Here is a 53,119-nt window from a genome sequence, read left to right as displayed (position 1 = left end):
TCTCTCTACGATGAAACCATAAAAAACCCCGCCGCGCTCCAAAGCCGGCGGGGTTTTTGCATTCAAAACAAAAACACACACAACGAAGAACGAAGAACAGCGGCGCGGACGGCAAAAGCAAAACGGCATATGTGAACTCGATTCCAAGCTGCTGTTATCGCCAGGCTCTCAGTCGATCCGGACCGGCCCCCTATCTTGGGCGGGATCCTGAACCACAAAGAGCTTCCTCATGCCCCTCGCGCTCCTTGCCCTGACCGTCGGTGCCTTTGGCATCGGCGTCACCGAATTCGTCATCATGGGCCTCTTGATGGAGGTGGGCGCCGATCTGGGCGTCGCCATCTCGATGGCCGGCCTGCTCATCTCCGGCTACGCGTTGGGTGTAGTCGCCGGCGCGCCGCTGCTGACGGCGCTCACCGTCCGCTGGTCGCGCAAGACGACGCTGCTGACGCTGATGGCGATCTTCACGATCGGCAACGCCGCCTGCGCGGTGGCGCCCGACTATGCGAGCCTGATGGCCGCCCGCGTGCTGGCCGCCTTCGCGCACGGCACCTTCTTCGGGGTCGGCTCGGTCGTGGCCACCACCCTGGTGGCGCCGGATCGCCGCGCTTCGGCGATCGCCATCATGTTCACCGGCCTGACGGTGGCCAATGTCCTCGGCGTGCCCTTCGGCACGTGGCTCGGCCAGGCCTATGGCTGGCGCGCGACCTTCTGGGCGGTGGCCGGCGTCGGCGTGGTCGCGTTCGTGGTCATCGCGCTGCTGGTGCCGCGCGACGTGCCGGATGCCGACGCGCCGGACCTGAAGCGCGACCTCAAGGCGCTGATGCGTCGGCCGGTCCTGCTCGGCCTGCTGACGACCGTGCTCGGCTATGCCGGCCTGTTTGCCGTCTTCACCTATATCGTGCCGCTTCTGACCGAGGTTACCGGCCTGCCGCAGGCGGCCGTGTCGCCCATCCTGTTCGTCTTCGGCGGCGGCCTGATCGTCGGCAATCTGCTGGGCGGCCGGCTGGCCGATCGCAGGCTGGTGCCGACGATGCTCGGCAGCCTGCTCGTTCTCGCGGCCGTGCTGCTGGCGACCGGACCCGCCCTGCATCACCCGGCAGCCGCCGTGGTGATCATCGGCCTGCTCGGCGCATCGGCCTTCGCCACCGTGGCGCCTTTGCAGATGTGGGTGATCGAGCAGTCGCGCGGCGCCGGCCAGAGCCTCGCCTCGAGCTTCAACATCGCCGCCTTCAACCTCGGAAATGCCATCGGCGCCTGGATCGGCGGCGTTGTCATCGATCATGGCCCGGGGCTGGAAGGGGTCACCTGGGCCGCGGCGCTGCTGCCGATCGCCGCCTTCCTCGTGGCGCTGTGGGCGCTGCGCACGACGCCGGCGGCGCCCCGAAAGGTGGAACTCGCGACCGGCGGCTGCACGGACTAGTCGGGTTTCGACGCTCGGCGGCGCCGGCCCCGCCGGCGCCGTTCCTATTCGGCCGCGTCGACGGTGAGCGGCAGCATACGCTCGCGCGAGGCGGCGAGCAGGCGGGTCATCGCGTCGGCGGCCTCGGACGGCCGGCGGGCGAGGATCGCCGTGCGCACGGCGTCATGCAGGGCGATGTCCTCGTTCGGCTGCGCCGCGTGCTGCTGCAACAGCTCGGACGAGACGCGCAGCGCCGACTTGACGGCACTGCCGATCGTGACGAACAGGCCGTTATGCGAGGCGTTGATCACGGCGAGATGGAATCCGAGCGCCGATTCCGATGTCGCCTTGATCGGCAGCTTCTGCTCGTAGGCGGCGACGAGCTCGTGAAAATAGTGCTCGATCTTGCCGAAATCCTCGGCCGTGCCGTCGCGGGCCGCGAGAAACGAGGCGCGCGGCTCGAAGCAGAGCCGCATCTCGAAGATGTCCTCGACGATCTTCTGGTCGAACTGCGCCTGCAGGCGCCAGGCCAGCACGTCGCGGTCGAGCAGGTTCCATTCGGCAAACGGCAGCACGCGGGTACCGACCTTCGGCGAGACCTCGATCAGCCGCTTGCCGGCCAGGCTCTTCACCGCTTCGCGTATCGTCGTCCGGCTCACGCCATAGGTCTGGCAGAGCTCGCTTTCGATCGGCAACGACGTTCCGGGCAGGAATTCGCCGGAGACGATCCGGACGCCAATATGGTTGGCGACCTGCGCGCTCATCGTTCCTACCGGTAGAAGCTCGCGCTCCAGCATCACACTCTCTCCCGCCAAGTGTCATCCTTTACGCGGTTTGCGATGCGGAGGCCAAGACCCCGCATCCTGCTTCGGCCGGATTCCGGGGCTCGCGCCGCCGGCGTCCCCGCCCGTCGACAGGGCTGGAAGACCGGATTGACAAACCCCGGGATCAAAATCATGATCGAGGCATATGATAATACCATTGACCACCTCTTGGGGAGGGGCTCGGTTGGGAAATCGTATGCGGGGCCGAAAACGGGGATGTCCCAGTCCGGATGTTCCAAGCTCTGCCCTGGGGTGGTCGCGCGTCTTCGACGATGAGGAAGTCGGGGTGCGCGGTGATGAGGCAGGGCGGGACGACATGCAGGACGTGTCGGCCGCCGCGGCAGTGGAGCTACTCCGCCATCGGCGGGGCGAAATGAAAGTCGCCGGAGGACGGATCTTGTTGGGAGATCCGATGGGCGGCAACAAAGCGGAGGAAACGCGATATGCGAAAGTTTATGACGAAGGCGCTCGCCACGGCGGCGCTGCTGGCGATGACGGCAGGCGCCCAGGCGAAGGAGACGGTCGTCTGGTGGGACTTCCTGTCCGGCGGTGACGGCGTGCGGATGAAGGCGCTGCTCGACGAATTCAACAAGACGCATCCGGACATCGAGATCCAGGCCACCACGCTCGAGTGGGGCGTTCCCTTCTACACCAAGGTGCAGACCTCGGCCGCCGTCGGCGAAGGCCCCGACGTCATGACCTATCACCTGTCGCGCCTGCCGCTCGGCGTCGATTCCGGCGTCCTGCGCGAGATCTCCCCGGACGAGCTGAAAGCCGCCGGCATCGAGGCCGGCAACTACCAGCCGGCCAACTGGAAGGCCGCGCAGGTCGACGGCAAGCAGTATGCCGTGCCGTTCGATATCCATTCGGTCGTGCTCTACTACAACAAGGACCTGCTGAAGAAGGCCGGCCTGCTCGGCGATGACGGCCTGCCGAAGGGTCTCGACGGTCTCGAGAACTTCGACGCCGCGCTGCAGAAGCTGAAGGATGGCGGCACCGACTACGGTGTCTCGATCCACAGCGCGACCGGCGATTCGCAGTGGCGCATCTTCTATTCGCTGCTCGGCCAGCAGGGCGGCGAGTTCCTGAAGGACGGCAAGATCCTCGACGGCGATAACCTCGACAAGGCCGTCAACGCCGCTGCTGCCGTCGCCAAGTGGACGACGTCGGGCTGGGCGCCGAAGCAGGTCGATTATCCGGCCTCGGTCGCGCTCTTCACCTCGGGCAAGGCCGCGATGCACATCAACGGCGTCTGGGAAGTGCCGACGATGGTCGACCTCGCCAAGCAGGGCAAGCTCGGCTTCGAGTGGGGCGCGATCCAGCTGCCGACGCTGTTCGCGCAGCCGGCGACCTGGGCCGACTCGCACGCCTTCGCGATCCCGAACCGCAAGGGCAAGGAAATCTCGCCCGAGAAGCTCAAGGCCGTCCTCGCCGTCATCAAGTGGATGAACGAGAACAGCCTGTCCTGGGCTACCGCCGGCCACATCCCGGCCTTCCTCCCGGTTGCCGATAGCGCCGAGTTCAAGAAGATGGAGCCGAACGCGACCTACTCGACGCTCGCCAAGACCGCCGTCTTCGATCCGTCCTCGAAGATCGCCGGCGTCGCCTCGCCCGTCTATGACGCGGCCGGCAACTACCTGGTTCCCGCCATCAATGGCGAGAAGGACCCGAAGGAAGCGATGACCGAAATGCAGGAAGAGCTGCAGGGTCTCCTCGACGACTAACGCCGTCTGCAAGACCGCCCCCGGCCGGCATGCCCCGTCGCATGCCGGCCGGATCCCTCTTCCTCGGCGGAGCTTCGAGATCGCATGAGAAACCGTTACCGTGAGTATGCCTGGGCTCTCGCCTTCGTCGCTCCGTTCCTGATCGTCTATCTGGTCATCTTCATCTATCCGACGATCAAGATGATCGAGCTGACCTTTACCGATGCGCCGCTGATCGGCGACGGCAACTGGGTCGGCCTGAAGAATTACGTCAAGCTGTTCAAGGACAAGCTGTTCACGACGTCCGTGCTCAATACGGGCTATTTCGTGCTGCTGACCGTCATTCCGAACACGCTGGTCGGGCTCGGCATCGCGCTGATGGTCAATCGCCTGAAGGGCTGGACGCAGAGCGTTATCCTGGCGATGTTCTTTTTGCCCTACATCCTGCCGGTCTCGGTGATCTTCCTGATCTGGCGCTGGATCTTCGACGTCCAGTTCGGCATCGGCCAGTATGTGATCGAGTTCTTCTATGGCGAGCGCGTGCCGGTGTTCCGCAATCCGGTCTGGCTGATGCCCGCCGTCGCCTTCATCACCATCTGGTGGACCAACGGCTTCAACCTGCTGCTGTTCATCGCCGGCCTGCGCAACATTCCCCAGGACATGTATGACGCGTCGGCTCTCGACGGCGCCCGCCGCTGGCAGCAGTTCCGCTACATCACCTGGCCGCTGATCTGGCCGATCACGGCTCTCGTGCTGACGATCCAGCTCATCCTGCAGCTGAAGATCTTCGATCAGGTCTACCTGTTCACCATCGGCGGCCAGGCCAATCCGACCATGGTCATGGTGCAGTATGTCTACAAGCTCGCCTTCCAGATGAACAAGGGCGGCTATGGCGCGACCGTCGCCCTGGCGCTGTTCGCGATCATCGTCGTGTTCTCTGTGTTCCAGTATCAGTTGCTGCGCGTCAGGGGAGGCCGGTCATGAGCGCTACCGCGGAAACCAAGGTGCTGGCCGAACCGCGCGTCGACATGATGCGGATGCGGCGCTTCAACGCCGTCGGCCTCGCCCTCACGCTCCTGACCGTCGTCATCGCGGTGATCTGGGCCTTCCCGCTCTACTGGGCGATGGTCACGACGCTGAAGCCGGAATTCGAGGTGGTGGAGCCGGGCATACGCCTTTGGCCGAAGACCTTCACCATCGGCGCCTATCTCTATGTGCTGACGCACACCTCGATCGGCACCTGGTACGTGAATTCGCTGGTCACCTCCGGCGCTGTCACGGTGCTGGTGCTCCTGATGGGATCGACCTGCGGCTATGCGCTGTCGCAATTGCGCTTCCCAGGCCGCAGCCTCATCTGGCTGATGATCCTGGCCAGCTTCATGGTGCCGATCCAGACGCTGATCGTGACGCATTTCATCCTGATGAGCGATTTCGGGCTGATCAACACCTGGCTCGGCGTGATCCTGCCGCAGCTGATCGTTCCCGTCGTCGTCATCGTCTACAAGCAGTTCTTCGACAGCGTGCCGAAGGACTTTCGCGAGGCGGCGCGCGTCGACGGCGCCAACGAGTTCAACATCTTCTTCCGCATCTACCTGCCGATGAACTGGGGTGTGACGACGGCGCTCGCCATCATCACCTTCATCGGCGCCTGGAACAACTTCCTCTGGCCGTTCCTCGTCTCCACCTCGGAATCGACGATGAACGTCACGGTCGGCATCACCCAGGTCAAGGATGCGTTCGGCGTGCAATACGCCCGCGAGATCGCCGGCGCCGTCATGGCCGGCCTCCCTGTCGCGATCGCCTACCTGCTTTTCCAGCGTCGCGTGACGCAGGCGATCATGCTTTCCGCCGGCATCAAGGGCTAGCGGCACTTCACCGTCGCCGCCCGGCTCCGGCCGGCGGCGATCCCCTCCCACGTTTACTGCAGATCAATTCGAGAGCTTTCCATCCATGTTGAACGCCAAACTCATCGTCGACCGCGACTTTGTCGTCTCCGAACTCGACCGGCGCATGTTCGGCACCTTCGTCGAGCATATGGGCCGCTGCGTCTATGGCGGCATCTACGAGCCCGGCCACGCCACCGCCGACGAGGATGGCTTCCGCGGCGACGTGCTGGAGCTGACCAAGGAACTCGGCACCACCATCGTCCGCTATCCCGGCGGCAATTTCCTCTCGGGCTACAATTGGGAGGACGGCGTCGGCCCGGCCGACAAGCGCCCCGTCCGCCGCGACCTCGCCTGGTTCTCGACCGAGACCAACCAGTTCGGCACCAACGAGTTCATGAAGTGGGCCAAGAAGGCCGACATCGAGCCGATGTTCGGCGTCAATCTTGGCACCAAGGGTCCCGACGAGGCGCGCCAGTTCCTCGAATACTGCAACCATGAGGGCGGTTCGGCGCTGTCGGACCTCCGCAAGGAGCATGGCTACGAGAAGCCGCACGACATCAAGTTCTGGTGCCTCGGCAACGAGATGGATGGTCCCTGGCAGATCTGCCACAAGACCGCCGAGGAATATGGCCGCGTCGCGCTCGAGACGGCCAAGGTGATGCGCTGGGTCGATCCGACCATCCAGCTCGCCGCCTGCGGCTCGTCCCACCGCAACATGCCGACCTATGGCTCCTGGGAATACCAGGTCCTTGATCATTGCTATGACGAGGTCGATTTCATCTCGCTGCACACCTACTTCAACAACCATGCGGATTCGGCCGCCGAATATTTCGGCGTCATCGAATTGCTGGATGCCTTCATCAAGGAAGTCGCGGCGATCTGCGACGCGGTCGGCGCCAAGCGCCGCTCGCACAAGAAGATCATGCTGTCGCTGGACGAATGGAACGTCTGGTACAAGACCCACAAGATCGAGCACATGCGCGTTCCCGGCTGGCCGGAAGCGCCGAAGCTGATCGAGGAAGTCTACAATGCCGAAGACGCGCTGATCGTCGGCGGCGCCCTGATCGCCATGCTGAACAACGCCGATCGCGTCAAGACGGCCTGCCTGGCGCAGCTCGTCAACGTCATCGGCCCGATCATGACGGAAACCGGCGGCGCCGCCTGGCGCCAGACGATCTTCCATCCCTTCGCGCTCGCCTCGAAGTACGGCCATGGCCGCGTGCTGAAGAGCGTGGCGGAGTCGCCGTCCTATAGCGCCAAGACCTTCCCCGAGATCCCCTATCTCTATGCGACGGTGATCGACAATCCGGCCGATGGCACCACGACGGTGATCGCGCTCAACCGGAGCCTGACGGATTCGATGGACGTCGAGGTCGAGCTGCGCGGCCTTGGCAAGGATCGCGAGCTCGTGCACGCGACCGAGCTGCACCATTCGAACCTGAAGGCCGTCAACACCAAGGACGCGCCCAACACGGTCGCGCCGAAGGAGAACAAGGACGTCACCATCGACGGCGAGCGCCTGACGCTGCGCCTGAAGCCGGCCTCGTTCAACGTCATCACGACGAAGGCGACCGCTGCCGCCTGAGCCTCCGGCTCCTGAATGCCGCCTGACGGCGGCCTGCGCCCGCATCCGATGGATGCGGGCGTTTCTTTTGGCCCGGAAGCGCGGATTGCCGGCGCGAAGCTGCGTCCGTTCGCCCGAAATCGCCGGCGGCTGCAATCGGTCGCGTTGCGAAGTCGGCCGGGTGACCCTATGACATCGGCATGGCCCTTCTCGATCTCGCCAATCCGACGCGCTTCATGTCGTTGACCGACCGCCTGCTGCCCTGGCTCTGGGGCGCGGCGCTGCTGGTGCTCGGCACCGGCCTCTATCTCGGCCTCTTCGTCGCGCCCGCCGACTACCAGCAGGGCGAGACGGTCAAGATCATGTTCATCCATGTTCCGGCCGCCTGGCTCGCCATGTTCGGCTACGGCATGATGGCGGTCTCGGCGCTCGGCACGCTGATCTGGCGCCATCCGCTCGCCGACGTCGCCGCCAAGGCGACCGCGCCGGTCGGCGCCGCCTTCACGCTGATGGCGCTCCTGACCGGCTCGCTCTGGGGCAAGCCGATGTGGGGCACCTGGTGGGAATGGGATGCCCGCATGACCTCGGTGCTGATCCTGTTTCTGATGTATCTCGGCCTGATCGCGCTCTGGAACGCCATCGAGGACCCGATCAAGGGCGGCCGCGTCGGCGCCGTGCTGATCCTGGTCGGCTCGATCAATCTGCCGATCATCAAGTTTTCCGTCGACTGGTGGAACACGTTGCACCAGCCGGCCAGCGTCTTCCGCATGGGCGGTTCGACGATCGACGCCAGCATGCTCTATCCGCTCCTCATCTCGGCCGTCGGCGCCACGCTGCTGTTCCTGGCGCTCAGCGTCATGGCGATGCGCAACGAGATCCTGCGCCGGCGGATCCGCGCGCTCCGCCTCGTCGCCGCCGCCACTCCGGCCGGAGCCCAGGCATGATCGAAACCTTCGGGCCGCATGCCGGCTTCATCCTGGCCGCCTATGGCGTCAGCGCCGCCATCGTCCTCGCCCTGTTCGGCTGGATCCTTCTCGACGGCATCTCGCTGCGCCGGACGATGCGCGATCTCGAGGCCCGTGGCATCCGGCGCCGCTCTGCCCGCAAGGGGGCGGCCAAAGCCGCCGACGCCGCATCATGACCGAGGCAGGATCTTCGCAGGAGGCGCGGCCGCCGCGGTCGCTCGGCCGGCGGCTCGCCATCTGGGCGCCGATCGCCGCCTTCGCGGCGCTCGCCGTGATTTTCATCATCCGGCTGGAGCAGGGTGGCGACCCATCCCTGATTCCCTCGGCGCTGATCGGCCGGCCGGCGCCGGCGACCGTGCTGCCGCCGCTCGAGGGCCTCGACCGGCCCGGCATCGACGCGGCGGATTTCGCCGGCAAGGTGACGCTGGTCAATGTCTGGGCGTCGTGGTGCGTGCCTTGCCGCGAGGAGCATCCGATCCTGGAGAAGCTCGCGACCGACAAGCGCATAAATCTGGTCGGCATCAACTATAAGGACAAGCCGGCCAACGCGCTCGGCTTCCTTGGCCAGATGGGCAATCCCTACGCGGCTGTCGGCGTCGACGAGAAGGGGCGGAGCTCGATCGACTGGGGCGTCTATGGCGTGCCGGAGACGTTCCTGGTCGGGCGCGACGGCAAGATCCGCTTCAAGTTCGTCGGCCCGCTCAGCGACGAGAGCCTCGGAAAGGTGCTGATGCCGGAAATCGAGAAGGCGCTCGCCGGGTCCTGATCGACCATTGGGATATGCGGCACAGGGGCGCTGGCAGCTCCACCTTTACCTCTCCCGTGGGGAGAGGTCGGCTCGAAGAGCCGGGTGAGGGGGGAAATCGTCCGGTGAGGCTTCAGCCCCTCACCCGCCGGCCTTCGGCCGTCGACCTCTCCCCATGGGAGAGGTGCAGACCTTCACTCCTCAGCGCGTCGGCTGCGTTTCGGTTTTTTCGTCCGGAATCGTCGTGCGGGTGATCAGCGGCAGCTGGAACAGGGTGAACAGGAAGGTCAGCGGCATGATGCCGAACACCTTGAAGTTCACCCAGAGATCGGTTGCCGCCTTCGGATCGGCGAGATAGGCGTCTGCGCCCTTCCAGACCACCACGTTCAGCACCGCTAAGGCCAGGAAGAACAGGCCCCAGCGGAAGGTCAGCTTGCGCCAGCCCTCGTCGGTCAGGCGGAAGACGCTGTCGAAGACATAGCCGAGCAGCGATCGGCCGAAGGCGAGGCCGCCGAGCAGGACCAGGCCGAACAGCGTGTTGACGATGGTCGGCTTCAGCTTGATGAAGGTGTCGTCGTGCAGCCAGAGCGTCAGGCCGCCGAAGACAACGACGACCACGCCGGTGACGAGCGGCATGATCGGCAGCTTGCGCGTCAGCGCGTAGGAGACGGCGAGCGCCGCCAGCGTCGCCGCCATGAACAGCCCGGTCGCCCAATAGATGTCGGCGCGCGCATTGGCGAAGAAGAACACGCCGAGCGGTCCGAGTTCCAGCGCGAGCTTCAGGAGCGGGTTCAGCTCCTTGCGGGCGGGATCGTTGGGCGCGCGTTCGATTTCGAGGGTCATGTCCAACTTTCGATGGTGATCGCGCTTTGAAATAGGGCGATCATCGCGGCTGATCTATGGCGCGCTTACGCTGCGATACCGGCGATGGCGCGGGCGAAGTCGTCGGCGGCGAAGGGCTCGAGGTCGTTGATGCCCTCGCCGACGCCGATGAAGTGAATCGGCAGGCCGTATTTCGCGGCGATGGCGACGAGGATGCCGCCGCGCGCGGTGCCGTCGAGCTTGGTCATCACCAGGCCGGTGACGCCGGCGACGCGGCCGAAGATCTCGACCTGCTGCAGCGCGTTCTGGCCGGTAGTGGCGTCGAGGGTGAGCAGCACGCTGTGCGGCGCGGTCGGATCCTGCTTCTTGATCACGCGGATGACCTTCTCCAGCTCCGCCATCAGCTCGGTGCGGTTCTGCAGCCGGCCGGCGGTATCGATCATCAGCACGTCGGTGCCGTTCGCCTGCGCCTCCTTCAGCGCGTCGAAGGCGAGGCCGGCCGCGTCCGCGCCGATCGAGCGGGCGATGACGGCGGCGCCGGTGCGCTGGCCCCAGATCTTCAGCTGCTCCACCGCGGCGGCACGGAAGGTGTCGCCGGCGGCGAGCATCACCGAGCGGCCATCGGCGCGCAGCTTCGAGGCGAGCTTGCCGATCGTCGTCGTCTTGCCGGTGCCGTTGACGCCGACGACGAGGACGACATGCGGCTTGCGCGCCGGATCGATCACCAGCGGCTTCGCCACGGGTGCCAGAACCTTCGAGACTTCCTCGGCCAGCACGGCGCGGACCTCGTCGCCCTCGATCTCCTTGCCGAAGCGGCCCTTCTTCAGCGCTTCGGTGATGGCGGCGGCGGTGGTCAGGCCGAGATCGGCCTGGATCAGCACGTCCTCGAAATCCCCGAGCGTGTCGGCGTCGAGCTTGCGCTTGGTGAAGACCGAGACGATGCCGTCGGAGATCGCGCTCGACGAACGCGACAGGCCAGCCTTCAGGCGCTGGAACCAGTTCTGCTTCGGCGCCGGCTCGGGGGCGGGCGCCGGAGCGGCCGGAGCGGCGAAGAAGCCGGTCGGGCGCGGCGCTTCGACGGGCGCCGTGGCCGGGATTGGCTCGGCCTCGACGGGGGCGGGGACCGGCTCAGCCTCGACGACCGGCGCGGCCGGCTCGATGGCGACGGGCGCTTCGGGTTCGGCCGGAGGCGGCGCGGCCGCTTCGACCGTTTCGACGGTAGCCTCCGCCTCAACCGGCGGGGGCCCGGGAACCGGGGCCGGCGGTTCGACCGCAGCCGGCTCGACCGCGATCGGCTCGGGTGCGGCGACGGGCGCCTCCGCTACGGGCTCCGGCGCCGGGGCGGGTTCGGGCTCGGCCGGCTTCGGCGCACCGCCGCCGAAAAAGCGACGGAACAGGCCCTTCTTTTCTTCAGCCATGGTTCAGGCGGCCTCTGCGAGTGGGGTGGCGAGGAGGCCCGATGCCGTCCGTCCAACGATATGGGCCGGGACGAGCGTCCCGGCGGCGATGCCCGGCATGGAAACCGGGGTGAAATGCTCGGTGCGGCCGACGCCGCCCTTCTCCATCAGCACGTGGCGCGTGGCGCCGACCTCGCCGTCGAGATGGGCGGCGAGCGTCGCCTGGCCCTTTTCGCGCAGGCGCGCGGCGCGGGCCTTGATGGTCTGCGAATCGAGCTGCGGCATCCGCGCCGCCGGCGTGCCGGGGCGGGGCGAGAACGGGAAGACATGCAGATGCGTCAGCCCGCAATCGTCGACGAGCGCCAGCGAGTTCTCGAACATCGCCTCGCTCTCGGTCGGGAAGCCGGCGATGATGTCGGCGCCGAGGACGACGTCGGGCCGCAGCCGCCGGACCTGTTCGGCGAAGCGGATGGCGTCGGCGCGGCCGTGGCGGCGCTTCATCCGCTTCAGGATCAGGTCGTCGCCGTGCTGCAGCGACAGGTGGAAATGCGGCATCAGCCGCTCGTCCTCGCCGATCGCCCGCAACAGGGCGTCGTCGACCTCGATCGTGTCGATCGAGGAGAGCCGCAGGCGCGGCAGCTCGGGAACGAGCTTCAGGATCGTCGCGACCAGCGTGCCGAGGGTCGGCCGTCCCGGCAGGTCGCTGCCATAGGCGGTCATGTCGACGCCCGTCAGCACGATCTCGGCATGGCCGGTCTCGACCAGCCGGCGGATCTGCTCGACCACGGCGCCCATCGGCACCGAGCGCGACGGACCCCGGCCATAGGGGATGATGCAGAAGGTGCAGCGGTGGTCGCAGCCGTTCTGCACCTGCACGAAGCCGCGCGTGTGGCCGTCCATGCCGGCGATGAGATGGCCGGCCGTCTCGCGCACGGCCATGATGTCGGCGACCTGGACGCGCTCATGATCGGCGATCTGGAGCCCGAGCGGCCGATAGGCGGCGCTGGTCAGCTTTTCCGCATTGCCGAGAACGAGATCGACCTCTTCCATGGCGGCGAAGGTGGCGGATTCCGTCTGCGCGGCGCAGCCGGAGACGACGATCTTGACGTCGGGCCGCTCGCGGCGGGTCCGGCGGATCGTCTGCCGCGCCTGCCGGACGGCTTCCGCCGTGACCGCGCAGGTATTGATGATCACCGCGTCGGCAAGGCCGGCTTCCGCCGCCCGGTTCCGCATCACCTCGGTTTCGAGCGTGTTGAGGCGGCAGCCGAAGGTGATGGTCTCGATCGTCATGCGCGGCGGGCGACCGTGTCCGGCGCGACGTCGATGCGGATTTCGTCGCCGAGATTTCCCTGGCCGAGCGCAATCACGCCCTCATGCTCGAACTCGGCCGCGCCGGTCATCAGGATGTGGTTGTCGGCGCGCCATTCGATGTTGAGGACGCCGCCCGGCAGGCGGACGTCGACGATGCGGCCGGTCTTGCCGAGGCGGGCGGCGGAGACGGCGGTGGCGCAGGCGGCCGAGCCGCAGGCCAGCGTCAGTCCGGCGCCGCGCTCCCAGACGCGCAGCGTGATCGAATGGTCCGACGTCACCTCGGCGATCGAGATGTTGGCGCGCTCGGGAAACATTGGGTCGCGCTCGAGGATCGGGCCGATGCGGCCGAGGTCGATCGCCTCGACGTCCTCGACCCAGTAGATGACATGCGGATTGCCGATATTGGCGGCCGACGGGCGCGACAGGATCGGCGCGTCGACGGGGCCGAAGCTCAGATCGATGGCGCGCGTGTCCTCGAACGGCACGGCAAGCGGGATTTCGGCCCAACCGAACCGCGGCTCGCCCATGTCGACGGTGATCGCGTCGGCGTTCCGGGCTCGCACGTCGAGCAGCCCGGCCGAGGTTTCGAGCTTGATCGCCTCGCGGCCGCTTTCGCGGTTCAGGACGAGCGCGACGCAGCGCGTGCCGTTGCCGCAGGCGCCGGAGAGCGAACCGTCGGTGTTGAAGATCGTCATGAAGGCGTCGGTGCCGGCGCTCTTCGGCGGCTCGATCACCATTAGCTGGTCGAATTCCGTGCGCGGGTCGGCGGCGATGGCGCGCGCCTGGCTTGCATCGAGGCGCGTTTCGGCGCCGCGCATGTCGAGCACGGTGATCCGGTTGCCGATGCCGTTCATCTTGGCGAAGGGGGCGTTCATGACGTTCCGATCATCACGCTTCCGGAGCGGTGCCGGAAGCCGAGGTTGTCGGGGCATATATGGCGGAAAGATCAGAGAAATTCCATACTGCCGCTGAGTTTCGCCGGTGCGAACCGGTCTTCCGGCCGGGCGTCGAAGCGATTTGCGGCGCCGTCACCGGTCGACATGACGAATTCTGAATGAAAATCGGCGGCAAAACAGGGGGGAAGTGACGTAATCTCATCTCCGCCGCAGGCTTCCTCTCTCGCCCGACTTGCGGGAGGACGCCGGGGCTGCTTCACTGGCGGGCCACGTCGCAAGGATCTCGCTCGCCTCTCGCACGCCCCGTCATCATCCGCCCGCACCGGGCCGAGACCGGGCGTCGCCTTCCGTTACGGACATATCCATGTCGCTCGACATCGCTACCCGCGTGTACAATCACGGCTTCCGCATCGACCCGATCGTGCGGACGCTGCTCGATACGGACTTTTACAAGTTCCTGATGTTGCAGCTGATCCGGGCGAAATCGCCGGATGTGCGGGCGACCTTCGGCTTGATCAACCGCACCAAGTCCGTGCGGCTGGGCGAGGTCATCGACGAGCAGGAACTGCGCGACCAGCTCGATCACGCGCGGACGCTGCGCTTCCAGAAGAACGAGCTGATCTGGCTCGCCGGAAACACGTTCTATGGCGTGAAGCAGATCTTCAAGCCGGATTTCCTCGACTGGCTCGAGGACTTCCAGTTGCCGGAATACGACCTGCGCCGCACTGAGGACGGTCAGTACGAGCTTCTCTTCGAAGGCCTCTGGGCCGAGACGACGTTGTGGGAAGTGCCGGCGCTCGCCATCGTCAGCGAGCTGCGTGCCCGCGCCGCCATGAAGGGCATGAGCCGGTTCGAACTCGATGTGCTCTATGCCAAGGCGAAGGCCAAGCTCTGGGGCAAGATCGAGCGCCTGCGCGTGCTCGCCCAGGAAGGCCCGCTGAAGATCTCCGATTTCGGCACCCGCCGCCGCCATGGCTATCTCTGGCAGAAATGGTGCGTCGAGGCGCTGCAGGAGGGTCTCGGCGACAATTTCGTCGGCACCTCCAACGTCAAGATGGCGATGGCCGCCGGCCTCGAGGCGGTCGGCACCAATGCGCATGAGCTACCGATGGTCTATGCGGCGCTCGCCGAAAACGACGAGGCGCTGCGCGACGCGCCCTACCAGGTGCTGCGCGACTGGCAGGAAATGTATGACGGCAATCTGCTGGTCATGCTGCCGGATACCTATGGCACCACCCAGTTCCTGCGAAACGCTCCCGACTGGGTGCTGAACTGGAAGGGCCTGCGCCCGGATTCGAAGCCGCCGATCGAGGGCGCCGAGGAGGCGATCGCCTGGTGGCAGCTGCATGGCTGCGACCCGCGCGAGAAGCTGCTGGTGCTGTCGGACGGCATGGACATCGACACGATCGAGGAGGCGGCGCGCCATTTTCGCGGCCGGGTCAATCTCTCGATCGGCTGGGGCACCAACGTCACCAACGACTTCCGCCATTGCGCCCCGGACGGCAAGGACGACCGCCTGCAGGCGATCTCGCTGGTCTGCAAGGTGGTGTCTGCGAACGGCCGTCCGGCGGTCAAGCTTTCCGACAACGCCAACAAGGCGACCGGGCCGGTCGAGGAGATCGCCCGCTACCGCCGCGTCTTTGGCCACCAGGACCTGATGGCGCAGCCGCTGCTGGTCTGAGGGTTTGGGGGCCGACTACTCTTCGCTTGAAGCACGGCTCCCGTCATTCCTGCGAAAGCAGGAATCCATGCTGCGGCCAGGCTCGTACGCGTCGGAGCGAGCAAACTCATCTGCCATTCCGCCTGCTGGCGGAGCGCGGCGCCACCGGCGGGTGGGTCCCTGCTTTCGCAGGGATGACGGCGTGGGTGGCTCGCGGACAGTGCGCAAATGCCGGTTTTCTGCTGAGTCGCCCGTTCTCTCAGGGAGCTACCCCACCGGCGTACCCGAAAAATGCGGGCTCTGGAAATCGAGCCGCTGCAGGCCGCGGCGGACTTCGGCGTCGCGCATGAAAAGGTTCCAGATCAGGCCGGTCCGGTAGTTCTCGATCATGATGATCTGCGGACCCTGGTCGATGGCGAGATGGGTCTTCGCCACCCAGCCGGCGCTCTCGCTGAAGGCGTCGAAGAAGCCGTATTCGCCCCAGAGCCGGTCGCCCATGTCGTCATGGAAGTGACGAAGCGCCGGCAGAACGAGTTCCGGCGCATAGGGCAGGCTGGAGATCGCCGCCGTCGGCGCAATGACGCCGCGGTCGTTGTCGGGCGAATGCGCCGAATAGCCGGTGGGGTTGTCGCAGGCCGTCAGTCCCCAGCAGTCCGGGCCGTAGCCCTTGAAGCCGCCGGGATTTGCGACGCAATAGGCCTGGTTCAGCCGCGTGTGGGCGATGTTCTGCGCCCAGTAATCGGCATAGCGGTCGCTGAGCCCGCGCGGGTCGAGGCCGAGAAACGAATAATGCGCGAAGAAGAGCGGCCCGCCGCCATCCGGGCCGAGCGGCAGTTCGACGCCATATTGCGGCCGGCGGTTGATGAAGGTGCGGCTCTGGGCGAAGCCGTTGTGATAGGCGAGGGGCGGGATCGAATATTGCTCGGCGCCTGCGGCGAGCACGAACAGGATCAGGCACTCGTTCCAGCCGAGAATTTCGTGGTTCATCGCCCAGCCATGGTTCGGGCTCCAGTGCCAGTAGAGCCCGTCGCGGCCATCGCGGGTGAACCAGCTCCATTCGACGGCGCGGCGCATGTCGCCGATGCGGGCGCGCAGCCAGGGCTCCTTGCCGTCGTCGCGGTCGAAATAGACCTGCGCGGCGACCAGACCCTGGATCCAGAACGCCGTCTCGACCAGGTCGGCGCCATCGTCCTTGCGGGCATAGCGCACCACCTTGCCGGTCGTGCCGTTCATGAAGTGCGGATAGGCGCCGTGGAAGCTCTCCGCCTGCTCCAGGAAGCCGATCATCCGGTGCAGCCGATCGACCGCTTCGCCGCGCGAGATCCAGCCGCGCTCGACGGCGACGACGATCGCCATGACGCCGAAGCCGGAACCGCCGAGCGTGATCACCTCGTCATTGCCATGGGTACGGTCGCGGGCCAAGCCGCTTACCGGATGGGCGAAATCCCAGAAATAGCGGAAGCTCTGGCGCTGGACCCGTTCGAGCAGCGCGTCGTCGTCGAGCCGGGCGGTCGTGGCGGCAGCCTCCTCCGGCGGCCTAGTCGACGGGGCGGGGGCTCGACGGCTCGGCTTGCTTGGCTTGTTCATCCGGGATCGCTCGGGTTGGGACGAGGGCAGTGACGGAGTGGGGAGTGGGCGCTGGTGGAGCGGTGTCCACCAGATTGATCGTCCGCGTGTAGAAATCGCTGGTCGTGGCGCGATCTGAAACGGTCACCACGGCGGAACCGGCGAGATCCTGGTTGATGATCGAGGTGAAGATCCCGCGCTGGTTCTCGTCGAGCCCGTCGATGGTCTGCTCGGTGAACACCCAGCGCGGCTTCAGCAGGAGGAGACGGGCAAAGGTCAGCCGCTCCTCGTCGTCATAGGAGATTTCCTTGCCCCATCGCGCCTTGCGGTCGAGCGATCCGGCAAGGCGGCCGAGTCCGACGCGCTGCATCGCCTCTGTCAGCACCTCGTCGCGGAATCCGGCGGGATCGGACGGATAGGTGAGGGCGGCGCGCAGCGAGCCGTCGGGAACATAGGGGCGCTCGGGCATGAACATGACACTGGCACGCGGCGGCCGGCTGATCTTGCCGGATCCCCAGGGCCACAGCCCGGCCAGGGCCGAGAACAGCGCGCCATGGGCGGCGCCGGTGCGGTCGATGATCAGCACGCGGTCGCCGGGCGCGATCTCGACCGAGGTTTCGTCGAGCACGGCGCGCTGTCCCGTCCAGTCGACCGCGACATGGTCGAGCTCGAGATTGCCGAGCGGCTCGAGGTCATATTCGATGCGCTCGCCGCTGGAGCGCGGCTGCTCGAGCGTCACCAGCGCCTGGCGGAAGGTCATCACGCGGGCGAGCGTCGCGCGCCAGTCGGCGATCGAGCTGAAATTGTCGACGAACCAGCGCAGGCTGTTCTGCACCTGGTTGAAGGCGCCGACCACCATCATCAGTTCGCCGAAGGAGAGCGTGCCGCCAAAATAGGCGGGCGCCGCGATGACGATCGGCGCGACCAGGCCGATCCAGCCATAGCCAGCCGTAACCCATGTCAGCCGGGCGAGCGAATTGACGAAACGGCGCATCACCTCGATGACGCGACCGAGCTCGTCGTCGAGGCGCCGCTTCTCGTCCGCCTCGCCGGCGTTGAGGACGATGCCGTTGGCGTTCTCGTTGACCTGCACCATGGCGAAACGGAGATCCGCCTCGCGGGCATAGCGCTCGACGCCGATGCCGATCAGCGGCCGGCCGACGCGCCAGCTCACCCAGGAACCGGTCAGGGCGAAGATCAGCGCGCACCAGACCATGTAGCCGGGAATGGAGAAGCTGTAGTCGCCGACATGCAGCACCACGCCACTCGACAGCACCCAGAGCACGCCGACGAAGCTGATCAGGAGAAGCGTCGACTGGAACAGGCCGATGCCGAGGCCGGCGGAGAGCTCGGCCAGGTGGCGGGCATCCTCGTGCACGCGCTGGTCCGGGTTGATGCCGATGTCACCGGCGTCGCCGAGCAGCACCAGACGGCGCGGCGCCATCCACTGGGCGATGAGGTCACGCGTCAGCCATTGGCGGGACTGCAGTGTGATCATCTGCGCCAGCCAGGTCTGCGCGACGTTTAGCACGAGCAGCACGCCGGCGATGCCGAAGAACACCATCAGATAGTAGAGGAAGGACGAGAAGTTGCGCGTCTCGATCGCGTTGTAGAACGGGCTGTTCCAGCGGTTCAGCACCACCTGCATGCCGGCGGTGGCGATGATGACGGTGACGATGCCGACGGAGAGAAGCACGAAGGTGGGCCGGCCGGAAGAGTTCCACAACGCCGCGACGAAGGCCCTGAATTGCTGAATCAGTTCCGCGATTTCATCCGTCACGCCGTCTCCGGCGTCCGGCATGGAGTCATCAGGTCTTTCGGTCATTGCCTCGACGATCCGGCTTCGGCGCAGCAGAGCATACGCCCTGGCGTGAGATTATCGCGCATCATTCCATCCGGTGTCGCGCGGCGAATGCGGTTTCCCGAGCAAACTGTTGCCGAACAACATCAAGTCAAGTCGATGCGGCCAACCGTCCCGGTTGCGGCGCCGGCCGCCCGTCTCGCGCTCGCGCTGGCGACAGGCTAGCATCCGCGGGAAGTGGATTCCGGAACGGCCCTGAGGGAGCGGCGCGGACCGCCCGCCCGCCGCGCGGCAAGCGCGGGGGCCCGCGGCGCGACGGCTCCGGCCGGCTCCGGACGCGAAGCAGGGGTTCGGGAGGACCGCATGAGCCAATTCATCCTGGCGATCGACCAGGGCACGACGTCGACCCGCGCCATCGTCTTCGACGAGACCTACCATGTGCGCGGTACAGGCCAGCAGGAGTTTCCACAGCATTTCCCGCGCTCCGGCTGGGTCGAGCACGATCCGGAGGACATCTGGCGCACGGTGCAGGAGACGATGCGATTCGCGCTCGCCAATGCCGGCCTCGCGCTGTCCGACATCGCCGCCATCGGCATCACCAACCAGCGCGAGACGACGATCCTCTGGGATCGCGCCAGCGGTCGGCCGATCCATAACGCCATTGTCTGGCAGGATCGTCGGACCGCGGAGCGCTGCGCCGCGATGAAGGCGGACGGGATCGAGCCGGCGCTCACCGCGAAGACCGGCCTGCTGCTCGATCCCTATTTCTCCGGCAGCAAGATCGGCTGGATCCTCGACCAGGTGCCCGGCGCCCGCGCCCGTGCCGAACGGGGCGAACTCGCCTTCGGCACGGTCGACACCTTCCTGCTCTGGCGGCTCACCGGCGGCCGCGTGCACGCGACCGACGCCACCAACGCGTCGCGGACGCTGCTGTTCGATATCCGCAGCGGCGAATGGGACGACGAGCTTTTGGCGCTGTTCGGCGTGCCGCGCGCGATCCTGCCGGAGGTGCGCGATTCGGCCGCCGATTTCGGCGTCACCGACCCGGCGGTGGTCGGAGCCGCCGTTCGCATTGCCGGCATCGCCGGCGACCAGCACGCCGCGACGCTCGGCCAGGCCTGCTTCCGGCCCGGCATGCTGAAATCGACCTATGGCACAGGCTGCTTCGCTTTGCTCAACACCGGCGCGGACCTGGTCCAGTCGAAGAACCGGCTGCTCACCACCATCGCCTACCGGCTCGACGGCAAGACGACCTATGCGCTGGAAGGCTCGATCTTCGTCGCCGGCGCGGCGGTGCAATGGCTGCGCGACGGACTGCGCATGCTGGAGCGCGCCGATCAGGCCGGCCCGATGGCGGCCGAGGCGGACCCGCACCAGAACGTCTATCTCGTGCCGGCCTTTACCGGCCTCGGCGCGCCGTGGTGGGACGCCGAAGCGCGCGGCGCGCTGTTCGGCCTGACGCGCAATACCGGACCGAACGAGTTCGTGCGCGCGGCGCTCGAATCCGTCTGCTACCAGACGCGAGACCTGCTCGACGCCATGCGGCGCGACTGGACCCGCGCCGGGGAGACCGTGCTGCGCGTCGACGGCGGCATGGTGGCGAGCGACTGGACCATGCAGCGTCTCGCCGACATCCTCGACGCGCCGGTCGATCGGCCGGTGGTTCTGGAGACGACGGCGCTGGGCGCCGCCTGGCTTGCCGGCCGGCAGGTCGGCGTCTGGCCGGCCGAAGACGGCTTCGCGGCGAGCTGGCGGCTCAACCAACAGTTCCTGCCGCACATGGCGGCCGACCTCCGCGAGGCGAAGCTCGCCGGCTGGCGCGACGCCGTCCGCCGCACGCTGACCGGAGGCTGAGCGGCCGGCTGTGACGGCGGTCATCCTCCCGTTACGGAATGTCTGCTAGTATGGCGGTTTCTGTCAGGAGGGTGCCATGCCCCGCAGAATCGCAATGGCCTTCGCCTTCGTGGCGTTCTCGAGCCTCGTCGTCACCGGGGCTCTTGCCGAAAAGGACCGGCCGGCGGGTTCGCCCGCCGGGGCGGCATGCGGCAAGATTGATCGCTGCACGCCGCCGCTCGGCGAACCAGACGGCAAGCCGACGCAGAACCGGACGGACAAGAGCCGGCACGACACGGTTAAGAACTCGATCAACAATGTCCGTTGACCGGTCCCGCATGACCGCGTGCCGGCTTTCGCGCCGCGGCTACAGCTTGCCGAGATAGTCGGCCTTGCCGATGGCGATGCCTTTGTGGCGCAGGATGTCGTAGGCTGTCGTCACGTGGAAGAAGAAGTTCGGCAGCGCATGGCCGAGCAGATACGCCTTGCCGTCGAGCTGCACCGCGCCGTTTCTCATCGAGATCGTCCGCGCCTCGCCGCCGTCGAAGGCCTCGGGCGGTATCGACTTCAGGAAATCGACGGTGCGGCCGATGCGGGCCCTGAGCTCGGCGATCGTCGTCTCCGTGTCGGCGAAGCTCGGATTGTCGACGCCGGAAAGGCGGGCGCCGGCGCCCTTGGCGGTGTCGCTGGCGCGCTGGATCTGTCCGGCGAGCGGCAGCATGTCGGGCGCGAGTCTCGCCTCGACCAGCTTTTGCGGATCGGCGCCGTCCGCCGCGCTCTGCGCCGCAGCCTTGTCGAGGATGGCTTCCAGATTGCCGAAGGCCCGGAGGAAGACCGGGATCGAAACCTCATAGATCGATAGCGCCATGGTGATCTCGGATGGTTGGCGCGCGGGAGGGTTCCGTCGCGCGCGGGTGCGGGACTGGAACATGGGCGTGCGGCCGGATCCGTTTCAAGGGGCGGCGGAAGAGATCGTGGGGGAGGGGCGCGGCGGCGGCGATGGCCGGAAAAGCGCGCATAAAAAAGCGCCCGTCGGGGAGGAGGTCGACGGGCGCTCTAGTTGACGGTGCCACACAAGGGAGGAGGTTTGTGGGCACCTAATCGCAGGGAACAAGGGAGGAGGTTTGTTCCCAGACGAACCGTGAAATTCTCAGTAACCGGCGGCCTGCTTGGCGATCGCCTTGATGTCGTGGCGGCTGATGCCCAGATCAGCGAGCTCGCGGCTGTCGAGGCGCGACAGTTCGCTGCGGGTCTCGCGATACTTGAGCCAGGTCTTGTAGGAGTTCATGAGGTTCATTGCCATCATCTGTTCCTTTCCTGCCAGCCGCTTCATCTTCGTCATCTTGGCGCCGGATTGCTCTGTCGCCGTCTTGATGATTGGAATTTAGTCGGACCGGCCGGGAATGAGCAGTGCGAAAAAACTCATGCCAGCATTGCACTGAATGCAGAGCAACATGGACGGCAAATGCAATGTTGCAGTGCACAAATAGCTTTGACGCTATCGGAAACTGCGACCTTACGTTGCCGTAAGGCGCGCGCCGGGCCAGGCGGGCGCTGCGTCAGCCGCATCCGAGGGCGCTTTGACGTGGAAATGGGGCCGAATCATGCCGCGTTGCCGATGGAGTCCGGACCCTAGCGCGCGACGACGGCCAGCGTCGCCACCACCACGCACGCTGCCCAGAGGCCGGTCAGGCCGATCTGGCCATAGGTGAAGGCGCCGAGCACCGCGCCGAAGCACAGCGAGCCCCAGAGCCAGAGGCTCGACACCCAGCCCCATCGGTCGCCGCCCTGCAGCGCCATAGCCAGCCGCTGGCCTACCTTGACCAATGCGCCGGTGACATAGGTCAGGCCGATGCCGGGGCTGCCATTGCGCTGGAACACGGCGTTCTCGACCCCCATGGCGAGCGCCATGGCGATGCTGCCGATGATGGCGAAGGGGAAATTGTCGGAGACGGCGGCGACCGCCAGCAGCGCAGCCTCCGTCCAGAGTATCGCGGCGCGCCGCTCGCGCTTGCCGTCGAGGCCGACCAGCGAGCCGAGCGCGGCGCCGATGACGAACAGCACGATGATGCAGGCGATCTGCGCCGCCTTCATCCAGTCGCCCGAGCCGATGTCGACGCCGAGCCGGGTCGTGTTGCCGCTCATGAACGACACGAACACGCCGCCGAGATGGCGGAAACCCATGGCGTCGACATAGCCGGCGACGCCGGCAAGCAGATAGGCGAGCGCCCTTTGTCTTCTCGTATAGTCCATCATGGCGGCGAACCGGCGGTACGGAGGGAAGGATGCGCAAGGATTGCCGCGTCCCGGTTAAGAATTTTTAACCCTACTTGCGCAAATTGCTGTCGATGACCGTGCAATTTGCCGCGTTCCCGGCATGGAGAGCCCGCCTTGTTCGTCACCTGTGTCCGAGTGGCGCTTGTTCCCTCCTTTCTGATGTTCGGCGCCGTCGCGCTTCGCGCGGAAGAATGGCGTGAGCCCTACCCGGAGGCGCCGCAGCCGGAGCGGTACTATTCCGAACCGGCCTATGCCGAACCCGCCTATGCCGAACCCGCCTATGCCGAGCCGCGCTACGCGCCGGCCGAGCCGCAGCGCTATGTCGAGCCCGCGGCGCCGGCCGCCGCGCCGGTTGCCGTCCGCCGCAAGCCGACCGCGCCGCTTTCGGCCGAGTTCATCGCGCTCGCCAACGAGGCGCCGCTTTCCGGCAATCTGGCGAAGAGCGACAAGCCCGATCCGCAGGTGGTCAAGCTGCAGGTCCTGCTCGACCGCGTGCATGTCTCGCCGGGCGCGATCGACGGCCGCTCGGGCGGCAATCTGAACAAGGCGATTTCGGCGCTGCAGAGCATGCACAGCCTGCCGGCCAGCGGCCGCCTCGGCCCCGATATCTGGGACATCCTGCAGGCGGCGTCGGAGCGGCCGGTGCTGATGGACTACACGATCAGCGACAAGGACGTCGCCGGGCCGTTCGTGCCGGTGATGCCGAAGGACTATGCCGAGATGGCCGCGCTGCCGAAGCTTGCCTATCGCGACCCGGCCGAGCTGCTGGCCGAGAAGTTCCACATGGACGAGAATTTCCTGCGCAACCTCAATCCGGATGCCGATTTCAGCCAGGCCGGCACGATCATCACCGTCACCGATGTCGGTTCCAACGCCAGGGCCAGGGTGGCGCATCTGGTCGCCGATGCCAGCACGCGGCAATTGCTCGGCTACAACGAGAACTGGGATGTCGTCGTCGCCTACCCAGCGACGATCGGCAGCGCCGACCTGCCGTCGCCGTCGGGCATCCACGCCGTCAAGGCGGTGGCCGAGAACCCGGAATACTGGTACCGGCCGAAGGTCAATTTCCAGCAAGGCAACAACGACAAGCCGCTGAAGCTCGCCTCCGGTCCCAACAATCCAGTCGGCACCGTCTGGATCGGCCTCGACAAGCCGACCTATGGCATCCACGGCTCGCCCGAGCCGAGCAAGATCGACAAGACCAACAGCCATGGCTGCCTGCGCCTCACCAACTGGGACGCGCAGGAACTGGTGAAGCTGGTCAAGGTCGGCGTCGACGTCGAGTTCGTCGACCAGACCCCGACGGCCTCCGTCGCCCCGGCCAAGCCCACGCCGGCGCAGGCGCCCTACGAGGCCGCGTCGAATTATGGCGGCTACCAGGAAATGCCGCCGCCGCCGCGCTGAGGCGACGGCCGCGCGATCCGCCTGCCACGCGATCCGCCTGCCACACCTGGCATAAATCGCCGTCGCGCCGCCGCGCGGGCTTGCCGCCCGCGCTTTCGGCTTGGTAGCTATGCCCCATCATTTCGACGAGGACACAGCATGAACCGCTTCGCACTTCCGCTGGCTCTGGCCGCCGTTTCGGTCGTCGCGGCCTTCTCCGCCGGCGAGAGCTTCGCCAAGTCGAAGGCCGCCGCCCCGGCCGAGGCTTCCGCCAAGGTTCGAGACGCTTCCTGCAAGCAGTCGCGCTGGGAGCTCAAGGGCGCCGGCGCCAAGACGATCGCCGAGGGCAGCCAGGATCGCGTCTGGCGCGTCTCGGTGGCGGGCGTCCCGGCCAAGGCTTCCGTCGTGCTGGAATATACCCGCTCGAACGGCACCAAGGGCGAGGTCGGCATGCCGTCGGGCTATGCGACGCTGGTCGAGGGTTCGTCGGTGCGCATGGTGCTTTCGAGCCCGGGCCTCGGCAGCGCCGTGGCCGTCGCCGGCACGATCAACGCACAGTGCAAGTAGTCCGGCCTCTCAGCCTGCCATGACCGTTCCAAACCGGCGCCTCTCGGCGCCGGTTTTTCTTTGTCCGGATGGTAGAGCGTTTTCCTGTCGCGGTTTCCTCACGCGACCCGGTATTCGCTTCGCTCGAAAGCGCTCTAGCCCTCGAGGAAATGTCCGACGGTGTTGAGCGGCCGCACGCCGTCGCAGATGATCTTGGCGATGGCGAGCATCGGCACGGCGAGGACCGCGCCCGGCACGCCCCACATCCAGAACCAGAAGATCAGCGAGATGATCACCAGCACCGGGTTCAGCGTGAAGCGGCGCGCCAGCAGCATCGGCGTTATCGCCTCGCCCTCGACGATGTGGATCGCGAGATAGAGCCCGGCCGGCAGCAGCGCCTGCCAAAGCGGATCGATGGTCAGCAGTCCGGCGAGCAGGAACAGGCCGACGCCGACCAGTGGCCCCATGATCGGCACGTAGTTGAGGAAAAAGGCCACCGCGCCCCAGAGCACGGGATCACCGAGGCCGCAGGCCCACATGGCGAGCCCGGTGGCGACGCCGACCGCCCCGTTCATCAGCGTGATCGTCACCAGATAGGCGGAGACGTTTTCCTCGATCTGCTGCGACAGGTCGACGACGCGGCGCTTGTCGCCGAAGCTCGGCACGATCTCCACCATCCGCCGCAGGAAGGTGTCGCCGGAGACGAGCAGGAAGAACAGGATCAGGATCGTCTCGAAGAAGCCGCTGGCGAAATGCTGCGTGCCCTTCATCAGCATTTCGGCCAGGGTCGGGCCGCCGCCGCCGGTGGCGGGACCGTCGAACTGGTGCAGGAATTTCTGCAGCGCGCCGATTGGCTGGCTCAGGAATTTGAGCCGCTCCTCCAGCCGCTGCACGCCGTCCGGCAATTTCTCGCCCCAGGCGGTCGCCGGACCGGAAAGCGCCGCGCCGACGCCGACGATGACGCCGAACACGGTCAGGATCAGCATCAGCGCCGCCAGGCTCCTCGGCACACGCAACTGCTCCAGCAGCCGCATCGCGGGCTGGAACAGCAGCTTCAGCACGATGGCCAGCACGATGGGCAGGATGATGTCGGAGGCGAAGTAGCAGACCGTCAGCACCGCCAGCACCAGCAGGCAGGTCTGGATCGCCAGCCTCGGGTCGGAGCGGAACGGGCCCTTCTCGCCCAGATCCGGCGTCTCCAGCGGCACGGTTTCGGTGGTCGGGATCTCGACTCGGAAGGGATCGGCCATCGGCGCAACTCGCTTTGAGGCGGCCGGGAAGGCGCGGCGCGCCAGAGGCTCCCGGACTGGCCTGCCAATGCGCGGACGTCGTCCTTGGTTGCACGGTGCCGGCAAAAACCGCCGGACGGAGGAGTTCGCCTCCGCCGCGGCGCGGGCGGCGCGCCCTAGTTCTGCGCCTTGCCGATCGAATCGGCCATTGCCGCGCCGCGCTTGCCGAGCGGCTTCGCCCGCCCGACCGTCGAATCGCGCGCCGTCTGGTGCTCGATCTCGGCATTGAGTTCGGCCCCGAGAAGGAGGACCGTCGAGGACAGCCAGATCCAGGTCATGAAGCCGATGATGGCGCCGAGCGCGCCGTAATTGCGGTCATAGCTGCCGAAGCTGGAGACGTACCAGGAGAAGCTGATCGAGGTCAGGATCCAGAGCGCGGCGGCGACCGTGCTGCCCCAGGTGACCCAGCGCCATTTCGGCTGCTCGCGACAGGGACCGAAGCGGTAGAGGATGGCGAGCGCCGCCCAGACGAAGAAGCCGAGGACCGGCCAGCGCAGGATATTGATCCAGACCTCGGAGGAGCGGCCGATTTCGAGGAAGCGCAGCGCGATCGGAACCGCGATGATGAAGGCGATGGCGCCGATGCCGGCGACGATCGCCAGCAGGGTGAAGATCAGCGATTCGACGTTGAGGGCGATGACGCTGCGCCGCTCGCGCTCGCCATAGGCGACGTTGAGGCCGTCGATCGTCGCCTTGATGCCGGCATTGGCGCTCCAGATCGAGAACAGGAAGGAGAGCGCGAAGCTGAAGCTGAGCGCGCCGCTCGACGCGCGGACCGCCAGGTTGATCTGGTCCGAGATCAGTTCGAAGGCGCCGGCGGGCAGCACGAAGGCGAGGCTCGACAGGTGGCTGCTGATGGTCGAGTTGTCGGCGACCAGGCCATAGAGCGTCACGAGCGCGCTCAGGCCGGGAAAGATGGCGAGCAGGCAGAAGAACGCCATGCCGCCGGCGACCGTCAGCACGCGGTCCTCGAGCGAGCTTTCCCAGACCCGCCACAGGATGTCCTTCCAGCCGCGCGCCGGGATTTCGGCCGGCGCATTCGCCAGCCGGCCGCGGCCCGGCTCGGCATGGTCGATGGCCTGTTCGATCGTCAGAGCGTAAGGCGCGCCGGTCGGGGACTGGGGAGGGATTTTCGCGGACGCCATATGCCGTGCCTGTTTATCGCTGTGGGGGCCGGAGATCGCTGGCCGGCGCCGAAACGCCGATTCACCGGCGGACGCGGCCAGTCTAGCCCAGTCGGCAGGCTCTCGTCTTCGCTTCCGCGGCGATCAGTGCCGTCCGCCGAAGGCGGTGCCGAACTTCACATAACCGGCGATCTTGATGCAGGTTCCCGTCCCCGGCGAATAGGTGAAGCCCTCGCCGAAGGCGTCGCAGATGCGGGCGTAATGCGGGTCGTCCGCTTCCGGCTCGGCGGCGGTCGGCGCGGCTGGCCGCAGCCCGTCGCTTGCCGGCTTCTTCGGATTCGTCGGCGATGGCGTCGACGGCAGCTGCCAGATATCGGCCCGCGCCGCGCCGGCGGGGAGGCCGAAGGCGAGGGCAAGGCCCAGCGCGACGCCCGCCCGCCACCATCCAATTCCGTCGTTGCTGAAGATCCGGTGTGTCATGAATCGTGAAATCCGAGCCAGGGTTCCAGGGCTTCGAAGGTCATGTCCATCGGCCAGGTGGGGCTGAGCGGCAACGCCACATGGCCGTAGCGGAACGAAATCTGGTCTTCGGCCGCTTCCTCGCCGAGCTTGGCGACGGCGGCGACATAGAGCGCCGAAGCGAGGCCGGTGCGGTCGCTGCCGTCGGTGCAATGCACAAGGATCGGTTTCTCGGCCGTCTTGAAGAGCCGGATGAGCGCTTCGGCCTCGGCCTGCGTCAGCTCGGTGCGCGAGGACATGCGGAAGTCCTCATGCGCGACGCCGAGCTTGCGCGATTCGTCGATCTCGGCGCGATACCAGGGGGCGGATTCGTTTGCCCCGCGCAGGTTGATGACGGTCTTGATGCCGAAGTTCTGCACATAGCTCGCGAGCGCCGTCGGCGTCGGCTGGGCCGAGCGGTAGAGCTCGCCGGCGATCACCGAGTGAAAATTGCCGGTGATGAGCAGGAAGGAGAGGTAGATGCCGAAAAAGAGCGGCACGGCCAGCACGGCGCCGCCGATCATCAGAATCCGCTTTCTGGTCATGTGCCGGCCATATCCCGCTTTGTCATGCAGCCTCGGCCGCATGGTGAAAGAGTACTCGAAACGGCCTTGTCGGGCCAGATGGCTGGCAGGTGGCTTTCCGTCGCGGCAAAGGCGGGTCAGACGACCGTGCCGAAGGCGGCGCCGATCGCTGCCGTGACCGCCATGGCGATCGCGCCCCAGAAGCTGACGCGCAGCATCGCCTTGCCGACATTGGCGCCACCTGCCTTGGCGCCGATCGCGCCGAGCAGGGCCAGGAAGGCAAGCGAGGCGAGCGATACCGCCGGAACCAGCCAGGATGACGGCGCGACCAGCACCATCAGGAGCGGCATCAGCGCGCCGATGGCGAAGGTCGCGGCCGACGCGAGCGCCGCCTGCACTGGCCGCGCCGTGGTGATTTCGGAAATGCCGAACTCGTCGCGGGCATGGGCGGCGAGCGCATCCTTGGCCATCAGCTGCTCGGCGACCTGGCGGGCCAGTCCCGGCTCGACCCCGCGCTGGACATAGATGTCGGCGAGCTCCTGGCGCTCGGCTTCGATGTCATCGGCCAGTTCCGCGCGCTCGCGGTCGAGGTCGGCGCTCTCCGTGTCGGCCTGCGAGCTGACCGAGACATATTCGCCCGCCGCCATCGACATGGCGCCGGCGACGAGCCCGGCCGTGCCGGCAAGCAGGATCTCGTTCGGTCCGGTCGCCGCGGCGGCGACGCCGACGATCAGGCTCGAGGTCGAGAGAATGCCGTCATTGGCGCCGAGCACGGCCGCGCGCAGCCAGCCGATCCGGTGCACCAGGTGGTTTTCGCGGTGGGTGAGGGCGCGGGGCATGGGCCAGGTTCCTTCGATCAGGCGGGAGGCGGGGCCGCGGAGGGCGGGCCGGATGGTTGCCGGGGCGCGGCGGAAAAGATCAGCGTCGCTACCGTGCGGCGGCCCGGGTCGACGGCAAGGTCGAGGCGGCCGCCATGCATGGCGGCGATGCGCTTGACGATTTCCAGGCCCATGCCGAGCCGATCGCCGCTGCGCCCGTCCGGCGTTCTGTCTCGATAGGCGCCGGCGCCGTCGATGACCGCGATGCGCGGACCCGGGCCGGCCCGCAGCAGGATCCTGGTGCCGGGCGGCGTGTGGGTGACGGCGTTGGTGACGAGATTGACCAACGCGTCCTCGAGCAGGCCGGGATCGCCGCGGATGACGGCGGCGCCCTCGTCGGCGAAGGCGATGCTGTGCGCGTTGTCATAGACCCAGGGTCCGGTCGAGGCGACGACGCCGCGTCCGAGCGCGGCGAGATCGATCGGCGCGAAGCTCTTCCGCTCCAGCGCTTCCAGCCGTCCGAGCGCCGTGATCTGGCCGACGAGGCGCGCCAGGGCCTCGACGTCCTGCTCCATCCGCCGCGCGCGCGGATGGTCGATCTGCCCGAGCTCCAGTTGCAGCATGGCGAGCGGCGTGCGGATCTCGTGCGCGACCGCCGTGTTGAACAGGCGCTGGTCGCGCATCAGCCCGCCGATGCGGGTGAGCGAGCGGTTGACCGCCGCGCCGAGCTCGGCGACCTCCTGCGGCATGCGGCTGACGTCGATCTTGTGGTCGGGATCGAGCGGGTCGATGGCTCCGGCCTGGCGGGCCGCCGCCCTGACCGGCTGCAGGGCGAGCCATGCCGAGGCCAGCGAGCCGCCGAGGATCAGCACGAGCTGCAGCGACATCGGCACGGCGAGATGGTCGGCGAATTCGTGGCCGAGCGCCCGCCACATGGCGATCTCGTTTTCGTCGAGCACGGCGACCTCGATCACGACGCGCTGGCCGTCGATCTCGACCGCCCTTCCGCCGGCCACCCGCAGCGGTTTGCTGGCGCCGAGCAGTCTCGTCCAGCGGTCGGGCGGGTCGACCTCCTCGGGCAGGAGATGCAGCACGCAGCGATCGCCGCAATTGGAGAAGATCGCCGACCCCCGCTCCGAGCGGATGCGGGCGAGCCGGGTCTCGCTGCCGGGCGCATACGCCTCGGCGCCATCCGGCAGCCTGAATTCCCAATGGCCGTCGCGGCGGTGGATGCCCTCGGCGAGGATGGCCGTCTCGCGGTCGACGATGAGCGAGCCGAGCTCGACATCGTCGAAATAATAGGTGGCGAAGACAATGACGAGCTGCAGCGCCATCGCGATGCAGGCGAAGAGGACAATGCGTCCTGCGATGGTTGCCACGAGGCCGGGCCGTTCGATCGCGGGCTCCGCCATGCGCGCGTCAGCCATTCTTGAGATCGCGCAGCAGGTAGCCGGCGCCGCGCACCGTCTCGATGGCGACGCCGGAGGCGACGCCCTCGAGGCGCTTGCGCAGGCGCGACACGGCGAGCTCGATGGCGTTCGCGGACAGTTCTTCGCCGAATTCGGATAGCTTCGCCTCGATCCGCTCCTTGGGAACCACCGAGCCGGCATTGCGCAGCAGCACCGCCATCACCGAGCGCTCGCGCGGCGACATGGCGATCGTCTCGCCGGCGCAGGAAAGCGCCGAGCTGGCCGGGTCGAAACGGATATGGCCGAGCTCGATCAGATCGGCCATGTGGGCGGGCGCGCGCCTTAGCAGCGCCCGGCAGCGCGCCAGCAGCTCATAGTGGTTGAACGGCTTGACCAGGTAGTCGTCCGCGCCGGCATCGAGGCCGGCGATGCGTTCGTCGACCGCGCCGCGCGCCGTGATGATCAGGACCGGCACGGCGAAGCCGGCGACGCGGATCGAACGGATCAGCTCGAGCCCGTCGCCATCCGGCAGGCCGAGATCCACCAGAACGAGGTCATAGGGCGCGACGTCCATGGCGGCGCGCGCGTCGGCGACCGTCGCGACGGCGTCGACGCGCCATTCCGCCTGATGGATGGTCTCGATCAGCAGGTCGCGAAGCCGGGCACTATCCTCGACAAGCAGAAGTCTCATGCTCTCTTGCGGCCCGTCACCATGGCAAGCACCAGATTTTCGCGATGACGCAGACTCTCGAGGATCGCCGCGGCGGCATGGACGAAAGCCAGCACCATGATGGCGTCGGCCAGCGTGCCGTGCAGTTCCTGCAGCCAGTCCTCGCCCCAGAAGGCGTCGAGCCCCATCATCCACCCGGTCAAGCATACGCCCGCCAGCAGCAGCATGAGAAGGATCATCATGACCGCGCCGGCCGGATTGTGCCCGATATGGCGCGGCTCGCGCCGCCGCATCAGGGCGCCGAGATAGGGCACCAGCCGCCTGGGCGTCGGGAAGAAGTCGGCGAAGCGGGCATGGCGCGTGCCGACGAAGCCCCAGACGAGGCGGATGGCGAGCGCGGCGGCGACGGTGTAGCCGAGCGCCCGGTGCAGCGCGTGGCCCGGTTCCAGGACGAAAAGGTTGAGGATGCAGGCGGTGGCGACCGTCCAGTGAAAGAGCCGGACGATCGGGTCCCAGACCGCGACCGTGGCCGCCCCTTCAGGGGCAGCCACGCGATCTCGTGCCGGGACTCTGGCTTTCCCCGGCTCAGCCACCGATCTCGGCCTTCACGATCGAGCCGTCGACCGGGTTGAAGTAGACCTCGGCCTTCTTGTTGTCCTTGTCGTAGCCGTAGATCTCGTAGCAGGAGCCGGTGATCTTGAAGGTCTTGATCTTCTGGTAGCCCATATCCTTGATCATCGCCTTCATCTTGTCCTGGCTCATCCAGGCCGTCCGGGGCTCTTTGGTGCATGCGGGGCTTGCCAGCGCCGCGCCGGCAAGGAAGGGCAGCGACAGGGCAGCGAGGGTAGCGGCGGATAGAATACGCATGGTTGCTCCAGGTTCGGGTTGGGCGCGGCCACCGGCCGGCCCGTGCAAGGTGCCGGAGCAAGCTGTCAGTCGGCTGTCAGCCGCGGCGATGCACGGGAGGGTCCGGCCTGTCCGGGCGAAATCTCCGTCGCGGCCGGTCGGCGCACGCGCCGCTTTTAAGGTTGTGGCGGCGGATTTCTTCAACTATCAATTCGCCCCATCCCACCTTCGGTCCAGCCTTTCGGGGGGCTGGCCGGCCTGCGGCGGCATTGATCTTGCGAGCGCTCGATGGACGACAGGAAACGTTCGGTCGATGTTCTGGGGCCGTGCCCGGCAGGGGCGGTCGATCTGCGCCCATCCGGCGGATCCGTCACAATTCATTGAACCCGGGAGGCTATGCCGCTTGAGGCGCAGCTTGCCACGCGGCCAGGCCCGGCCGGAACTTGCCATCCAACCAAGGAGAAGAGATCTGAATGTGCACGTCGCTTGGATACACGGACGCGGCTGGTAAGGCCTATTTCGGCCGTACGATGGAACTCACGATGGACCTGCCCTATCAGGTCGCCCATTTCCCGGTCGGTTTCGAGAGGACGAGCGTCGTACCCGGCCATCCGGCGCTGAAGTTCACCGCGCGCTACGCCGTGCTCGCTATCACCATGCCGGACCGGATGCCGACTGCGGCCGCGCCGGCGACGATCGCCGACCTCCGGGTGCTCGAGGGGCTGAACGACCAGGGCCTGACCTTCAGCCTGCTGTCCTATCCGGCGGCGGCCGGCAAGCAGAAGTCCATCGACGTCACGCAGGCGGTGCTCTCCGCATCCGATCTCGGCGCCTGGGCGCTCGGCCAGTTCGCCACCGTGGCCGAGGTCAAGGCCGCGCTCGCCGACCAGCCCGTCATGCTGCAGCCGCTCGGCCTGCTCGGCGGCGTCGAATCGCCGTTCCACTACGTCGTCCACGACGCCTCGGGCGCGGCCGCCGTGATCGAATTCGACCATGGCACGATGACGGTCTACGACAATCCGGTCGGCGTGATGACCAACGGGCCGAAGTTCGACTGGCACCTGACCAATCTCGACAACTACACCTTCCTGACCAATGTCGATAAGCCGAGCGCGACCTTCGGCAGCTACACGGCCAATCAGCCGGACGCCGGCATCGCAACGGCGGGGCTGCCCAGCTCCAACACCTCGGTTGGCCGTTTCGTGCGCGCTGCCTATTACGCGCAGTTCGCGGAAAAGGCGGACTCGCCGGACCTCGCGATCCAGACCCTCGCCCATGTCATGAACAATTTTGACCGGCCGCGCGGCGTCGCGATCGCCTATCCGGCGGATGGCGGCGCGCATATGGAGGTGCCGGGCCTGTCATCGACGGGTTCCAAGCCCTACGAGACCGAGTACACCTGCTGGACCGTCCTGTCGGACCACGATCGCAAGCGCTTCTTCGTCCGTGACTATCGCGGCCTGAACTTCACCGGCTTCGATCTCATCGCGATGGCCGGCGCCACGGTGCCGACGGTTATTCCCCTCGACAAGCTCTCCAGCGGCGCAATCGACGCGACCGGGCTGATGAAAGCGAAGCCGGCAAACTGAGCCCGGGCAGCTTCGGGATGATCGCCATCGGCGATCATCCTTTTCCTGCTTCAGCGGCAAGGCCGATCGCGATGGTTTGCGTCGGCCTCAGAACTTGTAGTTCAGGCCAAGCTTGGCGGACTGCATCTTCAGATCGACCGGGAATGGTCCGGCATCGCCCAGGTGAAAATCCTTCGAGCCGAGATCGGCGTAGAGATATTCGACCTTGGCGGTCACATGGCTGGTGACCGCGTATTCGAAGCCGGCGCCCACCGTCCAGCCGGTGAAGGTCTGGCTGTCGGAGCCATGGCTCGAAAGGGCCGGGAAGTCGGGCATCGAGAACTGGGTGTCATAGGTGGCGTTGGCCCAGGCAAAGCCGCCGGTGACATAGGGCAGGAAGCGATCCATGCCATAGCCGAGGCGTCCACGCACGGTGCCGAACGCATCGATCTTGGTCCGGAAATCCATCGAATAGGGGAAGCCAGAGGTATCGGTGAAGCCGCTGGAATCGGACAGGTCGGCGAAGGCGGCGTCCGCCTCGATGCCGAGCACGATCTGGCTCGGGAACTGGAAATTGTAGCCGATCTGGCCGCCGCCGAAGAAGCCGTCCGGCTGCGGGTTGTCCGCCGGCGCGATCACAGGGCCGTCGGTCTTGGCCCAGCCATAGCCGCCATGCACGCCGGCATAGAAGCCGCTCCAGTTGAACGCCGCCGGCTCGGCGGCGGGCGGCGTGGAAAGGTCCGCCGAAAGGGCCGGCAGGCTGCCGAGGGCGAGGGCGAGAACGGCCAGGCGGATGCGCATGATTGGCTCTTAGCTAGGGAATCCCGAGCCGAACGTTAACACAACCGGAATCCACGTCTGTGACTTTCATGCCACAGGCAGGCTGCCGCTGCGATAGCTGGCCTTTCGCGCCCGCCGCGCCGTCGGGGGCCGGCAATCCGGTCCGTAGTCCGCCGGCTTTGCGATTGTCCTTGCTCGACGCATCGGTGTACTCACGGCATGCCTTCGAGGCGTTCGCGGGCACGAACGCCCGGACACGAGACATCTCCAGAATGACCAGCCTTTTCAGCACGATCGCCGTGGTTCTGGCGTTGACCTGCGTCCTGTATCGCCTGCGCCGCCGCTATCTGCGGGCGCATCACAGCCGGGTTCGCCTGCGGGCGGAAAAGGTCGGCTGGCCGCTGGTGGTGGCGAGCCTGTTCGCCATGGTGCTCGGGCTCGCGGCCCAATTTCCCTCCCTGCTGGCGCAGGGCCTGCTGGTCGCGCTCGGTGCCGTCCTGCTCGCCGTCGCTGCCGCGATCGATCTCTGCAGCCGGCAGTATCTGGGCGCGCCGCCGCTGACGATCTGGCGCCATGTCCGCCTCTCTACCGCCCGGGTTTCGACCTCCGTCCTTGCCTCCACCTATCTCGGCGCCTTTCTTCCGAAGCGCTTCATGCTGGCGATGGCCAGCCTGTTCGGGGCGGGCTGGGTACTTGCCCTCGCGCTGGCCGGATCTGACTTTGCCTCCCTCGGGACGGCGTCCGTTCTCCTCGTCGCCGGCTTCGTCGGCTGGGCCGGGCTCGAAAGGATGCGGTTCCGTCCGGCGCTGTCGCAGGAGGCCTGGGCCTTCCTGCTCCGCGAACCCAAGCGCGTCGGCGACGAGGGCATTGCCCGCGAGCTTCATGCCGCCGATCGTTCGAACGCCTGCCGGCCGGGCCCCTCGGCCGAGCTGCTGCCGAAGACCATCCTGCTGGTCATCAACGAATCGGCCGGGCACTGGCTACCGTCGAGCGATGGCCAAACGTCGCTTGCCGATCGGATCCTGGCGCTGAGCGGCGCGCCGGGCGAATGGTTCGTGCCGAGCAACGCCGTCACGAATTCCTGCTGCACCGAGATCAGCTTTCCCTCGATCCTGACCGGCGCCGGCGCGCATGAGGGCATCGACACGCTGCATCGGCTGCCCTTCGTGTTCGATCTCGCGCGGTCGAGGGGCTATCGCACCGCCCTGCTGATGTCGTCTTCGCTCGGATGGCTGAACCTCGACCGCTTCGTTTCGGCAGCCCGGCTCGACGAACTCTATTGCGCCGAAACGAGCGGCGAACCGCTGGTCAACGACCTCGGCATCGACGATGCCTTCACGGTGCGCCGCTTCGAGCGGCTGATCGGCGAGAGCGAAGGCCCGGTCTTCGCCGTTGTCTTCCTGAACGCGCTGCATGTGCCGTTCCAGGCCGAGAGCCTCTATCCGCTCGCCGCCGGGCTGAAGGACCGGCGCTCGCGGGCGCTTTCGATTATCGAGCAGGCGCATCGGCATCTGTTCGACGTGTTGCAGCGGGCGGGACGGTACGAGGATGCGCTGATCGTGTCGGTCGGCGATCACGGCGAGCTTCCGGGGGATCGGGACGATCCGCGCGCGACCATTCCCCGCCAGGAGAATTTCAGCGACTGGGTGCTGCGGACGCTGTTTCTCATCAAGCCGCCGCGCGACCTGCCTCCCGCCTTGGTCACGGCGCTGCACGGCAATGTCGATCGCCTCGTCGCCAATGTCGACCTGGCGCCGACGCTCGCGCATCTCCTCGGGACGACGCTGTCCGACGGTCTCGCCTATTCGGGCAAGAGCCTGTTCGAGCCGATTCCGGCCGGGCGCATCGCCATCGCCACCAGCGCGAACGAGTGGCGGCCCTGGCACGGCGCCGCCGTGGCCCTCGCCCGCGGCCGGGAGCGGCTGACCTGCGACCGCTTCGATTTCCTGCAATATGAGAGCGGCGGCCCGGTCGACCGCGACACGGGATCGCGCGGGCGCAGGGAACTCCTGGACGCGGCGATGGAGATCCCGACCCTGCGCCAGAACATCGCCCACATCTACCGCGAACATCACTAGAGCGTCTTCGAGCGAAGTGGGTCAGGTTCGCGTGGAGACACGCGGCAAAACAAGCAGGCAGATCGTTTCGGCCTTTCCATGAAACGCTGGAATGACCTGTGCGCGGCCGCCGGGAATGCCCCCCGTCGGCCGCGACGGTGTCGGTGGTCAGAAGTCCATCCCGGCGGAGAGGCGAATATCCCAGGTCGTCTCGTCTGCGTCCCGGCGCAGGTTCGCGGCCAGCTTCGCAGCGGCTCCGTTGCCATTGGAGAGGATCGCGCCGATATCGAGACGACCGAACACGCCGTCCGAAACATCCGCGTAGTTCGCGATGTCCGAGATCGACACATCACCGCCCGACAGCACGCGGTCGCCGACGCGCCATCCGGCGAACGGCTTCAGTTCGCCGAGCGCCGTCGACCATGTCCTCGCGACATCGAATCCGGCTTCGGCCGTGAAGGCGGCGCTGTTCTCGAAGCCGACGCCGAGGTCCTGCATGGTGAAGCCGTCGAAGCGCGTCAGGCTCGCGGAAATCGCCGCCACTGGCGTCAGTTCGTAGCTGCCCTGCGTCATGCGGCGGCCGACGGTGATCCTGCCGCCAACGCTGCTGCCGTCCTGGCTGGTGCTGAGGCCGGAAAGGTCGATGTCGGTATCGAGCTGCTGCCAGGCCAGGGTCGTGTCGACGAAGGCGCCATTGGCGAAGGAGAGGCCGGCATAGGCGCCGACGCCCGGACCGGCCAGCGTCTCGCGGTCGCCGTCCGTGAAGCTGAGGCGCGTCGCGCCGTAGCTGGCAAAGAGGCCAAGCACCAGATCCCGCCCGCCATCGAGCGAGAAACGGCCATCCAGGCCGCCCTCGATCGCGCCCGAACGGCGCAGATAGCCGTCGCCGTCGCCATAGGCGCCGACGGTGCGAGCCCAGGCGGCGTAGACCGGCTGGTTGCTGGCGGCGATGGCCTGCGCGGCGGGATCGGCCGGTCGGTCGGGTTCGGCATAGGCCGTTGCCGGCACCGCGGCCGCTGCCTTCGGCCGGTCGGCCCGCAGCCAGGCCAGGCGGTCTTCGGCCGCGTCGAACTGGCTTTCGAGCAGGTACCGGCCGGCCTGGTTGAGACGCGACAGCGTCTGCCCCGCGGCGTCGGTATCATAGGCGAGATGCCAGCTCTGGTCGCCGGCGGCATAGTCGAGCCCCAGCGTCAGCAGGCCGTAGTTCTGCCGCATGGTGAAGCTCGAGGCGCCGGCGTTGTTGCTGCCTTCCGCCTGCACGACGGTGCCCCGCGGCAGCTGGTCCCAGTCGAGGCCGCTGAGCGCGGAGGGGTCGGCCAGGCTGACTTTCGTGACCCCGGTGACGTCTCCCTCGATCGTCAGCACGGCATCGCCGGCCGTGGCGGAGAGCGACGCCGTGTCGAACACGAAGGTCGACGCGGTCCCGCCCGCATAGTCGCCAGTAATGGTGAGTCGGCCGGCCGTGTCGCCAAGGCTGGTCACGTAGAGCGCGCCGTCATTGTCGAGCGCTGAATCGAGGACGCTGTCGCCGAGGCTCCAGATCGTTCCGGTGTTGGCAAGCGAGCTGGTCTCGACCGCCGCGCCGAAGCCCGATTCGCCGGAAAAGGCCCACAGCCCGGCGTTCTCGATCGTCGCCGCGCCGATCTCGGGGATGTCGCCGCCGAGGGCAATCCGGATGTTGCCAAGCAGGGTGCCGGCATTTTCGACCGTCGCCGACCCTGCGCTGGCGCTGATGTTCACCGCAGTGCCCGACACCGCCGAGGCGAAGATCTCCTGCTCGGGCGCGGAGAGATCGGCGAGATGGCCCGGCGCGGCATAGGTTTCCAGCTGCGAAGCCGCCGCGACGAGGCCGCTTGCCGCATTCGACACTTCCACCGTCGTCAGGCCGGCTCCGTCGACGTCGATCGCGCCACCCTCGCCATCGGCGGCGACCAGGCCGCTGTTGGAGATCGTGACGGCGCCTCCGGCCGTCTGGGCGTGCAGGCCTGCCCCCGCGGCCCAGACCGAGCCGTCATTGACGATCGCGACCGAGCCGCTCTCGTTGCGGCCGAAAATGCCGTCATCGGCCGTCGCGCTGATCGTCGCGCCGGCGTGGTTGGTGATGACGGTCGCGCCTTCGACCTGCGTGTAGCCGTCAATGCCGTAGAAATGCGTCTGGGTCGTCACGCGACCGATGGTCTGGCCGGAGACGATGCTGCCGTAATTGTCGATGGTGGCGCTGTCGGAACCCCACACGACGATCGCCGAGCCGTTTTCCGACGTGACCGATCCATGGTTGACGGCGACGGCATCGCCATCCGCGGACCAGGCGACGACGCCCTGCCGGTTGTGGCTCAGGATGACGCCGTCGACACCGTTGATGACCGTTGCCGTGCCGAGATAGTCGATGGCGCGCGCGCCGGCGAGCCAGGCGTCGATCGAGCCCTGGTTGTCGATCGTGACCGCGACCGGGTCCTCAGCGCCGGAGCCGCCATCGGCGTAGATGCCTCGTCCGAACGTGCTGGTCACCTGCCCGTTGTTGGTGATCGAGACCGAGCTGCCGATGCCGTTGGCGGTCGCATCGATGCCTTCCGATCCCGCATCGCTGCCATGGCTGGTGTAGTCGTCGGTCAGTCCCGCATGGACGGTGCCGTCATTGACGATGGTGATGCTGCCGCCATTGACGTTCCATCCGGTGACGCCGGCGCCGTTCGAATTGACGGTGACGGTCGAGCCGATGGTGATGTCGATATCGCCATCCGCCTCCGTCCGCGCCATGACGCCCTGCGCGCCGGTGGAGTTGACGATCGTCTGGCCGTCCACGGTCAGCGAGAGGTCGATGCCGGTCAACGGGTTGGCGACGCGCAGGGAAATCAGGCCGTAGTCGGCGTTGCCGCCTTCGACGGTGATGTCGCTGACATGGAGCGATGCCGGGCCGGATTCGGCCCAGCCATAGACGCCGTCCGCGCCGCATGCGCCCGGCGGATTGCTGATGTTGACGTTGCCCGTCGTGGTGCAGCCAGCCCAGGCCGGCGCCGCCGATCCAACAACCATCATCCCCATCGCAAGGATGGAGTTGCTCAACAAGACACGTTTCATCGAAGACCCCGGCCGCTGCTTTGCCGGAAGGCCCCCCAACCAGCTCACGTCGGTGACGTTGCGACGCGCAGGCTGGAGCGGTCAAGAATCCGCGCTGGTAATTGAAAGTTCGCAATACTTTCTTAATGAGTTGTTGCGGATTTGCAGCGTCGACGTTGCGGGCGAACCGGCGCTGTTTCTCGCGCCGACACGCGATCGCCAACGTACCGGAATTGTTCCGCGTCCTGGGGAGGATGTCCTCTTTGGCCGGCGCGGCCGGCAGTCGATCAGCTTGCCGCCAGCCGCACTCGTGGATCAGGCCGCATTGGCCGCCCGAGCGGGGTTCAGTATGCCTTGAAAATCCTCTTTGGCGAGCGCGGCGGCATAAGGGCGCTTGAGTCCTAGATTTCAGATATGCGCATCACCGCGCGGCTCGTTTGCCTGGCCCGGCGAGCACAGCGGGCCATGGCTGGTGGTGGTCGCGGATTTTCGTTCCTGCTTGCCTCGGTCGGACAGGCGCTCCTTCGAGACATTTCGATCGTTGCTTGACCGAATTATTCCATGTGATATTTCATAAATAATGTTAGTGATGTTTCGATTGGTGTGGGCGCGAGCTGCGTTCGCAGCGCCCCAAGAGGTCATATCGTGATAGCTGGCGTCACCCTCGACGATACCGCCTGTTTTTCTTCGGACTACCAATCTGCCCGTGAAAAGCTGCGCAGCCTGGCTCTGCCGCTCGTGACCCGGCACGAGACTTACGCAAACCCGAATCTCGGCCCGAGCGGCGAGGCGCTTGCAACCGACGCCTACTGGTTCGGTCCGGCCGATGTCCGGAACGTGCTCGTGTTGGTCTCGGCAACGCACGGTGTCGAGGGGTTCTGTGGCTCGGGCGCGCAGGTCGACTGGCTGGTCACGGACGGTCTGGGCTTGCTGCCGCCCGCCACGGCCGCTCTCGTCGTTCATGCCCTGAACCCGCATGGTTTCGCCTGGCTGAGGCGAACGACGGAGGAGGGCGTCGACCTTAACCGCAATTGCCTCGACTTCGCTGCCGGCCTGCCCGCCAATCCCGGATATGACGAGCTCGCCTCTGCCTTCGTGCCGGCCTCGATCGATGCCGCGACCCTTGCCGAGGCCGATGCCCGCATCGAGGCATACCGCGCCAAGCATGGTCAGGTCGCCTTTGAGACGGCGCGCAGCAGCGGCCAGTACAGCCATCCGGAAGGCATCTTCTATGGTGGGACGGAGACGACCTGGTCAATCCGCACGCTCGGCCGGATCGTCGCCGATTTCGATCTCGCTTCGCGCGACCATGTCGCCGTAATCGACTATCACACAGGGCTCGGTCCCCATGGCTATGGCGAGCCGATCTGCGGCCACCGGCCCGGCGAGAGCGGCCAGGCGCGCTGCCGTGCCTGGTATGGCGAGAGCCTCGGCGAGCCGATGCTCGGCAAGTCGGCATCGCTGCCGATCGCGGGTCTCACCCAATATGCCTGGGGTCGCGAGGTGGGAGCGGACCGTCTGACCTTCGTCGCGCTGGAGTTCGGCACGTTTCCCCCCGACGAGGGCGCGGCGGCCTTGCGTGCCGATCACTGGCTGCACGCGCATGGCAGCGTCGACTGGCCGGGCGAGGAAACCCGGCGCATCAAGGCGGCGCTTCGCCGCTTCTATCATCCCGATACGCCCGACTGGCGTCAGATGGTGCTGCTGCGCAGCCGCCAGGTGATCGCGCAGGCCTTGGCCGGCATGGCGGCGACGCCCCCGGACCGCTCCCTCCCGCAACCGACGATCGGCCATACTCCATGACTCGCATTCTCGTCCTCAATCCCAACAGTTCGGTCGATGTCACCCAGTCGATGAATGCCGCGCTCGATCTCGTCCGCGCGCCGGGTGGTCCCGAGGTGGTCTGCGCGACGCTGCAGGAGGGTCCGCCCGGCATCGAGACGCAGGAGCATGTCGAGAGCGTCGTTCTGCCGATCGCCCGCTATTTCGAGGCGAACCCGGCCGATGCCTATGTCATCGGCTGCTTCTCCGATCCGGGCCTGGCCCTGGCGCGCGAGAATTTAAAGCGGCCGGTGCTGGGCATCGCCGAATCCGCCTTTCACATGGCGACCGGGCTCGGCCGCCGCTTCGGCATTGTCGCCATCAAGCAGGGCTCGATCGCCCGCCACATGCGCGCCGTTCGCAGTCTTGGCTATATGGACCGTCTTGCCGGCGACCGGCCGCTCGATATCGGTGTCACCCAGATGCAGGGCAGCGGCGTCGTCGAGCGCATCGTCGAGGTCGGAACGGAGCTGCGGGACCGCGACGGGGCCGACGTCCTGATCCTCGGTTGCGCCAGCATGGGCGGCTATCGCAGCGAGATCGAGGATCGGCTGGGCCTTCCCGTCATCGACCCCACCCAGGCTGCCGTGATGCGCGCCATGAGCACGATTTCCCTCGGCTACAGGCAGGTGGCATGACGATGGAATTCGACCGTATCGTCCGCGGCACGCTGGTGCTTCCGGATCGCCTGCTGCCGCACGGCTGGGTCGCCATTTCAGGCGAGCGGATTGTCGCCATTGGCAATGGCCCGTCGCCATCGGCGCAGTCGGTCGAGGATTTCGGCGCCGCGCTGGTCTTTCCGGGCTTCATCGACGGCCAGACCCATGCGACCAGCTACAAGGGGTTGCCTGGCTTCGAGGCCACCAGCCAGTCGGCGCTGGCCGGCGGCATCACGACAATGGTCGACATGCCCTTCGACAATCCAGACCCGCTCAATACCGTCGAGCGGCTCGCCCTGAAGGTCGAAGCGCTGGAAAGCCTCAGTTACTGCGACGTCGCGCTCTATGCGACCATCGCGCCCGGGCAGGGGACCGCCGAAATGGCGAAGCTGGCCGCAGCGGGCGTCTGCGCCTTCAAGATTTCCAGCATCGAAAGCCACCCTGTCCGCTTTCCCCGCCTGCCGGCCGATGACACGCTGGCGATCTTGAAGGCTTCGGTGGAGACCGGCCTTCCCGTCGGGCTGCACAATGAGGACCAGGAGATCGTCCGCGCCGCGATCGCCGCCCTGAAGGCCGCGGGCCGGACCTCGCCGGAATGGCACGAGCCGAGCCGCCCGCTCGCGGCGGAGATGGCGGCGACCGCCAATTTCCTCGAACTGGGCAAGGCGACCGGCGCGCATGTCCATATCGTCCATATCTCGCATCCGCGTGGCTATGATCTGGTCGCCCGATACCGCGAAGAGGGCGTCCGCGCCACCGGCGAGATGTGCGTGCACTATCTCCATTTCGACGCCGCCCGGGATGTCGGCCGTCTCGGCGCCCGCATGAAGGTCAGTCCGCCGATCCGGTCTGGCGTGCTCGACGCACTGTGGCAGACCCTGGCGGATGGCAAGATCGCGCTCGTCTCGTCGGATCATTCGAGCTGGCCGGTCGACAACAAGCTGGTGCCGTCGATCTTCGATGCCGGCGCCGGGATTCCCGGGCTGGAGACATTGGTACCTTCCTTCTTCACCGATCTCTCCGCCCGTGTCGCCGAGTCGGCGCGTGTCCTCTACGAGCAGGTATGCGAGAAGCCGGCTAAGCTGTTTGGGCTCTGGGGGCAGAAGGGAGCGCTCGCGCCGGGTTTCGACGCGGATATCGCGGTCCTCGAAGCCGGCTCCTTCCCCTTCGATGCGTCCACCACTCGTGACGGGCTCAACTGGAGCCCGTACGATGGCGAGACATTCGGCGCTCGCATCGCGGCCACCTTCCTGCGTGGGCGCAAGGTATGGGACGGGCACGATGTTCTCGGCTCGGCCGGCTTCGGCCGCTACGTGAAGCGGGCGGCCTGAGACCGATATGGCGACGGAGACCTTCCATCAATCGCTCTGGTCGGCGCTGACGCCGGCCGCTGAACCCATGCCGCCGCTGGTCGGCGACGTCTCGTCGGACATCGTGGTTGTTGGCGCGGGCTTTCTCGGCCTGTCGACAGCGCTGCACATGGCCGAGGGTGGCGCCAAGGTCGTCCTTCTCGAAGCCGACGAGCCTGGCTTCGGCGCATCGGGGCGCAATACGGGCTTCGTTGTGCCCAGCCTCAAGACGGCCTTCGGGCCTGCCGATGTGCGCGGCCTTCTGGGCGAGGCAGGCGACCGGCTGACTGCGCTGGTCGGTCAGTCCGGCAATGCTGTCTTCGACCTGATCCGCCGTTATGCGATCGATTGCAGCGCCGAGCAGACGGGATGGCTGCAGCCGGCCCATACCGCGGCGCTCCAGAGAATTCTCGAGCAGCGCCAGCGTGACTGGGCGACGCTTGGCCGGCGGGTCGAGATCCTGTCTCGCGAAGAGACAGCCGAAAAGATCGGAGCGTCCGGCTATCACGGCGCGCTTCTTGACCCGACTGGTGGTCAGATCAATCCGCTTGCCTATGCGCGCGGTCTTGCCAGGGCCACGATGGCGCAGGGCGTGGGCATCTACGCAGGAAGCCGCGTTCAACAGGTCACGCGGGCCGATGGCAAGTGGATGGCCGTGACCGACAAGGGGCGCGTCCGCGCGGATCGGATGCTGCTGACCACCAACGCGCTGGTCGACAAGCTCTACCCCGCAGTCGCCGACGCGATCATTCCGGTCCGCGTGCACCAGATCGCCAGCCAGCATTTCGGCGAGGCCGATCAGGCCAGCATTCTTCATGGCCGGTCGCCTGTCGCCGATACCCGACGGCACACTTTCGCCGTGCGCTGGTCGCCGGACGGGCGGCTGGTGACCGGCGGACTGGTCATGCCGGGCCCGATGCCGCTCGAACGCGCGACCCGCTATTTCTCGAAGCGCCTCGAGAACATCTTTCCGGCGCTGGGTCGCATCCGCGCCGAGCATGTCTGGAGTGGGGTGATCGCCGCGACGCTCGATTCCATGCCGCGCTTCATGAGCCTCGAACCGGGACTGGACGCGGCGATCGGCTGCAATGGTCGCGGCATCGCGCTCACGACCTCGCTCGGCCGGGCGATCGCCGGTCTCTATTCCGGCACGCTGGCGGTGGGCGAGTTTCCGCTGCCGCACAAGCCGCCGCAGCCAGTGCCGGGGAAGCTCGTCGCGCAATATGGGCCGGCCTTCTGGCTACCCTGGAGCAATCTGCGCGACCGCCTCGAGAGCGGCGCCGGCCTGGCCGCATCCTGACCCGATCTAGCTCATTGTCTTCATCGCGGTCTTTCCGCGCGAGCCTTTACACACTCCGCTCGAAAACGCTCTGGGAGTCACTATGGATCTTGGAATTTCCGGCAAGGGCGCGCTGGTGCTTGCGTCGTCGCGCGGGCTGGGTCTCGGCGTCGCGGCCGCGCTGGTCGCCGAAGGCGTGCGTGTGGTCATCACCGGCCGTAACGAGGCTCGCCTGCAGGCGGCGACGGCGTCGCTGAACGCCAGCGGCCCTGGCAGCGCGGATTATGTCGTCTGCGACTTTGCCGGAGAGGACGCCGTCGAGGCGCTGGTGGCCGGTGCCTCGGCGAGGCTGAATGCGATCGACATTCTCGTCAACAATACCGGCGGTCCGCCGCCGGGCAGCGTTCTGGCGGTGACGGGCGAGACCTGGGACGCGCAGTTCAGCGCCATGGTCCGCAACGTGTTCCTGCTGACGGCGCGCATCGTGCCGGAGATGCAGGCACGCGGCTGGGGGCGCGTGCTGACGCTCGGGTCTTCAGGCGTGATCCAACCGATCCCCAATCTCGGCGTTTCCAATGCGCTGCGCTCGGCGCTAGTCGGCTGGTCGAAGACGCTGGCCGATGAGGTCGCCGCGAGTGGCGTGACCGTCAACATGCTGGTGCCCGGCCGCATTCACACCGAGCGCGTCGACGAACTCGATGCCGCGGCGGCCAAGCGGACCGGCAAGGCGGTGGAGGATGTCGCGGCGGCGTCGCGGGCCTCGATCCCGATCCAGCGCTATGGCCGTATCGAGGAATTCGCGGCGGTCGCGGCCTTCCTCGTGAGCGCGCCGGCAAGCTATGTGACGGGCGGAATGCTCCGCTGCGATGGCGGCGCCATCAAGTCGGTTTGATCATCCGGGCATGTTCCAATCGAAAGCGGCGCCAGTAGGCGCCGTTTTCAATTTCTGAGGTAACCGCCTATGCCGGGCGGGCCATGCGGCGTTCGAGCCTGTTCATGAGCCCGGTCAGTTCGGCCAGGTCGAGAGCATCCAGTTTGGGGCCAGGGCTGCGGACATGCGCCGACGCGATGGCGCCGCGGCGGCGCAGGATTTCCTTGCGGACCGCGAGGCCGAGGCCGGGCTGGGTCTCGTGCCGGATCAGCGGCAGGTGAACGTCGAACGCATCCTCGGCGCCCTCGACATCGCCGGCACGGAAGCGTTGGACGACGTCGGCCAGCATCTCGGGATAGGCGTAGCCGGTCATTGCACCATCGGCGCCGCGCGCGAGTTCCTGCGGCAGGAACAGGCCACCATTGCCGACGAGGATGCTGATCCGGCGGTCGCCGCGCTCGCTCTCGCCGCGCCGGATGCGCGAGAGCTTGGAGAGCCCGGGCCAGTCCTCGTGCTTCAGCATGACGATCTGCGGCAGTCGGGCGAAGATCGTCTCGAGCGTCGGCACCGAGAAGCTGACGCCGAGTACCAGCGGGAAGTCCTGCAGCACGACGGGAACGTCGGGCCCGAGTGCCTGGCAGACCATGACGTAGTAGTTGATGATCTGCTCTTCGGTCTTGAGGCTCGGCAGGGGAGCGACCATGACGCCGGCAGCGCCTGCGGCCATCGCTTCATGCGCCAGCGCCGCCATGGCAGACAGGCCTGGATTGCTGACGCCGACGACGACCGGGATGCGGCCGGCGACGCACGTAAGCACGACCTTCAGGAAGGCGGTGCTTTCCTCCGGCGACAGCTTCGGCGCTTCGCCCATCATGCCGAGGATCGTGAGGCCGGTCGCTCCACGCTCGAGATAGAAATCCGTCAGCGTCTCGGCGCTGGCGAGGTCCAGTTCTCCGGAATCCAGAAACGGCGTCGCAGAAATCGGGAATACGCCGCTGGCACTGGTATCGAGTCGCATCGGAGGCCTCAAACCGTTCGTGGAAGACAGGGATTGCGCGATATCGCGATCTGCTGCTTGATCTGATATATCTAGTAGAATGTCAACCAATGAGCCTGCCTTGCCGTATTCGGCGAGCGGAGCCGTACATTCCGATCTCGGAACCGCCGAGATTTCTCGCGCTTTTCCTTGTCACGAAATTATCTGTAAGATATTACATAGCACATCAGATTGGATGCGTGGCTTTCCACCCACCGATGCCGGAATGGCGAGGGTCGAGGGAGGCAGATCGCGGCCCGGACCGCGAAAGCGAAACAGGAGAATCAGCGTGGCGAAATCGTCTGGCGAACCCATCGGGGTCATACTTTTCGGGCTCGGCTGTCTTGGCTCGCTCGTCGTCGAATGCCTGAGCCAAGGCTATCCGGGTATCCGTGTCGTCGGCGCCGTTGACCACGATCCCGCCAAGGCCGGGCAGCGGCTAGACGCGCTCTATCCGGGTTTCGTCGGCGCGGGCGACGTCATCGTGCGCCCGACACTGGCAGAATGCCTCGCCGATGGCGGCGATGCGGCGGACCTGCTCTATCATCTCACGGAGTCGGCGCCGGCGAAGATCGAGGCGCAACTTCTCGACGCGCTGGCCGCCGGTCTCGACGTGCTCTCCGCTTCCGAGGCGATGTTTCATCCGGCGCTGCGCCATGGCGCGTTCGCCGCTCGGCTGGACCAGGCCGCCAAGGCCAAGGGTGTCACGATTACCGGCACCGGCATCAATCCCGGCTACAGCTTCGACGCGCTTCCTCTCGTGCTTGCTCGAGCCACGTCGGGCGTGCGCCGCGTGACCATCACCCGCGCCATCGACGTGACGGGCACTGGACCGGGCGATATCGATCATGTCGGCTATGCGCTCTGGCCCGCCGAGTTCGACGAGAAGATCGCCTCCGGACGGATCGCCGGTCACATGGGAATGCCGGAATCGATCGCGCTGGTCTGCGAGCGTCTCGGGCTGACCATCGATCGGGTGGAGGAGAGCTGGGAAACCGAAGTCGCTGACTTTCCCGTCGATTCCGGCACGCCGAGCCTTGGCCTGATCGAGCCGGGACGGGTCATTGGCATCACGCAGACTGGCCGGGGCCTTCGCGGGGCCGATGCGATCGTCACCATGCGGCTCGTCATGTACTACGATCCCGAGCGCTTCGGCATTCCTGCCGCCGACACGATTGATATCGAGGGCGCGCACCACATCCGCGCCAGTCTGACACCGGCCGCTTTGTCGCTGTTCGGTGCCGCCAACACGATCGTCAACGCAACCGAGGATGTCGTCACCGCCCCGCCGGGGCTGTTCAACTTTCTGGATGCTTCGATGGCGGGCGCACGGCGCGGTGGTTTCCGCTATGAGCGCGAAGCAGGCGGCGCGGAGCGCACCGACGTCGTCCGCCTGCGTCAGGTTCCCGCCTGAGCGGCGAGATCGGCAGCCGGAATGAAAAAGCCCCGGCGCCTGGCGCCGGGGCTTTTTGCTACATGTCGCCGTCTTCCTTGCTCGGATTGGCGCAGACCGCGATGACCAGGCCGGCATCGCCGATGATGTGTCGGTAGCGGTAGTTGACCGGCAGGTACATCGCGTCGCCTGGACGGAACATGCGTTCCTCGCCGGTCGCCTCGATGATCTGCTTGGACCATCCCTGCAGGCAATAGAGGATGACCTCATGCTTGCCGTCGCCTTCGACCATGACGTCGAAATGCGGCATGTAGGTCGTGATGTGGAAGGACATCGAAGAACCCTGCTTCTTCTGGGTGATCAGCCGATGGCTGAACTCCTGTCCCTCATGCACCCACGTCTTGGTCGTGCCTTCCTGGCGCGCCCACATGATCTTGTCACCCATCGGACTGTCCCGCATGTTGAAGATATCACGTGATATTCCAATCGATATGTCATGTCGAGGGGATATCGCAGGCAGCGATGCATGGCGTCGGCCGGCGCAGACGCACGAAGGCCGCGCCGGAGACCGGCGAACCCTCGTGATCCGATATGCTGGGTTGGGAAGCAGCTAGAGACTGATCTGGGCGAAGTTGCGCGAACTGGCCAGCGCCTTGAACAGGCCTTCGCGCGTGATGTCGTTGTGCTTGATCATGATCTCTCGTGCCGCGACCGGATCGCGCGAACGCAGCACTTCGACGATCGCCTGGTGGTCGTTGATCGTCTCGCTGTTGACGTCGCGAAGGCGGGCGCCGAGGTAGAAGAAGCGCTCCAATTCGTCGATCTGCCGGGTGATCAGCAATTGCAGTCGGTCATTGCCGGATGCCCTGGCGATTGCGGCATGGAAATCGCGATTGGCCTTGATGAAGCGCTGCAGGCTCGGCTGCTCGCTGCGGTCGTAGACGACGTCGGCCAGCTTCTGCAACTGGTCGAGTTCGGCATCCGTGATGCGGGCGCAAGCCAGTTCGGCAGCGCCTGCTTCCAGGATCGTGCGCAAATCGAAAAGTTCGCTCATGTCGCCGAAAGTTATCGGCACAACCTGGTATCCGCGGCGCGGAAAGGTACGGACGAAGCCCTCGGAGCGCAGCTTCGCCAAGGCCTCGCGGACCGGCGTCTTGCTGACCTCGAAGCGCTGCGCCAATTCGGCCTCCGACAACTCGCGGCCGGGCTCCAGCGCACAGGTCAGGATTTCCCCGCGCAGGAGATTGTAGACCTTGTCGGTCAGCGACGCCTTGCCCGTCTTTTTGGGCGCGCGCACCTTCTTCACGGCCGCCGGGCTGGCTTTTGCTGCGATCTTTTCGGCGACCAAATCCATCATCCACTTCTAGCTCTTGTCGGGTCGCATCCGTAGGCGCGACGACCCGCATTATATCATTGCGAATATCAAGCGCTACACGCTCGTCGCGGCCGATGCAATCCACGCGAGAAGGTCGCGGCGGCGGGATCGAGGCAGCCGCGACGCGCGGCATTCTCGTCAGAGACACCATCAGATATTTTTGACGGAATATCAACGATGCGCTACAGCTTGAAGGTGTTGCAGCTTTTGAGGTGGAGTGGATCGATGGACCAGCCGGAGCGGGGGGACATGCACGGCGAGGATATTTCGGCACAGATTGCCGGGAAGCTCGCGTTGGAGCACCCGGAGCTTCGAGCGGGCCTGGCGCCGCCTTATGCGCCGCCGCCATTGCCGGATGCGCAGGAGCGCCTCGACCGGCTCAGCCGCCGGGTCCGCCACGATCTGGAGATTCTCAACTACCCCAAGGACGACTGGGTGCTCCCGCGCGAGCACCCGCGTGGCCATCACGTCTACGATGTCGTGATCGTCGGCGGCGGCCAATGTGGCCTCACGGTCGCCTTCGGTCTGATGCGCGACCGCGTCTCCAACGTGCTGATCCTCGATCGCGCGCCAAAGGGACAGGAGGGTCCGTGGATCACCTATTCGCGGATGTGGACGCTTCGCTCGCCCAAACATGTTACCGGGCCGGATCTCGGTATCCCCTCGCTGGCGCCGCGCAGCTGGTTTGAGGCGGTGTTCGGCGAGACGGGGTGGGAGCAGCTCGGCAAATGGCCGCGTCAGGCCTGGCAGGCTTATCTTGACTGGTACCGCGCGGTCCTCGACCTGCCGGTCCGCAACGAGGCCGACGTCACCGCCTTCGACGACGAGGACGGCCTCGTCCGCCTGACCGTCAATGGAAATGAGACCGTCTATGCCCGCAAGGTCGTGCTGGCGACGGGGCTGGAGGGGATTGGCGGATGGTATGTGCCGCCCTTCGTCAAGGACAAGCTGCCGCGCGAAAGCTGGACGCTGTGCACCGATGATGTCGACAGCCTCGACTGGAAGGGCAAGCGCATCGGGCTGCTCGGCGCGGGGGCGACGGCGTGGGACCGGGCCGCGGACCTGCTCGAACTCGGAGCGACCGGCGTCACCATCTACATGCGTCGCAGGCAGATCTTGATGGCCAACCCGTTCCGCTATCTCGAGAAGGCTGGCTATCTTCGCCACTATGCCTCTATGTCCGATGCCGACAAGTGGCGCTGGATCCAGGCGATGTTCAAATTCGGCCAGCCGCCGACCCAGGATGGCGTCGATCGCTGCGCCGCGTTCCCGAATTTCTGCATTCACGCCGGTGCGTCCTGGACCGATGTCGAGCAGCGTGAGGACGGCATCCACGTCACGGCCAGCGATGGCTCGGTCGTGGTGTTCGACCATCTCTTCATCGGCTGCGGCTTCTCGATGGACCCGCGCAACCGGCCGGAGCTGCTGCCGCTCGCCGACAACATGGCGACCTGGTCGGATCGGTTCACGCCGCCCGAAAGCCAGCCAGATGCCTGGCTCGCAACCTATCCCTATCTCAACCGTGATCTTTCCTTCGTCGAGAAGGTACCGGGCCAGACGCCGGTGCTCGCCAACATGTTCTGCTTCAACTACGGCGCCACGGTTACGAACGCGCATTCGGGCGCCTCGCTGTCGGGGCTGCGCTACGGCATCGAGCCTCTGCTGCATGGCATTACCCATGCGCTCTGGATGGATGACGAGCCGGTGCATTTCCAGCGCACCGAGAATTGGGCGGAGGTCGACACGGACCCGTCCGCGCTCGAAAAACACCGCTGGCAGCAAACAGGTTGATCGGAGGAACTGGCGGCTGCTTGACGGGCCGCTGGTTTCCCTCGTGTCGAGCGTGACTTGAAGGCACAAGAAGGGGAGCGGATCCGATCCGCTCCGCTCCCCTTTCTTGCCGTCGTCCGTTGGCGGACGCTATTTCAGCACTGCCTCCAGGAAGCGGATGCTGCGCTCGTGCTTCGGCCGCTCGAAGAATTCTTCCGCCGTCGCGATCTCGACGATCTGGCCGCCATCCATGAAGATGACCCGGTCGGCGACCTTGCGGGCAAAGCCCATCTCGTGGGTCGCGACCAGCATCGTCATGCCGCTGGCGGCGACGTCTTCCAGCACCTGCAGCACTTCGCCGACCAGTTCGGGATCAAGCGCCGAGGTCGGTTCGTCGAACAGCATGATGTCCGGCTTCATGGCGAGCGCCCGCGCAATCGCGACGCGCTGGCGTTGGCCACCGGAGAGATGGTTCGGGAAGGCGGTCAGCTTGGCGCCGAGGCCGACGCGGGCGAGCAGCCGCGTCGCCGCATTGCCGGCCTCGAGGCCTGTCTGGTGGCGCACGCGCAGCAGGCCCTCGGTGACGTTCTCGATCGCCATCTTGTGCGGCCAGAGATTGAAGTGCTGGAACACCATGCCGACATGCGAGCGCAGCCGCGCCAGTTCCCGCCCGCCGACGCCGCGATGCGTCGGGCCGAAAGCGAGGTCGAAGCCGGCGCCGCGGGCATGGATGCCGATGCGGCCGGAATCCGGGCGCTCCAGCAGGTTGATGGAGCGCAGCAGCGTGCTCTTGCCTGATCCGCTCGGGCCGAGCAGGCAGACCACTTCGCCCTCCTGGATCGAGAGGTTGATGCCGGAGAGCGCCTTGACGCCGCCAAAGCTCTTCTCGAGCGCCGCGATATCGAGCACGCGCCTTTGGCGGTCCGGCGGCGATGGCAGCAGGTCGTGCGCTGCGGGATCGGCCAAGGCCACATGGCCTGGCGTCAGGCCCAGTCGGCGCAGGCGCCGACGGGCAGGCGGGCGCTTGTCATAGTCGAGGTAGCGTTCGAGCTGGAGCTGCGCCAACGCCAGGATCGAGGTGAGGAACAGGTAGATCGCGCCGGCGACGAGCAGCGCTTCCATCGCGCGAAACGTGTTCGAATAGATCAGCGTCGTCGTCAGCAGCAGCTCGCGGACCGTCACGACGGACGCCAGCGACGTGCTTTTCACATGGCTGATGAAGTTGCTCATATAGGGCGGCGTGATGATCTGGATCGCCTGCGGCAGTACGATCCGCCACATCACGGTCGGATAGCTCATGCCGACGGCGCGGGCGGCCTCGATCTGGCCGGCGGGGATGGACTGCAGGCCGGCGCGCAGCGTCTCGGCATTGTATGCCGACGAGGTGATCGAGAAGGCGATGATCGCGGCGGGCAGCGGTTCGAGCGAGATGCCGATGCTGGGCAGGCCGAAATAGATCAGGAACAGATGGATCAGCGGCGGCGTGCCGCGTGCGATCCAGATGTAGAAGAACGCCGGCACGCTGAGGATGCGCCAGGACGACATGCGCGCCAGCGCCAGCAGGAAGCCGCAGATCGTGCCGATCACCTGCGAGGTGACGGCGAGGAAGATCGTCATCATCGTCGCTTGGAACAGCAGCGGCGCATAGGGAACGATCGAAGAGAAGTCGAAGGACATGGAGCGTTATCTCGGCAGCGGCTAGCCGTGGTCGCAGGCGGCGCCGGCACGGCAGGACGACCATCGCGAGCTCGGGCACGAGCTGCGCAGCCTCGGGATGGAGATGTCGTCGGGATCGGCGTCGCGCGCGGCAAGCGATCCCGCAGACGATCGGCAAGACCCGGAATGCCCGGCCTTGTGGGCAGAGCCGATCCGGATCGCGTCGACCCGTCTCGGCCCTGCAAAGATCGTTCCGCGGTCCTACTTCTTGGCGGCGTCCTGACCGACCGGCGGCAGGGCGGAGTCATAGTCGTCGAGGGCGAAGCTGGCCTTGGCCATCTTATTCAGCGTGCCGTCGGTGCGCGCATCCGAAATGACCTTGTCGACCGCGGCCTTCATGTCGGCCGAGCCCTTGCTCATCGGATAGCCGACCAGATTGACCTTGTAGGGCTTGCCGACGATCTTCGCGATACCGGGGCGGGCCTGCATGAATTCGGCTGCCTGCTTGTCGCCGACGATCGCCACTTCGATGCGGCCGGCGACGAAATCGGCGAACAGTTCGGCGACGCCCGGATAGACGCGCACTTCCTTGTAGCCGCCGATCTCGCGAACCACGTCCTCGCCATCAGCGCCGATGCAGGCACCGACGACCTTGCCGCCAATGTCGGTAGGGCCGCTAATGTCGGTCGTTG

50 protein-coding genes (1 of these 50 cut by a window edge) are annotated in these 53,119 nt (G+C 66.5%); 24 read left to right on the top strand and 26 right to left on the bottom strand.

The window, feature by feature from the left end:
* Nucleotides 1–229 precede the first annotated feature (229 nt).
* A complete protein-coding gene (locus tag WFK98_RS17860; protein WP_336801173.1) occupies nucleotides 230–1,420 on the top strand; it encodes an MFS transporter in 1,191 nt (396 codons plus the stop codon).
* A gap of 44 nt (nucleotides 1,421–1,464) precedes the next feature.
* Here WFK98_RS17860 and WFK98_RS17855 read toward each other — a convergent pair whose 3' ends face one another.
* Nucleotides 1,465–2,214 carry a FadR/GntR family transcriptional regulator gene (locus WFK98_RS17855; protein WP_266339071.1) on the bottom strand — a complete coding sequence of 250 codons (750 nt, stop codon included), beginning with the start codon at nucleotides 2,212–2,214 and terminating at the stop codon, nucleotides 1,465–1,467.
* Between the two features lie 452 nt (nucleotides 2,215–2,666).
* Between WFK98_RS17855 and WFK98_RS17850 the strand changes: the two genes are divergently transcribed.
* From WFK98_RS17850 to WFK98_RS17820, 7 genes are all read left to right on the top strand, one after another.
* Nucleotides 2,667–3,947, top strand: coding sequence for an ABC transporter substrate-binding protein (locus WFK98_RS17850; protein WP_266339070.1), 1,281 nt, complete (start codon nucleotides 2,667–2,669; stop codon nucleotides 3,945–3,947).
* An 84-nt stretch (nucleotides 3,948–4,031) separates the two neighbouring features.
* Nucleotides 4,032–4,910, top strand: coding sequence for a carbohydrate ABC transporter permease (locus WFK98_RS17845; RefSeq protein WP_266339069.1), 879 nt, complete (start codon nucleotides 4,032–4,034; stop codon nucleotides 4,908–4,910).
* Between the two features lie 53 nt (nucleotides 4,911–4,963).
* Nucleotides 4,964–5,791 (top strand): carbohydrate ABC transporter permease, encoded by an 828-nt coding sequence (locus WFK98_RS17840; RefSeq protein ID WP_266339090.1) that lies wholly within the window; start codon nucleotides 4,964–4,966, stop codon nucleotides 5,789–5,791.
* Nucleotides 5,792–5,879: 88 nt separating this feature from the next.
* Nucleotides 5,880–7,397: an arabinosylfuranosidase ArfA gene (arfA, locus tag WFK98_RS17835; RefSeq protein WP_266339089.1), complete on the top strand. Its 1,518-nt coding sequence runs from the start codon at nucleotides 5,880–5,882 to the stop codon at nucleotides 7,395–7,397.
* 179 nt (nucleotides 7,398–7,576) lie between these two features.
* Nucleotides 7,577–8,320 carry a heme ABC transporter permease gene (locus tag WFK98_RS17830; protein ID WP_266339068.1) on the top strand — a complete coding sequence of 248 codons (744 nt, stop codon included), beginning with the start codon at nucleotides 7,577–7,579 and terminating at the stop codon, nucleotides 8,318–8,320.
* Nucleotides 8,317–8,517, top strand: a complete 201-nt coding sequence (gene ccmD / locus WFK98_RS17825) for a heme exporter protein CcmD (RefSeq protein WP_266339067.1) — start codon at nucleotides 8,317–8,319, stop codon at nucleotides 8,515–8,517. Before WFK98_RS17830 ends, ccmD begins: the two co-directional genes overlap by 4 nt.
* Nucleotides 8,514–9,107: a DsbE family thiol:disulfide interchange protein gene (locus tag WFK98_RS17820; protein WP_336801172.1), complete on the top strand. Its 594-nt coding sequence runs from the start codon at nucleotides 8,514–8,516 to the stop codon at nucleotides 9,105–9,107. Before ccmD ends, WFK98_RS17820 begins: the two co-directional genes overlap by 4 nt.
* A gap of 180 nt (nucleotides 9,108–9,287) precedes the next feature.
* Here WFK98_RS17820 and WFK98_RS17815 read toward each other — a convergent pair whose 3' ends face one another.
* From WFK98_RS17815 to dapF, 4 genes are all read right to left on the bottom strand, one after another.
* Nucleotides 9,288–9,929 carry a septation protein A gene (locus WFK98_RS17815; RefSeq protein ID WP_266339065.1) on the bottom strand — a complete coding sequence of 214 codons (642 nt, stop codon included), beginning with the start codon at nucleotides 9,927–9,929 and terminating at the stop codon, nucleotides 9,288–9,290.
* A 65-nt stretch (nucleotides 9,930–9,994) separates the two neighbouring features.
* Nucleotides 9,995–11,326 (bottom strand): signal recognition particle-docking protein FtsY, encoded by a 1,332-nt coding sequence (ftsY, locus tag WFK98_RS17810; protein WP_336801171.1) that lies wholly within the window; start codon nucleotides 11,324–11,326, stop codon nucleotides 9,995–9,997.
* Between the two features lie 3 nt (nucleotides 11,327–11,329).
* Nucleotides 11,330–12,595 (bottom strand): tRNA (N(6)-L-threonylcarbamoyladenosine(37)-C(2))-methylthiotransferase MtaB, encoded by a 1,266-nt coding sequence (gene mtaB, locus WFK98_RS17805; protein WP_336801170.1) that lies wholly within the window; start codon nucleotides 12,593–12,595, stop codon nucleotides 11,330–11,332.
* Nucleotides 12,592–13,491, bottom strand: coding sequence for a diaminopimelate epimerase (gene dapF / locus WFK98_RS17800; RefSeq protein WP_266339062.1), 900 nt, complete (start codon nucleotides 13,489–13,491; stop codon nucleotides 12,592–12,594). Before dapF ends, mtaB begins: the two co-directional genes overlap by 4 nt.
* Nucleotides 13,492–13,876: 385 nt before the next feature.
* On the opposite strand from dapF, the gene WFK98_RS17795 reads away from it, so the two are divergent.
* Entirely contained in the window at nucleotides 13,877–15,193 is a 1,317-nt protein-coding gene (locus WFK98_RS17795) for a nicotinate phosphoribosyltransferase (protein ID WP_336801169.1), read from the top strand.
* A gap of 246 nt (nucleotides 15,194–15,439) precedes the next feature.
* On the opposite strand, the gene WFK98_RS17790 is transcribed toward WFK98_RS17795, so the two are convergent.
* On the bottom strand, nucleotides 15,440–16,759 hold the full coding sequence (locus tag WFK98_RS17790) for a glucoamylase family protein (RefSeq protein WP_266339060.1): 1,320 nt from the start codon (nucleotides 16,757–16,759) through the stop codon (nucleotides 15,440–15,442).
* Entirely contained in the window at nucleotides 16,710–18,518 is a 1,809-nt protein-coding gene (locus WFK98_RS17785; RefSeq protein WP_336801168.1) for an ABC transporter ATP-binding protein/permease, read from the bottom strand. The genes WFK98_RS17790 and WFK98_RS17785 overlap by 50 nt, the downstream gene beginning before the upstream one ends.
* A gap of 384 nt (nucleotides 18,519–18,902) precedes the next feature.
* On the opposite strand from WFK98_RS17785, the gene glpK reads away from it, so the two are divergent.
* Both glpK and WFK98_RS17775 read left to right on the top strand, forming a co-directional pair.
* Nucleotides 18,903–20,393, top strand: coding sequence for a glycerol kinase GlpK (gene glpK / locus WFK98_RS17780; RefSeq protein ID WP_336801167.1), 1,491 nt, complete (start codon nucleotides 18,903–18,905; stop codon nucleotides 20,391–20,393).
* 76 nt (nucleotides 20,394–20,469) lie between these two features.
* A complete protein-coding gene (locus WFK98_RS17775) occupies nucleotides 20,470–20,700 on the top strand; it encodes a hypothetical protein (RefSeq protein ID WP_266339057.1) in 231 nt (76 codons plus the stop codon).
* Between the two features lie 39 nt (nucleotides 20,701–20,739).
* Here WFK98_RS17775 and WFK98_RS17770 read toward each other — a convergent pair whose 3' ends face one another.
* Nucleotides 20,740–21,240: a DUF1993 domain-containing protein gene (locus WFK98_RS17770; protein ID WP_266339056.1), complete on the bottom strand. Its 501-nt coding sequence runs from the start codon at nucleotides 21,238–21,240 to the stop codon at nucleotides 20,740–20,742.
* Between WFK98_RS17770 and WFK98_RS17765 the strand changes: the two genes are divergently transcribed.
* Entirely contained in the window at nucleotides 21,239–21,436 is a 198-nt protein-coding gene (locus WFK98_RS17765; RefSeq protein ID WP_266339055.1) for a hypothetical protein, read from the top strand. The genes WFK98_RS17770 and WFK98_RS17765 overlap by 2 nt on opposite strands.
* An 86-nt stretch (nucleotides 21,437–21,522) precedes the next feature.
* On the opposite strand, the gene WFK98_RS17760 is transcribed toward WFK98_RS17765, so the two are convergent.
* Nucleotides 21,523–21,678, bottom strand: a complete 156-nt coding sequence (locus WFK98_RS17760) for a DUF1127 domain-containing protein (RefSeq protein ID WP_420909624.1) — start codon at nucleotides 21,676–21,678, stop codon at nucleotides 21,523–21,525.
* A gap of 326 nt (nucleotides 21,679–22,004) precedes the next feature.
* Nucleotides 22,005–22,628, bottom strand: coding sequence for a YoaK family protein (locus WFK98_RS17755; RefSeq protein ID WP_336801166.1), 624 nt, complete (start codon nucleotides 22,626–22,628; stop codon nucleotides 22,005–22,007).
* 135 nt (nucleotides 22,629–22,763) lie between these two features.
* Between WFK98_RS17755 and WFK98_RS17750 the strand changes: the two genes are divergently transcribed.
* Together WFK98_RS17750 and WFK98_RS17745 are read left to right on the top strand one after the other, a co-directional pair.
* On the top strand, nucleotides 22,764–24,053 hold the full coding sequence (locus tag WFK98_RS17750; protein ID WP_336801165.1) for a L,D-transpeptidase: 1,290 nt from the start codon (nucleotides 22,764–22,766) through the stop codon (nucleotides 24,051–24,053).
* 138 nt (nucleotides 24,054–24,191) lie between these two features.
* Nucleotides 24,192–24,599 (top strand): hypothetical protein, encoded by a 408-nt coding sequence (locus WFK98_RS17745; RefSeq protein ID WP_266339052.1) that lies wholly within the window; start codon nucleotides 24,192–24,194, stop codon nucleotides 24,597–24,599.
* Nucleotides 24,600–24,733: 134 nt separating this feature from the next.
* Here WFK98_RS17745 and WFK98_RS17740 read toward each other — a convergent pair whose 3' ends face one another.
* The 9 genes from WFK98_RS17740 to WFK98_RS17700 form a co-directional block, all read right to left on the bottom strand.
* A complete protein-coding gene (locus WFK98_RS17740; RefSeq protein ID WP_336801164.1) occupies nucleotides 24,734–25,828 on the bottom strand; it encodes an AI-2E family transporter in 1,095 nt (364 codons plus the stop codon).
* Nucleotides 25,829–25,983: 155 nt separating this feature from the next.
* Entirely contained in the window at nucleotides 25,984–27,012 is a 1,029-nt protein-coding gene (locus WFK98_RS17735) for a YihY/virulence factor BrkB family protein (protein ID WP_266339050.1), read from the bottom strand.
* 123 nt (nucleotides 27,013–27,135) lie between these two features.
* A complete protein-coding gene (locus tag WFK98_RS27395; protein ID WP_442907435.1) occupies nucleotides 27,136–27,471 on the bottom strand; it encodes a porin in 336 nt (111 codons plus the stop codon).
* Nucleotides 27,468–28,034 carry a dual specificity protein phosphatase family protein gene (locus WFK98_RS17725; RefSeq protein ID WP_336801163.1) on the bottom strand — a complete coding sequence of 189 codons (567 nt, stop codon included), beginning with the start codon at nucleotides 28,032–28,034 and terminating at the stop codon, nucleotides 27,468–27,470. The genes WFK98_RS27395 and WFK98_RS17725 overlap by 4 nt, the downstream gene beginning before the upstream one ends.
* 116 nt (nucleotides 28,035–28,150) lie before the next feature.
* Nucleotides 28,151–28,852 carry a VIT1/CCC1 transporter family protein gene (locus tag WFK98_RS17720; RefSeq protein WP_266339048.1) on the bottom strand — a complete coding sequence of 234 codons (702 nt, stop codon included), beginning with the start codon at nucleotides 28,850–28,852 and terminating at the stop codon, nucleotides 28,151–28,153.
* A 17-nt stretch (nucleotides 28,853–28,869) separates the two neighbouring features.
* Nucleotides 28,870–30,258, bottom strand: a complete 1,389-nt coding sequence (locus WFK98_RS17715) for a sensor histidine kinase (RefSeq protein WP_336801162.1) — start codon at nucleotides 30,256–30,258, stop codon at nucleotides 28,870–28,872.
* A complete protein-coding gene (locus WFK98_RS17710; protein WP_336801161.1) occupies nucleotides 30,251–30,931 on the bottom strand; it encodes a response regulator transcription factor in 681 nt (226 codons plus the stop codon). Before WFK98_RS17710 ends, WFK98_RS17715 begins: the two co-directional genes overlap by 8 nt.
* Nucleotides 30,928–31,461: a cytochrome b/b6 domain-containing protein gene (locus WFK98_RS17705; RefSeq protein ID WP_336801160.1), complete on the bottom strand. Its 534-nt coding sequence runs from the start codon at nucleotides 31,459–31,461 to the stop codon at nucleotides 30,928–30,930. The genes WFK98_RS17710 and WFK98_RS17705 overlap by 4 nt, the downstream gene beginning before the upstream one ends.
* 34 nt (nucleotides 31,462–31,495) lie before the next feature.
* Nucleotides 31,496–31,777, bottom strand: coding sequence for a PepSY domain-containing protein (locus WFK98_RS17700; protein ID WP_266339044.1), 282 nt, complete (start codon nucleotides 31,775–31,777; stop codon nucleotides 31,496–31,498).
* A gap of 452 nt (nucleotides 31,778–32,229) precedes the next feature.
* On the opposite strand from WFK98_RS17700, the gene WFK98_RS17695 reads away from it, so the two are divergent.
* Complete coding sequence (locus WFK98_RS17695; protein ID WP_266339043.1) at nucleotides 32,230–33,345, top strand: linear amide C-N hydrolase; 1,116 nt, start codon at nucleotides 32,230–32,232, stop codon at nucleotides 33,343–33,345.
* An 87-nt stretch (nucleotides 33,346–33,432) separates the two neighbouring features.
* Here the strand turns inward: WFK98_RS17695 and WFK98_RS17690 are convergent, their stop codons facing one another.
* Nucleotides 33,433–34,125: an outer membrane protein gene (locus WFK98_RS17690; protein WP_336801159.1), complete on the bottom strand. Its 693-nt coding sequence runs from the start codon at nucleotides 34,123–34,125 to the stop codon at nucleotides 33,433–33,435.
* A gap of 251 nt (nucleotides 34,126–34,376) precedes the next feature.
* On the opposite strand from WFK98_RS17690, the gene WFK98_RS17685 reads away from it, so the two are divergent.
* On the top strand, nucleotides 34,377–36,182 hold the full coding sequence (locus tag WFK98_RS17685; RefSeq protein ID WP_336801158.1) for a sulfatase-like hydrolase/transferase: 1,806 nt from the start codon (nucleotides 34,377–34,379) through the stop codon (nucleotides 36,180–36,182).
* A 147-nt stretch (nucleotides 36,183–36,329) separates the two neighbouring features.
* Here the strand turns inward: WFK98_RS17685 and WFK98_RS17680 are convergent, their stop codons facing one another.
* Nucleotides 36,330–39,224, bottom strand: coding sequence for a hypothetical protein (locus WFK98_RS17680; protein WP_336801157.1), 2,895 nt, complete (start codon nucleotides 39,222–39,224; stop codon nucleotides 36,330–36,332).
* On the opposite strand from WFK98_RS17680, the gene WFK98_RS17675 reads away from it, so the two are divergent.
* From WFK98_RS17675 to WFK98_RS17650, 6 genes are all read left to right on the top strand, one after another.
* Entirely contained in the window at nucleotides 39,217–39,576 is a 360-nt protein-coding gene (locus WFK98_RS17675) for a hypothetical protein (RefSeq protein ID WP_336801156.1), read from the top strand. The genes WFK98_RS17680 and WFK98_RS17675 overlap by 8 nt on opposite strands.
* Before the next feature lie 287 nt (nucleotides 39,577–39,863).
* Nucleotides 39,864–41,021, top strand: coding sequence for a M14 family metallopeptidase (locus tag WFK98_RS17670; RefSeq protein ID WP_336801155.1), 1,158 nt, complete (start codon nucleotides 39,864–39,866; stop codon nucleotides 41,019–41,021).
* Nucleotides 41,018–41,677 (top strand): aspartate/glutamate racemase family protein, encoded by a 660-nt coding sequence (locus tag WFK98_RS17665; RefSeq protein ID WP_336801154.1) that lies wholly within the window; start codon nucleotides 41,018–41,020, stop codon nucleotides 41,675–41,677. Before WFK98_RS17670 ends, WFK98_RS17665 begins: the two co-directional genes overlap by 4 nt.
* A complete protein-coding gene (locus tag WFK98_RS17660) occupies nucleotides 41,674–43,029 on the top strand; it encodes a dihydroorotase (RefSeq protein ID WP_336801153.1) in 1,356 nt (451 codons plus the stop codon). The genes WFK98_RS17665 and WFK98_RS17660 overlap by 4 nt, the downstream gene beginning before the upstream one ends.
* A gap of 7 nt (nucleotides 43,030–43,036) precedes the next feature.
* The gene (locus WFK98_RS17655; RefSeq protein ID WP_336801152.1) at nucleotides 43,037–44,347 is read left to right on the top strand and encodes an NAD(P)/FAD-dependent oxidoreductase; all 1,311 of its coding nucleotides are present in this window, start codon (nucleotides 43,037–43,039) and stop codon (nucleotides 44,345–44,347) included.
* A gap of 82 nt (nucleotides 44,348–44,429) precedes the next feature.
* Nucleotides 44,430–45,218 (top strand): SDR family oxidoreductase, encoded by a 789-nt coding sequence (locus WFK98_RS17650; protein ID WP_336801151.1) that lies wholly within the window; start codon nucleotides 44,430–44,432, stop codon nucleotides 45,216–45,218.
* Nucleotides 45,219–45,285: 67 nt separating this feature from the next.
* Here the strand turns inward: WFK98_RS17650 and WFK98_RS17645 are convergent, their stop codons facing one another.
* Nucleotides 45,286–46,215, bottom strand: coding sequence for a dihydrodipicolinate synthase family protein (locus WFK98_RS17645; protein ID WP_336801150.1), 930 nt, complete (start codon nucleotides 46,213–46,215; stop codon nucleotides 45,286–45,288).
* A gap of 79 nt (nucleotides 46,216–46,294) precedes the next feature.
* On the opposite strand from WFK98_RS17645, the gene WFK98_RS17640 reads away from it, so the two are divergent.
* A complete protein-coding gene (locus WFK98_RS17640; protein WP_336801149.1) occupies nucleotides 46,295–47,647 on the top strand; it encodes an NAD(P)H-dependent amine dehydrogenase family protein in 1,353 nt (450 codons plus the stop codon).
* 58 nt (nucleotides 47,648–47,705) lie between these two features.
* On the opposite strand, the gene WFK98_RS17635 is transcribed toward WFK98_RS17640, so the two are convergent.
* Together WFK98_RS17635 and WFK98_RS17630 are read right to left on the bottom strand one after the other, a co-directional pair.
* Nucleotides 47,706–48,071: a hypothetical protein gene (locus tag WFK98_RS17635; protein WP_266339031.1), complete on the bottom strand. Its 366-nt coding sequence runs from the start codon at nucleotides 48,069–48,071 to the stop codon at nucleotides 47,706–47,708.
* 165 nt (nucleotides 48,072–48,236) lie between these two features.
* Nucleotides 48,237–48,983, bottom strand: coding sequence for a GntR family transcriptional regulator (locus WFK98_RS17630; RefSeq protein ID WP_266339030.1), 747 nt, complete (start codon nucleotides 48,981–48,983; stop codon nucleotides 48,237–48,239).
* A 243-nt stretch (nucleotides 48,984–49,226) separates the two neighbouring features.
* On the opposite strand from WFK98_RS17630, the gene WFK98_RS17625 reads away from it, so the two are divergent.
* On the top strand, nucleotides 49,227–50,792 hold the full coding sequence (locus tag WFK98_RS17625; RefSeq protein ID WP_336801148.1) for an NAD(P)/FAD-dependent oxidoreductase: 1,566 nt from the start codon (nucleotides 49,227–49,229) through the stop codon (nucleotides 50,790–50,792).
* 129 nt (nucleotides 50,793–50,921) lie between these two features.
* Here the strand turns inward: WFK98_RS17625 and WFK98_RS17620 are convergent, their stop codons facing one another.
* Together WFK98_RS17620 and WFK98_RS17615 are read right to left on the bottom strand one after the other, a co-directional pair.
* Nucleotides 50,922–52,448, bottom strand: coding sequence for an amino acid ABC transporter permease/ATP-binding protein (locus WFK98_RS17620; RefSeq protein WP_336801147.1), 1,527 nt, complete (start codon nucleotides 52,446–52,448; stop codon nucleotides 50,922–50,924).
* Nucleotides 52,449–52,688: 240 nt separating this feature from the next.
* A protein-coding gene (locus WFK98_RS17615) for a substrate-binding periplasmic protein (protein ID WP_266339028.1) crosses the window boundary here: on the bottom strand, nucleotides 52,689–53,119 show its 3' portion. Its footprint extends 385 nt past the window's final position; the window shows 431 of its 816 coding nt (coding positions 386–816); the start codon falls outside the window, past its right edge; the stop codon is at nucleotides 52,689–52,691.

It is taken from the genome of Kaistia sp. MMO-174 (genome assembly GCF_037147815.1).
GTDB classification, from domain to species: Bacteria; Pseudomonadota; Alphaproteobacteria; order Rhizobiales; family Kaistiaceae; genus Kaistia; species Kaistia nematophila.
The sequence above is the reverse complement of the archived record's forward strand: the minus strand, read 5'-3'. Positions and strand labels throughout refer to the sequence as shown.

Bases quoted from the DNA above. Each gene is read 5' to 3' on its own strand.
- WFK98_RS17860 (WP_336801173.1), top strand. From the start codon at position 230: ATGCCCCTCGCGCTCCTTGCCCTGACCGTCGGTGCCTTTGGCATCGGC.
- WFK98_RS17850 (WP_266339070.1), top strand. From the start codon at position 2,667: ATGCGAAAGTTTATGACGAAGGCGCTCGCCACGGCGGCGCTGCTGGCG.
- WFK98_RS17845 (WP_266339069.1), top strand. From the start codon at position 4,032: ATGAGAAACCGTTACCGTGAGTATGCCTGGGCTCTCGCCTTCGTCGCT.
- WFK98_RS17840 (WP_266339090.1), top strand. From the start codon at position 4,964: ATGCGGCGCTTCAACGCCGTCGGCCTCGCCCTCACGCTCCTGACCGTC.
- WFK98_RS17830 (WP_266339068.1), top strand. From the start codon at position 7,577: ATGGCCCTTCTCGATCTCGCCAATCCGACGCGCTTCATGTCGTTGACC.
- ccmD (WP_266339067.1), top strand. From the start codon at position 8,317: ATGATCGAAACCTTCGGGCCGCATGCCGGCTTCATCCTGGCCGCCTAT.
- WFK98_RS17820 (WP_336801172.1), top strand. From the start codon at position 8,514: ATGACCGAGGCAGGATCTTCGCAGGAGGCGCGGCCGCCGCGGTCGCTC.
- WFK98_RS17815 (WP_266339065.1), bottom strand. From the start codon at position 9,929: ATGACCCTCGAAATCGAACGCGCGCCCAACGATCCCGCCCGCAAGGAG.
- ftsY (WP_336801171.1), bottom strand. From the start codon at position 11,326: ATGGCTGAAGAAAAGAAGGGCCTGTTCCGTCGCTTTTTCGGCGGCGGT.
- mtaB (WP_336801170.1), bottom strand. From the start codon at position 12,595: ATGACGATCGAGACCATCACCTTCGGCTGCCGCCTCAACACGCTCGAA.
- dapF (WP_266339062.1), bottom strand. From the start codon at position 13,491: ATGAACGCCCCCTTCGCCAAGATGAACGGCATCGGCAACCGGATCACC.
- WFK98_RS17795 (WP_336801169.1), top strand. From the start codon at position 13,877: ATGTCGCTCGACATCGCTACCCGCGTGTACAATCACGGCTTCCGCATC.
- WFK98_RS17790 (WP_266339060.1), bottom strand. From the start codon at position 16,759: ATGAACAAGCCAAGCAAGCCGAGCCGTCGAGCCCCCGCCCCGTCGACT.
- glpK (WP_336801167.1), top strand. From the start codon at position 18,903: ATGAGCCAATTCATCCTGGCGATCGACCAGGGCACGACGTCGACCCGC.
- WFK98_RS17775 (WP_266339057.1), top strand. From the start codon at position 20,470: ATGCCCCGCAGAATCGCAATGGCCTTCGCCTTCGTGGCGTTCTCGAGC.
- WFK98_RS17765 (WP_266339055.1), top strand. From the start codon at position 21,239: ATGGTGATCTCGGATGGTTGGCGCGCGGGAGGGTTCCGTCGCGCGCGG.
- WFK98_RS17770 (WP_266339056.1), bottom strand. From the start codon at position 21,240: ATGGCGCTATCGATCTATGAGGTTTCGATCCCGGTCTTCCTCCGGGCC.
- WFK98_RS17760 (WP_420909624.1), bottom strand. From the start codon at position 21,678: ATGATGGCAATGAACCTCATGAACTCCTACAAGACCTGGCTCAAGTAT.
- WFK98_RS17755 (WP_336801166.1), bottom strand. From the start codon at position 22,628: ATGATGGACTATACGAGAAGACAAAGGGCGCTCGCCTATCTGCTTGCC.
- WFK98_RS17745 (WP_266339052.1), top strand. From the start codon at position 24,192: ATGAACCGCTTCGCACTTCCGCTGGCTCTGGCCGCCGTTTCGGTCGTC.
- WFK98_RS17740 (WP_336801164.1), bottom strand. From the start codon at position 25,828: ATGGCCGATCCCTTCCGAGTCGAGATCCCGACCACCGAAACCGTGCCG.
- WFK98_RS17735 (WP_266339050.1), bottom strand. From the start codon at position 27,012: ATGGCGTCCGCGAAAATCCCTCCCCAGTCCCCGACCGGCGCGCCTTAC.
- WFK98_RS27395 (WP_442907435.1), bottom strand. From the start codon at position 27,471: ATGACACACCGGATCTTCAGCAACGACGGAATTGGATGGTGGCGGGCG.
- WFK98_RS17725 (WP_336801163.1), bottom strand. From the start codon at position 28,034: ATGACCAGAAAGCGGATTCTGATGATCGGCGGCGCCGTGCTGGCCGTG.
- WFK98_RS17720 (WP_266339048.1), bottom strand. From the start codon at position 28,852: ATGCCCCGCGCCCTCACCCACCGCGAAAACCACCTGGTGCACCGGATC.
- WFK98_RS17715 (WP_336801162.1), bottom strand. From the start codon at position 30,258: ATGGCTGACGCGCGCATGGCGGAGCCCGCGATCGAACGGCCCGGCCTC.
- WFK98_RS17710 (WP_336801161.1), bottom strand. From the start codon at position 30,931: ATGAGACTTCTGCTTGTCGAGGATAGTGCCCGGCTTCGCGACCTGCTG.
- WFK98_RS17700 (WP_266339044.1), bottom strand. From the start codon at position 31,777: ATGCGTATTCTATCCGCCGCTACCCTCGCTGCCCTGTCGCTGCCCTTC.
- WFK98_RS17695 (WP_266339043.1), top strand. From the start codon at position 32,230: ATGTGCACGTCGCTTGGATACACGGACGCGGCTGGTAAGGCCTATTTC.
- WFK98_RS17690 (WP_336801159.1), bottom strand. From the start codon at position 34,125: ATGCGCATCCGCCTGGCCGTTCTCGCCCTCGCCCTCGGCAGCCTGCCG.
- WFK98_RS17685 (WP_336801158.1), top strand. From the start codon at position 34,377: ATGACCAGCCTTTTCAGCACGATCGCCGTGGTTCTGGCGTTGACCTGC.
- WFK98_RS17665 (WP_336801154.1), top strand. From the start codon at position 41,018: ATGACTCGCATTCTCGTCCTCAATCCCAACAGTTCGGTCGATGTCACC.
- WFK98_RS17660 (WP_336801153.1), top strand. From the start codon at position 41,674: ATGACGATGGAATTCGACCGTATCGTCCGCGGCACGCTGGTGCTTCCG.
- WFK98_RS17655 (WP_336801152.1), top strand. From the start codon at position 43,037: ATGGCGACGGAGACCTTCCATCAATCGCTCTGGTCGGCGCTGACGCCG.
- WFK98_RS17650 (WP_336801151.1), top strand. From the start codon at position 44,430: ATGGATCTTGGAATTTCCGGCAAGGGCGCGCTGGTGCTTGCGTCGTCG.
- WFK98_RS17645 (WP_336801150.1), bottom strand. From the start codon at position 46,215: ATGCGACTCGATACCAGTGCCAGCGGCGTATTCCCGATTTCTGCGACG.
- WFK98_RS17640 (WP_336801149.1), top strand. From the start codon at position 46,295: ATGTCAACCAATGAGCCTGCCTTGCCGTATTCGGCGAGCGGAGCCGTA.
- WFK98_RS17635 (WP_266339031.1), bottom strand. From the start codon at position 48,071: ATGGGTGACAAGATCATGTGGGCGCGCCAGGAAGGCACGACCAAGACG.
- WFK98_RS17630 (WP_266339030.1), bottom strand. From the start codon at position 48,983: ATGATGGATTTGGTCGCCGAAAAGATCGCAGCAAAAGCCAGCCCGGCG.
- WFK98_RS17625 (WP_336801148.1), top strand. From the start codon at position 49,227: ATGGACCAGCCGGAGCGGGGGGACATGCACGGCGAGGATATTTCGGCA.
- WFK98_RS17620 (WP_336801147.1), bottom strand. From the start codon at position 52,448: ATGTCCTTCGACTTCTCTTCGATCGTTCCCTATGCGCCGCTGCTGTTC.